The 56822-nt window shown below is 70.7% G+C and carries 48 protein-coding genes, 2 tRNA genes and 1 pseudogene (1 of these 51 running past the window's edge); 24 read left to right on the top strand and 27 right to left on the bottom strand.

The features are described from left to right. Together ACZ5DS_RS40445 and ACZ5DS_RS40440 are read left to right on the top strand one after the other, a co-directional pair. On the top strand, window positions 1-21 hold the 3' end of the coding sequence (locus tag ACZ5DS_RS40445) for a hypothetical protein (RefSeq protein WP_468248963.1). Its footprint begins 930 nt before the window's first position; only the last 21 of its 951 coding nucleotides appear in the window; the start codon falls outside the window, past its left edge; it ends in the stop codon at window positions 19-21. Between the two features lie 55 nt (window positions 22-76). Continuing rightward, a complete protein-coding gene (locus tag ACZ5DS_RS40440) occupies window positions 77-232 on the top strand; it encodes a hypothetical protein (protein ID WP_468248960.1) in 156 nt (51 codons plus the stop codon). 61 nt (window positions 233-293) lie between these two features. On the opposite strand, the gene ACZ5DS_RS40435 is transcribed toward ACZ5DS_RS40440, so the two are convergent. The 6 genes from ACZ5DS_RS40435 to ACZ5DS_RS40410 all read right to left on the bottom strand — a co-directional run bounded on the left by ACZ5DS_RS40435 (window position 294) and on the right by ACZ5DS_RS40410 (window position 5571). Further along, window positions 294-572 (bottom strand): hypothetical protein, encoded by a 279-nt coding sequence (locus ACZ5DS_RS40435; protein WP_468248958.1) that lies wholly within the window; start codon window positions 570-572, stop codon window positions 294-296. Window positions 573-761: 189 nt separating this feature from the next. Then, window positions 762-2048 (bottom strand): ATP-dependent Clp protease ATP-binding subunit ClpX, encoded by a 1287-nt coding sequence (gene clpX, locus ACZ5DS_RS40430; protein WP_468248956.1) that lies wholly within the window; start codon window positions 2046-2048, stop codon window positions 762-764. Between the two features lie 183 nt (window positions 2049-2231). After that, the gene (locus ACZ5DS_RS40425; protein WP_468248953.1) at window positions 2232-2897 is read right to left on the bottom strand and encodes an ATP-dependent Clp protease proteolytic subunit; all 666 of its coding nucleotides are present in this window, start codon (window positions 2895-2897) and stop codon (window positions 2232-2234) included. A 67-nt stretch (window positions 2898-2964) separates the two neighbouring features. Further along, complete coding sequence (locus ACZ5DS_RS40420) at window positions 2965-3570, bottom strand: ATP-dependent Clp protease proteolytic subunit (RefSeq protein ID WP_450580754.1); 606 nt, start codon at window positions 3568-3570, stop codon at window positions 2965-2967. Window positions 3571-3920: 350 nt separating this feature from the next. Further along, window positions 3921-5315 carry a trigger factor gene (gene tig, locus ACZ5DS_RS40415; protein ID WP_468248951.1) on the bottom strand — a complete coding sequence of 465 codons (1395 nt, stop codon included), beginning with the start codon at window positions 5313-5315 and terminating at the stop codon, window positions 3921-3923. Window positions 5316-5494: 179 nt separating this feature from the next. Continuing rightward, window positions 5495-5571 (bottom strand) — tRNA-Pro (locus tag ACZ5DS_RS40410). A 163-nt stretch (window positions 5572-5734) separates the two neighbouring features. Between ACZ5DS_RS40410 and ACZ5DS_RS40405 the strand changes: the two genes are divergently transcribed. Then, window positions 5735-5805: transfer RNA gene (locus tag ACZ5DS_RS40405), tRNA-Gly, on the top strand. 83 nt (window positions 5806-5888) lie between these two features. Here the strand turns inward: ACZ5DS_RS40405 and ACZ5DS_RS40400 are convergent. The 3 genes from ACZ5DS_RS40400 to ACZ5DS_RS40390 form a co-directional block, all read right to left on the bottom strand. Continuing rightward, window positions 5889-6137, bottom strand: coding sequence for a hypothetical protein (locus ACZ5DS_RS40400; RefSeq protein ID WP_468248949.1), 249 nt, complete (start codon window positions 6135-6137; stop codon window positions 5889-5891). A 108-nt stretch (window positions 6138-6245) separates the two neighbouring features. Beyond that, complete coding sequence (locus ACZ5DS_RS40395) at window positions 6246-8387, bottom strand: protein kinase domain-containing protein (RefSeq protein ID WP_468248946.1); 2142 nt, start codon at window positions 8385-8387, stop codon at window positions 6246-6248. A 58-nt stretch (window positions 8388-8445) separates the two neighbouring features. Continuing rightward, window positions 8446-8640 carry a hypothetical protein gene (locus ACZ5DS_RS40390; protein WP_468248944.1) on the bottom strand — a complete coding sequence of 65 codons (195 nt, stop codon included), beginning with the start codon at window positions 8638-8640 and terminating at the stop codon, window positions 8446-8448. 532 nt (window positions 8641-9172) lie between these two features. Between ACZ5DS_RS40390 and ACZ5DS_RS40385 the strand changes: the two genes are divergently transcribed. Next, entirely contained in the window at window positions 9173-10276 is a 1104-nt protein-coding gene (locus tag ACZ5DS_RS40385) for an acyltransferase family protein (protein ID WP_468248942.1), read from the top strand. Between the two features lie 7 nt (window positions 10277-10283). On the opposite strand, the gene ACZ5DS_RS40380 is transcribed toward ACZ5DS_RS40385, so the two are convergent. The 3 genes from ACZ5DS_RS40380 to ACZ5DS_RS40370 are packed head-to-tail and all read right to left on the bottom strand — an operon-like array spanning window position 10284 to window position 12202. After that, window positions 10284-10730 (bottom strand): HD domain-containing protein, encoded by a 447-nt coding sequence (locus tag ACZ5DS_RS40380; RefSeq protein WP_468248939.1) that lies wholly within the window; start codon window positions 10728-10730, stop codon window positions 10284-10286. Then, entirely contained in the window at window positions 10727-11020 is a 294-nt protein-coding gene (locus tag ACZ5DS_RS40375; protein ID WP_468248938.1) for an FtsX-like permease family protein, read from the bottom strand. The genes ACZ5DS_RS40380 and ACZ5DS_RS40375 overlap by 4 nt, the downstream gene beginning before the upstream one ends. 9 nt (window positions 11021-11029) lie before the next feature. Further along, window positions 11030-12202, bottom strand: a complete 1173-nt coding sequence (locus ACZ5DS_RS40370) for a SpoIIE family protein phosphatase (protein WP_468248936.1) — start codon at window positions 12200-12202, stop codon at window positions 11030-11032. A 176-nt stretch (window positions 12203-12378) separates the two neighbouring features. Here ACZ5DS_RS40370 and ACZ5DS_RS40365 point away from each other — a divergent pair, with 176 nt between their 5' ends. Beyond that, window positions 12379-13617, top strand: a complete 1239-nt coding sequence (locus ACZ5DS_RS40365) for a GNAT family N-acetyltransferase (RefSeq protein WP_468248933.1) — start codon at window positions 12379-12381, stop codon at window positions 13615-13617. 10 nt (window positions 13618-13627) lie between these two features. Here the strand turns inward: ACZ5DS_RS40365 and ACZ5DS_RS40360 are convergent, their stop codons facing one another. Both ACZ5DS_RS40360 and ACZ5DS_RS40355 read right to left on the bottom strand, forming a co-directional pair. Then, on the bottom strand, window positions 13628-14437 hold the full coding sequence (locus tag ACZ5DS_RS40360; protein ID WP_468248931.1) for an Fpg/Nei family DNA glycosylase: 810 nt from the start codon (window positions 14435-14437) through the stop codon (window positions 13628-13630). Window positions 14438-15201: 764 nt separating this feature from the next. After that, complete coding sequence (locus ACZ5DS_RS40355) at window positions 15202-15687, bottom strand: ribose-5-phosphate isomerase (RefSeq protein WP_468248929.1); 486 nt, start codon at window positions 15685-15687, stop codon at window positions 15202-15204. Window positions 15688-15933: 246 nt separating this feature from the next. Here ACZ5DS_RS40355 and ACZ5DS_RS40350 point away from each other — a divergent pair, with 246 nt between their 5' ends. Then, a complete protein-coding gene (locus tag ACZ5DS_RS40350; protein ID WP_468248927.1) occupies window positions 15934-17361 on the top strand; it encodes an amino acid permease in 1428 nt (475 codons plus the stop codon). An 18-nt stretch (window positions 17362-17379) separates the two neighbouring features. Here the strand turns inward: ACZ5DS_RS40350 and ACZ5DS_RS40345 are convergent, their stop codons facing one another. After that, the gene (locus tag ACZ5DS_RS40345) at window positions 17380-19644 is read right to left on the bottom strand and encodes a serine/threonine-protein kinase (RefSeq protein WP_468249033.1); all 2265 of its coding nucleotides are present in this window, start codon (window positions 19642-19644) and stop codon (window positions 17380-17382) included. 252 nt (window positions 19645-19896) lie between these two features. Here ACZ5DS_RS40345 and ACZ5DS_RS40340 point away from each other — a divergent pair, with 252 nt between their 5' ends. The 3 genes from ACZ5DS_RS40340 (at window position 19897) to ACZ5DS_RS40330 (ending at window position 22006) form a co-directional block, all read left to right on the top strand. Then, window positions 19897-20613, top strand: coding sequence for an LPXTG cell wall anchor domain-containing protein (locus ACZ5DS_RS40340; protein WP_468248925.1), 717 nt, complete (start codon window positions 19897-19899; stop codon window positions 20611-20613). Window positions 20614-20678: 65 nt separating this feature from the next. Further along, window positions 20679-20819, top strand: coding sequence for a hypothetical protein (locus tag ACZ5DS_RS40335; protein ID WP_468248923.1), 141 nt, complete (start codon window positions 20679-20681; stop codon window positions 20817-20819). A gap of 494 nt (window positions 20820-21313) precedes the next feature. Beyond that, entirely contained in the window at window positions 21314-22006 is a 693-nt protein-coding gene (locus ACZ5DS_RS40330) for a BBE domain-containing protein (protein WP_468248920.1), read from the top strand. Here the strand turns inward: ACZ5DS_RS40330 and ACZ5DS_RS40325 are convergent. Then, on the bottom strand, window positions 21993-22574 hold the full coding sequence (locus tag ACZ5DS_RS40325) for a biotin transporter BioY (RefSeq protein WP_468248918.1): 582 nt from the start codon (window positions 22572-22574) through the stop codon (window positions 21993-21995). The two genes, ACZ5DS_RS40330 and ACZ5DS_RS40325, sit on opposite strands and share 14 nt — an antisense overlap. Before the next feature lie 443 nt (window positions 22575-23017). Here ACZ5DS_RS40325 and ACZ5DS_RS40320 point away from each other — a divergent pair, with 443 nt between their 5' ends. From ACZ5DS_RS40320 to ACZ5DS_RS40285, 8 genes are all read left to right on the top strand, one after another. Then, on the top strand, window positions 23018-24217 hold the full coding sequence (locus ACZ5DS_RS40320; RefSeq protein WP_468248916.1) for an ROK family protein: 1200 nt from the start codon (window positions 23018-23020) through the stop codon (window positions 24215-24217). Between the two features lie 207 nt (window positions 24218-24424). Beyond that, on the top strand, window positions 24425-25468 hold the full coding sequence (locus tag ACZ5DS_RS40315; RefSeq protein ID WP_468248913.1) for an ABC transporter substrate-binding protein: 1044 nt from the start codon (window positions 24425-24427) through the stop codon (window positions 25466-25468). Then, a complete protein-coding gene (locus tag ACZ5DS_RS40310) occupies window positions 25465-26313 on the top strand; it encodes an ABC transporter permease (protein WP_468248911.1) in 849 nt (282 codons plus the stop codon). Before ACZ5DS_RS40315 ends, ACZ5DS_RS40310 begins: the two co-directional genes overlap by 4 nt. Beyond that, the gene (locus tag ACZ5DS_RS40305) at window positions 26289-27023 is read left to right on the top strand and encodes an ABC transporter ATP-binding protein (protein ID WP_468248908.1); all 735 of its coding nucleotides are present in this window, start codon (window positions 26289-26291) and stop codon (window positions 27021-27023) included. The genes ACZ5DS_RS40310 and ACZ5DS_RS40305 overlap by 25 nt, the downstream gene beginning before the upstream one ends. Beyond that, window positions 27020-28360, top strand: coding sequence for an LLM class flavin-dependent oxidoreductase (locus ACZ5DS_RS40300; RefSeq protein WP_468248906.1), 1341 nt, complete (start codon window positions 27020-27022; stop codon window positions 28358-28360). Before ACZ5DS_RS40305 ends, ACZ5DS_RS40300 begins: the two co-directional genes overlap by 4 nt. Window positions 28361-28371: 11 nt before the next feature. Then, entirely contained in the window at window positions 28372-29262 is an 891-nt protein-coding gene (locus tag ACZ5DS_RS40295; protein ID WP_468248903.1) for a TauD/TfdA dioxygenase family protein, read from the top strand. A 121-nt stretch (window positions 29263-29383) separates the two neighbouring features. Next, window positions 29384-30766 carry an amino acid permease gene (locus tag ACZ5DS_RS40290; protein ID WP_468248900.1) on the top strand — a complete coding sequence of 461 codons (1383 nt, stop codon included), beginning with the start codon at window positions 29384-29386 and terminating at the stop codon, window positions 30764-30766. Between the two features lie 119 nt (window positions 30767-30885). Continuing rightward, window positions 30886-31533 carry a superoxide dismutase gene (locus tag ACZ5DS_RS40285; RefSeq protein WP_468248898.1) on the top strand — a complete coding sequence of 216 codons (648 nt, stop codon included), beginning with the start codon at window positions 30886-30888 and terminating at the stop codon, window positions 31531-31533. 127 nt (window positions 31534-31660) lie between these two features. Here the strand turns inward: ACZ5DS_RS40285 and ACZ5DS_RS40280 are convergent, their stop codons facing one another. Beyond that, window positions 31661-32323: a mycothiol-dependent nitroreductase Rv2466c family protein gene (locus ACZ5DS_RS40280; RefSeq protein WP_468248895.1), complete on the bottom strand. Its 663-nt coding sequence runs from the start codon at window positions 32321-32323 to the stop codon at window positions 31661-31663. 138 nt (window positions 32324-32461) lie between these two features. Here ACZ5DS_RS40280 and pepN (ACZ5DS_RS40275) point away from each other — a divergent pair, with 138 nt between their 5' ends. The 3 genes from pepN (ACZ5DS_RS40275) (at window position 32462) to ACZ5DS_RS40265 (ending at window position 37352) form a co-directional block, all read left to right on the top strand. Further along, complete coding sequence (gene pepN / locus ACZ5DS_RS40275; RefSeq protein WP_468248893.1) at window positions 32462-35041, top strand: aminopeptidase N; 2580 nt, start codon at window positions 32462-32464, stop codon at window positions 35039-35041. A gap of 207 nt (window positions 35042-35248) precedes the next feature. Continuing rightward, the gene (locus ACZ5DS_RS40270) at window positions 35249-36286 is read left to right on the top strand and encodes a hypothetical protein (RefSeq protein WP_468248890.1); all 1038 of its coding nucleotides are present in this window, start codon (window positions 35249-35251) and stop codon (window positions 36284-36286) included. Between the two features lie 253 nt (window positions 36287-36539). Further along, window positions 36540-37352, top strand: coding sequence for an SGNH/GDSL hydrolase family protein (locus tag ACZ5DS_RS40265; RefSeq protein ID WP_468248887.1), 813 nt, complete (start codon window positions 36540-36542; stop codon window positions 37350-37352). Window positions 37353-37395: 43 nt separating this feature from the next. Here ACZ5DS_RS40265 and ACZ5DS_RS40260 read toward each other — a convergent pair whose 3' ends face one another. From ACZ5DS_RS40260 to ACZ5DS_RS40235, 6 genes are all read right to left on the bottom strand, one after another. Further along, complete coding sequence (locus ACZ5DS_RS40260) at window positions 37396-38589, bottom strand: glycosyltransferase (RefSeq protein ID WP_468249030.1); 1194 nt, start codon at window positions 38587-38589, stop codon at window positions 37396-37398. Between the two features lie 151 nt (window positions 38590-38740). Further along, a complete protein-coding gene (locus ACZ5DS_RS40255; RefSeq protein ID WP_468248885.1) occupies window positions 38741-39871 on the bottom strand; it encodes a serine hydrolase domain-containing protein in 1131 nt (376 codons plus the stop codon). A gap of 109 nt (window positions 39872-39980) precedes the next feature. Next, complete coding sequence (locus ACZ5DS_RS40250; protein ID WP_468248883.1) at window positions 39981-41741, bottom strand: TIGR03767 family metallophosphoesterase; 1761 nt, start codon at window positions 41739-41741, stop codon at window positions 39981-39983. 210 nt (window positions 41742-41951) lie between these two features. Further along, complete coding sequence (locus ACZ5DS_RS40245) at window positions 41952-42449, bottom strand: NUDIX hydrolase (protein WP_468248881.1); 498 nt, start codon at window positions 42447-42449, stop codon at window positions 41952-41954. A 9-nt stretch (window positions 42450-42458) separates the two neighbouring features. Then, entirely contained in the window at window positions 42459-43346 is an 888-nt protein-coding gene (locus ACZ5DS_RS40240) for a pyridoxamine 5'-phosphate oxidase family protein (RefSeq protein WP_468248877.1), read from the bottom strand. A gap of 2 nt (window positions 43347-43348) precedes the next feature. Continuing rightward, window positions 43349-43795, bottom strand: coding sequence for a VOC family protein (locus ACZ5DS_RS40235; RefSeq protein WP_468248875.1), 447 nt, complete (start codon window positions 43793-43795; stop codon window positions 43349-43351). A gap of 113 nt (window positions 43796-43908) precedes the next feature. Between ACZ5DS_RS40235 and ACZ5DS_RS40230 the strand changes: the two genes are divergently transcribed. Together ACZ5DS_RS40230 and ACZ5DS_RS40225 are read left to right on the top strand one after the other, a co-directional pair. After that, entirely contained in the window at window positions 43909-44451 is a 543-nt protein-coding gene (locus ACZ5DS_RS40230) for a CGNR zinc finger domain-containing protein (protein WP_468248873.1), read from the top strand. Window positions 44452-44608: 157 nt separating this feature from the next. Beyond that, complete coding sequence (locus ACZ5DS_RS40225; RefSeq protein WP_468248871.1) at window positions 44609-47920, top strand: S8 family serine peptidase; 3312 nt, start codon at window positions 44609-44611, stop codon at window positions 47918-47920. A 53-nt stretch (window positions 47921-47973) separates the two neighbouring features. Here ACZ5DS_RS40225 and ACZ5DS_RS40220 read toward each other — a convergent pair whose 3' ends face one another. Further along, on the bottom strand, window positions 47974-48873 hold the full coding sequence (locus ACZ5DS_RS40220; RefSeq protein WP_468248869.1) for a hypothetical protein: 900 nt from the start codon (window positions 48871-48873) through the stop codon (window positions 47974-47976). A 1-nt stretch (window position 48874) separates the two neighbouring features. Beyond that, complete coding sequence (locus ACZ5DS_RS40215) at window positions 48875-49429, bottom strand: RNA polymerase sigma factor (protein ID WP_468249028.1); 555 nt, start codon at window positions 49427-49429, stop codon at window positions 48875-48877. A gap of 341 nt (window positions 49430-49770) precedes the next feature. Between ACZ5DS_RS40215 and ACZ5DS_RS40210 the strand changes: the two genes are divergently transcribed. After that, complete coding sequence (locus tag ACZ5DS_RS40210; RefSeq protein WP_468248866.1) at window positions 49771-50802, top strand: aspartate-semialdehyde dehydrogenase; 1032 nt, start codon at window positions 49771-49773, stop codon at window positions 50800-50802. Between the two features lie 160 nt (window positions 50803-50962). After that, window positions 50963-53539, top strand: a complete 2577-nt coding sequence (pepN, locus tag ACZ5DS_RS40205) for an aminopeptidase N (protein WP_468248864.1) — start codon at window positions 50963-50965, stop codon at window positions 53537-53539. A 90-nt stretch (window positions 53540-53629) separates the two neighbouring features. On the opposite strand, the gene ACZ5DS_RS40200 is transcribed toward pepN (ACZ5DS_RS40205), so the two are convergent. Both ACZ5DS_RS40200 and ACZ5DS_RS40195 read right to left on the bottom strand, forming a co-directional pair. After that, a complete protein-coding gene (locus ACZ5DS_RS40200) occupies window positions 53630-54859 on the bottom strand; it encodes a M14 family zinc carboxypeptidase (RefSeq protein ID WP_468248861.1) in 1230 nt (409 codons plus the stop codon). A gap of 96 nt (window positions 54860-54955) precedes the next feature. After that, window positions 54956-56581 (bottom strand): annotated as a pseudogene (locus tag ACZ5DS_RS40195) (IS200/IS605 family accessory protein TnpB-related protein). Between the last annotated feature and the right edge of the window lie 241 nt (window positions 56582-56822).

Raw genomic sequence — 56822 nt, 5'->3', positions numbered from 1 at the left:
GACGTACGCGTCAAGGCCTGAGGCCCGCGTAGCAGCACTCCCGCATCACAGAGGGGGCAGCAGCGGCCCGAAGGACGTGACACTCACGATCTGCATCTGGGGCGACCACAGCACCGTCGCGCAGGTCTCGTCCTTCAGCCTCGCGGCGGCGACCGCGGGCGACGCCGGTTGCATCGACAGCACGGCGGAGCTGGCCGCGAAGCTACGCAACGACGTGCGGGTGAAGGCATAAGGCTTCGGCGTAGCTGACACAGAAGGCGGCTCAGCGACAGCGAGCCGCCTTCTCTACACGGTCAGGCTCGTACACACGCCGGGATGGCAACGTCATTACTCACGCCGATGGTCACCAGACCGTAGACACAGTACGGATTGGGGCCGGGCAAGGTAGGCATTTGCTTGTTGCCGCACGCCGCCTTCACCTTCACGCCGGCGCGGTATCCATGAGTGGCCACGTAGTTGCTGCAGTCGCTCTGCGTGGCGCTCGCCGGCGAGGCCACGAGGATCGGCAGGGCCCCTGCCGCCACCACCACACCGGCCGCGGCCACCATGCGCTTCGCCCTCTGGAAAGTCATTCGGAGTCCTCCCGTTTTGCACAGCCAAACGTTCGAACGCATGTCTGACCCGGTCGGGCCAATTTGATCACGGAAACAGGGTGGGCTCCGGTTGCCGCCGGAACGATGGCTCGATCCGATCGTCCCTGGTCTGACACGCCGACGGGCAGGCACCCAACGCAGGGTGCCTGCCCGTCGTCGCCGAGAAGCTCAGGCTGTCTTCTGCTCCCCCGAACCCCGCCCGCGGGCGTCCCGCGGGATCAGGGTCGGGTTGACGTTGGAGTGGACCACGTCCGCCGTGATGACGACCCGGGCCACGTCCTTGCGGGACGGGACCTCGTACATCACCGACATCAGGACCTCCTCCATGATGGCGCGCAGGCCGCGGGCGCCGGTCTGGCGGAGGATGGCCTGGTCGGCGATGGCCTCCAGGGCCTCGCGCTCGAAGTCCAGCTCCACGCCGTCGAGTTCGAAGAGGCGCTGGTACTGCTTCACCAGGGCGTTGCGGGGCTCGACGAGGATCTGGAGCAGGGCCTCGCGGTCCAGGTTGTGGACGCTCGTGATCACGGGCAGGCGGCCGATGAACTCGGGGATCATGCCGAACTTGACCAGGTCCTCCGGCATGACGTCCTCGAAGACGTCCTTCGACTCCAGCTCGCGCTTGGAGCGGATCGTGGCGCCGAAGCCGATGCCCTTGGCGCCGGCCCGGGACTCGATGATCTTCTCAAGGCCCGCGAAGGCGCCCCCCACGATGAACAGGACGTTCGTCGTGTCGATCTGGATGAACTCCTGGTGGGGGTGCTTGCGGCCGCCCTGCGGCGGGACGGAGGCCGTGGTGCCCTCGAGGATCTTGAGGAGGGCCTGCTGGACGCCCTCGCCGGAGACATCTCGCGTGATCGAAGGATTTTCGCTCTTCCGGGCTACCTTGTCGATCTCGTCGATGTAGATGATCCCGGTCTCGGCCTTCTTGACGTCGTAGTCGGCCGCCTGGATCAGCTTCAGGAGGATGTTCTCGACGTCCTCGCCCACGTAGCCCGCCTCCGTCAGCGCGGTGGCGTCGGCGATCGCGAAGGGGACGTTCAGCATGCGGGCCAGGGTCTGCGCGAGGAGGGTCTTGCCGGAGCCCGTGGGGCCGAGCAGAAGGATGTTGGACTTCGCCAACTCGATCGCGTCGTCACGGCCGTTGGCGCCGCCGTTCTCGCCCGCCTGGACCCGCTTGTAGTGGTTGTACACCGCGACCGAGAGGGCTTTCTTGGCGGCTTCCTGGCCGACTACGTAGCCCTCGAGGAACTCGTAGATCTCGCGGGGCTTCGGGAGCTCCTCCCAGCGCACCTCGCTCGTCTCGGCGAGCTCCTCCTCGATGATCTCGTTACAGAGATCGATGCACTCGTCGCAGATGTACACACCGGGCCCTGCGATGAGCTTCTTGACCTGCTTCTGGCTCTTGCCGCAGAACGAGCACTTGAGCAGATCGCCGCCGTCACCGATGCGTGCCACGGTGTGCTTCCCCTTCGCCTGGGAGACGCCTGGACGCTTTCGAATCCAGCGGCTCCTGGTGCTGCCTTATGTCCGACGGTACCTTGCCGGGCCCCGTGTTCGGGCCCCCCTTGGCAGGGTTCACTTTGACGTGCACCGTGCCAAGAGGGGCAGAGAATGCGTCGACGGTCGCGTCGGCCCGCGTCAGCGGACGTCGGCGTTGTTCATCTTCCGGGTCGAGATGATCTGGTCGACGATGCCGTACTCCAGCGCCTCCTCGGCCGTGAGGATCTTGTCGCGCTCGATGTCCTCGCGGACCTTCTCGATCGGCCGGTTGGAGTGCTTGGCCAGCATGGTCTCCAGCTGGTCACGCATCCGGGTGAACTCGTTGGCGATGATCTCCAGGTCGGAGAGCTGACCGCGGCCGGTGGAGCCGGCCGGCTGGTGGATCAGCACGCGCGAGTTCGGCAGCGCCATGCGCTTGCCCGGCGTACCGGCGGCGAGCAGGATGGCCGCGGCGGAGGCCGCCTGACCCATGCACACCGTCTGGATGTCGGGCTTCACGAACTGCATGGTGTCGTAGATGGCCGTGAGGGCCGTCATGTCACCACCGGGGCTGTTGATGTAGATCGAGATGTCCCGGTCAGGGTCCATCGACTCCAGGCACAGCAGCTGCGCCATGACGTCGTTGGCGGAGGCGTCGTCGATCTGGACGCCCAGGAAGATCACGCGCTCCTCGAAGAGCTTCGCGTACGGGTCGTACTCGCGGATGCCCTGGGAGGTGCGCTCGACGAAGCGCGGGATGACGTAGCGGCTGTCGGGGCGCGGCCCTTCGTACATGCCGCTGGCGGCGCCGGGGAAGTTGCTCATGGGGTTCACCGTCCTGGTGGCGTTCGGGGGGCTGGGGTCTCGGCGGTGCTTGGCGTGGCCGGGCCGGTCAGGCACCGGTGCCGCCGCCTCCCGGAACACCCGAGGCGTGCGTGATGATCTCGTCAATGAGACCGTACTCCTTGGCCTCTTCCGGGGTGAACCAGCGGTCGCGGTCGCCGTCGCGGATGATCGTCTCGACGGTCTGGCCGGAGTGCAGCGCGGTCAGCTCGGACATGGTCTTCTTGGTGCGCAGCAGGTACTGGGCCTGGATCTTGATGTCCGAGACCGTACCGCCCAGGCCCGCGGAGCCCTGGTGCATCATGATGTCCGTGTGCGGCAGGGCGAAGCGCTTGCCGGCGGTGCCGCCGGTGAGCAGGAACTGGCCCATCGAGGCCGCCATGCCCATGCCGATCGTGACCACGTCGTTCGGGATGTACTGCATGGTGTCGTAGATCGCCATGCCGGCCGTCACCGAGCCGCCGGGGCTGTTGATGTACAGGTAGATGTCCTTGTCGGGGTCGGCGGCAAGGAGCAGCAGCTGCGCGGTGATCTTGTTGGCGATGTCGTCGTCGACCTGCTGGCCGAGGAAGATGATCCGCTCGCCGAGCAGCCGGTTGTAGACCTGGTCGCCGAGGCCACCACCGATGGAAGGCTCGCCGGCGGCGGAGGGCATCAGATTCGTCACGTATCCACCTGCTCGTCTTACGACGGCGCCGGGCCGTCTCACGTAGTCCTGCCGGGGCTTAGCGGGAACTCCAGCTTGCCCTCGTATTCATGGACCCTAACGCTCAGGTCCCTTCGGGGAATCCCGGAGATGGGAGTGTTCGCCGGGGGCGTAGCGCCGCCGGGGTGCGGTGCGCTGCCGGGCGCGGGTGCGTTGTGGCTGGTCGCGCCCCACGGCGGAGCCGCGACCCGATGCAGCCCCGCGCCCCTTCAGATTGGCCGGTCTGGACCGGTATGACAAACGGGCCCCGGGGGATGGTCCCCAGGGGCCCGTCTACGTCGTCAGAGACGCCGTAGGGCTCAGCCCTCGGCCTTCTCCTCGTCCGTGCCCTCGTCCGTGCCCTCGGCGGCCTCGACCGTCTCGATGGCGGCCTCGGTCTCGTCCTCCTCGTCCAGGTCGACGACCTCGCCGTTGGTGTCCTTCACCGTGGCGGCCTCGACCACGACGGCCAGGGCCTTGCCGCGGGCGACCTCGCCGACCAGGAGCGGCACCTGGCCGCCCTCGACGACGGCCTGGGCGAACTGGTCGGGGGACATGCCGGAGGAGGCCGCACGCCGCATGAGGTGCTCGGTGAGCTCCTCCTGGTTGACGTTGAGGTTCTCCTTCTTGACCAGCTCGTCGAGGACGAACTGGGTCTTGATGCCCTTGACCGCGGCCTCGCGGGTCTCGGTCTCGAACTCCTCGACGGTCTTGCCCTGGATCTCCAGGTACTTGTCGAGGGTGAGGCCCATCTGGCCGAGCTGGTGGTGCTCCAGGTTGTGCTTGCGGGTGTTGACCTCGTCCTCGAGCAGCTTCTCGGGGACCGGGACCTCGACCAGCTCGAGGAGCTTCTCCAGGACGCGCTCCTGGGCCTGGGTGGCCTGGTCGTACTGCTTCATGTTGGCCAGGCGCTTGCGGCTGTCGGCCTTCAGCTCGTCCAGGGTGTCGAACTCGGAGGCGAGCTGCGCGAACTCGTCGTCCAGCTCGGGCAGTTCGCGCTTGGCGACCTGGGTGACCTTGACGGTGACCTCGGCCTCCTTGCCCGCGGCGGAGCCGCCCTTCAGCTCGGAGGTGAAGGTGGCCTCCTGGTCGGCGGACAGGCCCTTGACGGCGTCGTCGATGCCGTCCAGCAGCTCGCCGGAGCCGATGGTGTAGGAGACGCCCTGGGCGACGCCGTCCTCGAGGACCTCGCCGTCGACCTTGGCCTCCAGGTCGATGGTGACCACGTCGCCGTCCTCGGCGGCACGCTCGACCGGGGAGGTGGAGGCGAAGCGCTCACGGAGCTGCTCGACCGACTTCTCGATGTCCTCGTCGGTGACCTCGACCGCGTCGACCTCGACCTCGATGCCGGAGTAGTCCGGGATCTCCAGGGCCGGGCGGACGTCGACCTCGGCGGTGAAGTTCAGCGTCTCGCCGTCCTTCAGCTCGGTGATGTCGACCTCGGGCTGGCCCAGCGGGCTCAGCTCGGCCTCGTTGACCGCCTCGGTGTAGAACTTCGGAAGCGCGTCGTTGACGGCCTCCTCCAGCACCGCACCGCGGCCGAACCGCTGGTCGATGACGCGGGCCGGGATCTTGCCCTTGCGGAAGCCCTTCACCGTGACCTGCTGGTTGATCTTCTTGTACGCCGCGTCGAGGCTGTCCTTGAGCTCCTCGAAGGGCACCTCGACAGTGAGCCGAACCCGGGTCGGGTTCAGGGTCTCCACGGCGCTCTTCACGGTTCGGTCTCCTTGTGGCTGACTTCTTGGTTTCTGCCGGAGCCAGACAGGTCCGGCGGATTTCGCCGCCCGGAGGAGTTCGTAGGCCGAGGGGGCCGGGACACACGGGCGCGCAGCTTGCATAGTAACCGCAGCCGGTCAGCGCCCCAAAAGGCGATCATCACGATGCCGTGAGCCGGTGGTCGGGGTGGCGGGATTTGAACCCACGGCCTTCCGCTCCCAAAGCGGACGCGCTACCAAGCTGCGCCACACCCCGTCTGGTGCGACACGTAGGGTACATGGCGCGGCCGGATCCGTCGGCCGCTTTCTCCACTGCCGCGCACGTGGCATTCCCGCAGTCCCATCACATTGGCTTCCGCGGCGGGCGACCCGCTACGATGCTCTGCAGTGCCGCGGTCACCGACCGGCGGCGCGCTGCTGCGGGCGTAGCTCAATGGTAGAGCCCTAGTCTTCCAAACTAGCTACGCGGGTTCGATTCCCGTCGCCCGCTCTCTCTGTCGAAGGCCCAGGTGAGAGGGTGTTTCCCTCTCACCTGGGCCTTCGGTCGTTCCTGAGGCCGGGGCCTACTTCGGCCTAGACGCCGAAGTAGTCGACCACGGTGCCGTTCTTGCAGTTCGCGGCCGTGGCGGGCAGGTGGCCGCTCAGGACGGACACGACGGGCACGTCCAGTCCTCCCGAGAGACACGCGGTTGCAGGTGAGAAGGTCCAGTTGTTGCCACCGTTGATGCCGCTGCCGATGTTGCCGTCACTGTTGGCGTGTGCAGGGGCGGTCATAGCCGCGGTGGCCAGCGCGAGCGCGGCGGTGATGATGATCTTTCGCATGCCCACCGTAACGATCGGGAAGATCGGACGGCACGGTTCCACCACAGGCGTGTCCCCCGTGTGCCCTAAACAGCGAGCGTCAGCGGGGAACGGCTCGGAGTGTGTGTTTCAGAGGTTCTTCACGTCCACGCTGTAGACCGAGCGCCGGCCGTAGGGGACGTAGAGGGCGTCGCCGGACAGGACGGGGGCCCCAGGGGTGTTGAAGGAGCCGTCGACGTTGCCGTCGTCGCGGCCGGGGAGCGTGCCGGTGACCCGGCCGGTGCGCAGGTCGAGGGCGGCCAGGCGGCCGGTGGGCGAGGCCAGGTAGAGCCGGGTGGCGGAGGCGGTGGGCGGGCCGGGCTGCTCGACGGTGGAATTGCTCTCCCACAGCTCGCGTCCGCTGACCGGGTCGACCGCGTGGACGCTGCCGCTGGTGAGGGTGAGGTAGAGGGTTCCGTGCACCAGATAGGCGCCCGAGGTGGTGCTCGGCGCGGTCAGCCGTACCGTCGTCAGGACGCGCGAGGAGAGGTCGATCAGGGTCAGGGCGGTCAGCTTCTCCATTTGCGGGTCGGCGGCCACCACCAGGCGGCCGCGGGTCTCGCCGAGCGGGTACGCCGCACCCTTGACCGTCCGCGTCCAGCGGGCCTTGCCGGTGGCGGGGTCCAGCGGGGTGATGGTGGTGTGGTCCGGGTCGCCGTTGGCCTTGGGTACCTGGCAGATCAGGTACGCCTGTCCGGCGGCGCCGGTCAGCAGGCAGTCGCCGCTGCCCCCGTAGGGCAGCCGGTGGTGCCAGCGGACGGTGCCGGTGGCGGCGTCGAGGAGGGCGTAGGAGTCGACGGCGTTGCCGTAGAGGGTGACGACGCCAGCCGGGGTGGCGACGGCGCTGCCGGAGTCCGGAATCGGGCTCTGCGCGTCGTCGGCGACGACCGTCTTCCAGACCGCTCTGCCCGTGGCCGTGTCGAGGGACTGCACGGTGAAGCGGGTCGCCGCGTCCTGCGTCGGCTTGCCGGCGCGCTCGTCGCCGCCGACGACGTACACGCCGCCGGGTCGGGTGCCGATGATCGAGCCACCGCTGGGGCTGAGGGTCATGGGCATGGGCAGGGTCCAGCTGTTGCGGCCGTCGGCGAGGGCGAAGCGGGCGGCCATGATGCCGTCGCCGGCGCACACCAGTGAGGTCCGTGAGGTGACGCACCCGCTGAAGGGGGCGCCGCCGCTCAAGAGGTTCAGGGCCTTGGTCGTGGGGTCCTTGGCCTGCCGGTGCCAGGCGTGCCAGCCGGCCGGGAGGGCGTGCGAGGCGTCCCCGCCGTCGCGGGCGAGGACGACGGTGCCGGCGGCGGCCACGGCGGCCAGTACGGCGGCGGCCGCGGCGACGGCAGGCCAGTGGCGGCGTCGACGCCCGGGGGCCGGCTCGCGCTCGGTCGAGCCGGGTCCGGCCGCCGGGCCGGGGCCGCGGTGGGGCAGCCGCCCCTCTTGGAGCAGGTGCAGGAGTTCGTCGGGGGTGGCGCGCGTCTTGGGGTGCTTCTCCAGGCAGAGGCGGATGAAGGGGATCAGATCGTCGGGAACGCCGTCGAGGTCGGCCTCGTCCTCGACGACCTTGGTGGCCGTCTCCCAGGGGTTCGCGCTGTCGAAGGGGCCGTGCCGGGTGGCGGCGTACACCAGGACCGCACCGAGGGAGAAGACGTCGGTGGCCGGGCCGACCTCGTGCGGGGAGGTGAACTGCTCGGGGGACATGAAGGGCGGGGTGCCCATCACGCGGCCCGTCTGGGTGAGGGCGTCGGCGGGGGTGAGGTCGGCGGCGCGGGAGATGCCGAAGTCGATGACGCGGGGGCCGTCCTCGGCGAGCATCACGTTGGCGGGCTTCAGGTCCCGGTGGACCACGCCGGCACGGTGGATGTCACGCAGGGCCTCGGTGAGGCCGGCGGCGAGTTCGCGCAGGCGGTCGGGCGGCAGGGGGCCGTGGCGGCGGACGTGGGTGCCGAGGTCCTCTCCGGGTATGTAGAGCGTGGCCATCCAGGGGCGCGGAGCGTCGGCGTCGGCGTCCACCACGGGTGCCGTGAAGGCGCCGCTGACCTGGCGGGCGGCGGCCACCTCGCGGCGGAAGCGGGTGCGGAACTCGTCGTCGTCGGCGCACTGGCCGTGGACGACCTTCACGGCGAGCCGGCGGCCGGAGGCGGAGCGGGCGAGGTAGACCACACCCATGCCACCGCTGCCGAGGCGGTCCTCGATCCGGTAGCCGCCCACATCCCGCGGATCCGAGTCGCGCAGCGTCATCCCCGTACGTCCCCCCGTTGCTTCAGTTGTCCAGCCCTGCCGGCCCGCCCCGCCGGAGTCAGAACCTGATCGAGTTGATGGTCTCCGCTATCGAGTTCAGGAACCGGTTGATGGACGGTGCCATACCGGTCGAGGCGAGGAAGAAGCCGAAGAGTGCGGCGACGATGGCCGGCCCCGCCTTGATGTTCCCCCCTCTGATCATCACTACCAGGATGATCGCCAACAGCAGCACCACGGACAGTGAAATGGCCACAACTGATCACACCCTCGGTCGGTCCGCTCTCCCGGCCCGGGGGTACGACCCCGCACCCCCGCCAGAACCATCGTGCCACCAACCCGGCCGGGGTATGCGCCTCGTGACGCAACGTCGGACGCGGCCATGACGCCGGGGCGCGCCGCACAGCAATTCGAGGGGCCACCCGGGCGTGATTCCCGGGGGAAATGACACAGGTTCGTTTCACGCCTCACACAACTCCCGTGAAGGTAATTCGAATTGATGGCACAGAGGTGACGTATGCACCAATTAGTCAGGATCAATCTAGACATCGGGGGCGAAAGCCTCCTCTCGCGCGTGCGCGCCGTCACATCGACAAGGGTGCAAGGACCGGTAATTCGGGGGTAGCAGAAGGCGCTCAGCAGAATTGACGGCGGGTGTTTTACGAAATCGCACAGTCGACGCTAGGGTGCCTGAGATGTCTGCCGCCGCCCCGTCCCCCGGCCCGAACCGCAGTCCACTCCCCCCGGCACAGTCGCCGGCGGACGGAGTGCCCGGTACGCGTACTCCGATGAGTGCGCGGAGGCAGCAGCCCCCGGCGGACAGACCCCGTGGGCAGCGCGACTCGTTCTTCGACAACGCCAAGTACCTGGCGATCGTCCTGGTGGCCGTGGGTCACGCGCTGGCACCGGTCAAGGACGGCAGCCGGACCCTCGAAGCCGCGTACAACGTCGTGTACACCTTCCACATGCCGGCGTTCATCATCATCTCCGGCTTCTTCTCCCGCAGTTTCGACATGCGCCCGGACCGGCTGAAGCGGCTGGTCACCGGGGTCGCCGTGCCGTACGTCCTCTTCGAGACCGCGTACTCGCTCTTCCGGATCCACGTCGGCCACACCGCCGACCGGCAGATCAGCCTCCTCACGCCCTGGTATCTGACGTGGTTCCTGTGCGCGCTGTTCGTCTGGCGGATGATCAGCCCGCTCTGGAAGCTGCTGCGCCATCCGCTGCCCGTCGCGCTCGGCGTCGCCATGCTCGCGTCGCTCTCCCCCTCGATCGGCGGCGAGCTGGCGCTCCCCCGCATCCTGCAGTTCCTGCCCTGCTTCGTGCTGGGCCTGTGCATGAAGCCCGAGCATTTCGAGCTGGTGCGCCGGCGCTGGGTGCGCATCGCCGCGGTGCCGGTGTTCGCCGTGGCGCTGGCCTTCGGCTGGTGGAGCGCGCCGCACATGGACGTCGGGTGGTTCTACCGCGAGAACGCCGCCCAGGACCTGCACGCCCCGTGGTGGACCGGACCGCTCATGACACTGGCGATGTTCGGCTGTGCGCTGCTGCTGACGGCCTGCTTCTACGCCTGGGTGCCGCGCCGGCGGATGTGGTTCACGCCCCTCGGCCAGGGCACGCTGTACGGCTATCTGCTCCACGGTTTCGTCATCAAGGCCTGCCTGTACGCGGGCTGGTTCGACATCGCCGACCGGTACGGGCTGCCGGGCGCGGCCCTGGTCACCGTCCTCGCGGCCACGGCCGTCACGCTGCTGTGCACCTCTCCCGTGCAGCGCGTCTTCCGGTTCGCGATGGAGCCGAGGATGGCGTGGGCGTTCCGGCAGGACGAGGCACACCCCGCGCGCGAACGCCGCGGTACGCCCGAGCGGGAACGGGTGGGAGCCGCCAGCGCCTAGGCGAGGGTCACAGGCCGAGAAGCGCGCGCATCCGTGCGTACTTCTCGGTCAGCCGGCCGCGGGTGGGTTCGTCGAGGACGGCGAGCCGCTCCGGGTCGGCGTTGTGCGCCAGGTCGGCCTCCTTCACCAGCAGCGCGCCCGGGGTGGTGAGGATCCGGCGCGCGTACGCCTCAGGCTCCTCCCCCGCGCGCTTGGTGACGGCGCGCACGATGGCCTTGGTGCGCTCCGTCAGGGCGGCGGCCGCCAGCCACTCCTCGCTCAGCGCGTCGTCCTCGACGGAGTCGTGCAGCCAGGCGGCCGCGATCTGCTCGGGGTCCCCGCCGCGGGCGCGCACCCCGGCCGCGACGGCCGCGAGATGTTCCGCGTACGGCCGGCCGGCCTTGTCGGTCTGTCCCGCGTGGGCGGCTCGGGCGAGGTGCTCGACCTCGTCCAGGGTCAGCTGCGTCTCGGTCACTCCCCCAGTGTCTCCCGGCGCAGCGCGGCCCGGGCCGGGACGGCGACGGCGGTCAGCCCGAGCAGCAGGATCCCGCCCGCGAAGGCGCCGTGGACCACGGGCGGGATGTGCGGTCCCCGCCCCGTCAGCCCGTTCGTCATCGGCGCCAGGGTGGGCACGGCGATGGCTGTGCCGAGCGCGATGCCCGCGAGGGCGACCAGCCGGGCCTCCCAGCGGACCATGCGCAGGATCTGCCGCCGGGTGGAGCCGATCAGCCGCAGGGTGCCGAGTGCGGCGCGCTGCCGGGCCATGCGGGCGGCTCAGCGTGCCGCCGTCGACGCCTCCCGGCAGATCAGCAGGAGTGCCCGGTCGTCGTTGACGTCCCTGGCGACCGCCTCGATGAGGTGCCAGGCGGCGCCGTGGAAGCCGCCGGCGACATAGCGGTCGGCCTCGCCGGTGAGGCGGTCGATGCCCTCCACGATGTCGCGGTCGGACGTCTCCACCAGACCGTCCGTGAACAGCATCAGCACATCACCTGGGCGCAGCGAGCCCTTCACGGGGTCGAACTGGGCGCCGTCGTACACCCCCAGCAGCGGCCCCTCGGCGGCCTTCTCCTCCCAGCGGCCGCTGCCCGCGCTCAGTTGCAGCCCCGGCGGATGGCCCGCGGAGTACAGCTCGAAGTCCCCCGAGTCCACGTCCAGGACCAGGTGGATGGAGGTGGCGAAGCCCTCGTCCCAGTCCTGGCGCAGGAGGTAGCCGTTGGCGGCGGGCAGGAAGGCGTGCGGGGGGAGGGAGCCCAGCAGGCCGCCGAAGGCGCCCGACAGCAGCAGGGCGCGCGAGGCCGCGTCCATGCCCTTGCCGGACACGTCCGTGAGGACGACCTCCAGGGTGCGGCCGCCGTTCGTACGGGCCGCGACGACGAAGTCGCCCGAGAAGGACTGCCCGCCCGCCGGGCGCAGCGCCATCTCGCGGTGCCAGCCCTGCGGCAGCTTCGGCAGCTTGCTCTGCACCCGGATCCGCTCGCGCAGGTCGAAGAGCATGGTGCCGCCGCGCCGCCAGGGCACACCGACCCGGCTGCGGAACTGCGCGGTCAGCAGCCCGAAGAAGCCGCACGCGGCGACCACCAGGACCACGCCGGGGGTGACCCGCGAGGGCCCCTCGGTGTACGGGCCGAGCCGCACCGACTCCACGATCAGCGCGGTGGCCGCCGCGGCGTACAGGCCGAGCAGGCTGGCCGGGCGCAGCAGCAGGCCGCCCGCGACGATCGGCAGCACCAGGGTGGCCGGCGAGCACCACACCGAGTTGCCGAGGGTCATGGCCGCGAGGACGGGGATGGTGAGCAGCAGACCGACGAGCGCGATCCAGTCGGAGCCGTCGCCGCGGAAGTAGTCCACGGCGCTTCTGCGCAGGCCGACCCGGGCCCGGTGCCACTGCATCTTCCACCGGGCCGTGAACGTCTCGGCCTTCGCGCGCCGCTCTCGTCCTGCTGCCATTAGTTCGGGACCCTATCCATCGGACCAGCCGCTTGGCACGGGAGGTCCCACTTGTCCCCCGTGAGAGGCTCAACTTCGCGGTTCGACTCCACAGTGAACGGCACTCAGGGCCATCGCGCCGCCGCCCGGGAGAAATTCACTGGCTCGTCCCGCAATGCCCCTGATAGGCATGACTCATGGCGACTGACCGTTCGACCGAGTTGAAGGTGCTGCGTCCCGAGCAGTGGGACGGATGGTGGGACAACCTGATTCGCGCCTTCGGCGGCGCCGCCACCCCCGAAGAGCGCGAACTGGACAAATCGCTCACCGAGTTCGACCGTTCCCTGGCCGCCTGGGACGGGGACGTGCTGGTGGGCACGGCGGGTGCGTTCAGCTTCCGGATGACCGTGCCGGGCGGGGCCCTGGTGCCCGCGGCGGGTGTCACGATGGTGAGCGTGGCCGCCACGCACCGGCGGCGCGGGGTGCTGACCTCGATGATGCGGCGCCAGCTGGACGATGTGCACGCCCTGGGCGAGCCGCTGGCGGTGCTGCAGGCCTCCGAGCCGGCGATCTACGGCCGCTTCGGGTACGGCACGGGGACCTTCCAGCTGCAGGCCGAGATCGACACGAGCCGGGTGACGCTGGCGCTGCCCGCCGGCACCGAGGACGTACGGCTGCGGTACGCGGCGCCCGCCGACGTCCTCGCCGAGTGCGAGGCGGTCTACGCGGCGCTGGTGCCGCGCCGGCCCGGGATGCTGGCCCGGCAGCCCGGCTGGGAGCGGGCGGGGCTGCTCGACCCGGAGAGCGATCGGGAGGGGGCGTCCGCGCTGCAGTGCGTGGTCGCCGAAAGGGAAGGCCGGGTCACCGGGTACGCGCGCTTCCGCACCAAGATCGAGTGGGGGCCGAGCGGGCACAACGGCACGGTGAAGCTGGAGGACCTCGCCGCGCTGGACCCGGCGACCGACGCGGCGCTGTGGCGTTTCCTGTTCGGCATCGACCTGATGACGACGCTGACCGTGCGGGGGCGGCCACTCGACGACACCTGGCAGTACCTGGTCTCCGACATACGGCGCTGCACGCCGCGCTTCCGGGACTCCTGCCACGTCCGTCTCGTCGACCTCGGTACGGCGCTCACGGCACGCACCTACCAGGCGCCGGTGGACGTGGTGCTTGAGGTGGAGGACACCTTCTGTCCCTGGAACGCGGGGCGTTGGCGGCTGACCGGGGACACCAAGGGCGCGTCCTGCGAGCGTACGACCGAAGCGGCCGATCTCGCCCTGTCCGTACGGGAGTTGGGGGCGGCCTACCTCGGCGGCGTGTCCCTGCTGTCGCTGGCGGCGGCCGGGCGGGTACGGGAGCTGCGCCAGGGCGCACTTTCGGAGGCGTCGGTGGCGTTCGGCTCACCGGTGGTCCCGTGGCTGCCGCACGGCTTCTAGTCGGTCCCGTTCAGGGTTTCTGACAGGTGGGGCACCAGAAGAGGTTGCGGGCGGCGAGGTCGGCGGTGCGGATGCCGGTGCCGCAGATGTGGCAGGGCTGGGTGGCCCGGCGGTAGACGTACACCTCGCCGCCGTGGTCGTCCACGCGGGGCGGGCGGCCCATGGCCTCGGGGGTGTGCTCGGGGCGGACGGTGTCGATGCGGTTGTTGCGCACGCCCTCGTGCATGAGGGCGACGAGGTCGGTCCAGAGGGCGTCCCACTCGGCCGGGGTGATGTCCCTGCCCGCGCGGTACGGGTCGATGCGGTGCCGGAAGAGGACCTCGGCGCGGTAGACGTTGCCCACGCCGGCGATGATCTTCTGGTCCATGAGCAGGGCGGCGATCGTCGTACGGCTGCGGGAGATCTTCCGGTGCGCCGTGCTGGGGTCGGCGTCCTTGCGGAGGGGGTCGGGGCCGAGGCGGTCGTGTATCGCGCGCTTCTCGTCGTCCGTGATGAGCGCGCAGGTCGTGGGGCCGCGCAGGTCGACGTACGCGGTGTCGTTCGCGAGGCGGAGGCGGACGGTGTCGGTGGGCGGGGGTGCGGGGGTGTCGCCGAAGTCGACCTTGCCGAAGAGGCCGAGGTGGATGTGGACCCAGTCGGTGTCGCGGAACCGGAGGAAGAGGTGCTTGCCGTGGGCCTCGGTGCCGGTGAGGAGGGCGCCGTTCAGCAGGCCGGCCGCGTCCGAGAACTTGCCCTGGGGGCTGGTCACGCGTGGGGCGGTGCCCTGGAAGCGGGCGGCGTAGTCCTGGGCCAGCCGGTGAATCGTGTGCCCTTCTGGCAAGGCGAGGTGTCCTTTCCGACAGATCTTTCCCACCCACCCGCCCGTCTCGGTCGGCAGAAGAGTGGACGAACAGATGAGAGCGGCGCACGCCCACCGGGACGCGAGCGAACGGCGGCTCCGGAAGACCCGGAGCCCCGACCGCCGCCGGCCCGGAGTGCAGCCCCAGAGGCGGCCCCAACGCCACCGGTCAGACAGCCCGGCCGCCGGCGCCGCCCGACGGCAACCCCAGAGGCCCCACATCACCGGACGGACTGCCCCGGAGACCCGAACGCCACAGACGGACAACCCGCCCGCCCGCGTCGCCCGACGGGACGCCACCGGACGGCCTGACCCGGAGGACCGAACCTCGCCCGGCGGGACGGACCCCGGAGCCGCGCCGCCCGACAGCAACCCCAGACGCCCGACATCACCGGACGGGCTGAACCGGAGCCCCGAACGCCACCGGACGGACTGACCCAGAGACCCGAACGCCACAGACGGACAACCCGCCTGCCCGCCCGCGTCGCCCGACGGGACGACAGCAACCCCGGAGACCCGAACACCACCGGACGGACTGACCCGGAGGACCGAACCTCGCCCGGCGGGACAGACCCGAAAGCCCCGACGTAGCCGGACGCCCCTGGAGACCCGGCCGTCGCCAAGGCGGGACAGTCGGCGGTCCCAGTGGGGCTGGAGGCCTCTGGGTGACCCGCCTCGGCTCCGGCCCTTGCCCGCCCCTTGTCAGCCGATCGAGTCGGGTGGGCGGGTGGGCAGAGGGGCCCGTGTTACTGCTGGGGGTGGTGGGCCGGGATCGGGGGGAGGTCGCCGGTCGTCTCGTAGGCCGACAGCATGTCGATGCGGCGGATGTGGCGCTCGTCGTCGGAGAACGGCGTGTTGAGGAAGACCTCGACGAACTTGGTCGCCTCCTCCGTGCTGTGCATCCGCGCACCCACGGCCACGACGTTCGCGTTGTTGTGCTGCCGCCCCAGCGCCGCCGTCTCCTCGCTCCACGCCAGCGCCGCCCGCACACCCTTCACCTTGTTCGCGGCGATCTGCTCCCCGTTGCCGGAGCCGCCGATCACGATGCCGAGAGCGTCCGGGTCCGCAGCCGCCTTCTCCGCGGCACGCAGGCAGAAGGGCGGGTAGTCGTCCTGGGCGTCGTAGATGTGGGGCCCGCAGTCGACGGGCTCGTGCCCCGCCGCCTTGAGCCATTCGACGAGGTGGTTCTTGAGTTCGTAGCCCGCATGGTCGGAGCCGAGATACACGCGCATGGGACGAGTGTGACATGTCCCATGCGGGGCAGCAGCTTCGGGTGCCGACGCGGAAAAATGTGAGTCAGACCATAGAACCTCGAGGGAACCTCAAGTAACGATACGGATTCAGAGGTTCCCGAATTCGTTCGCCTCCGATTCACTGGACCGGCTCGTACACCGCTCGTGCGGGTCCTCGTACTCCGCCCCACAAAGGCACCCCCTCTGGTACGGGAAACGCTCCTCCGGCGCAAAGGAAATCCGTCCATGACCCCTGGTTCCGGACTTCAAGCAGGACTCAAGAACCGTCACCTGTCGATGATCGCCATCGGTGGTGTGATCGGTGCCGGACTCTTCGTCGGCTCCAGCTCCGGTATCGCCACGGCGGGCCCCGGCATCCTGCTGTCCTACGCCCTCGTCGGCACCCTCGTCGTCCTCGTGATGCGCATGCTCGGCGAGATGTCCGCCGCGAATCCGACCTCCGGTTCCTTCTCCGCGCACGCCGACCGTGCGCTCGGACGCTGGGCCGGCTTCTCCATCGGCTGGCTCTACTGGTTCTTCTGGGTCGTCGTGCTCGCCGTCGAGGCGACCGCCGGCGCGAAGATCCTCGAGGGCTGGATCCCGGCCGTACCGCAGTGGGGCTGGGCGCTCATCGTGATGGTCGTCCTGACCGCGACCAACCTGGTCTCGGTCGGCTCCTACGGTGAGTTCGAGTTCTGGTTCGCCGGCATCAAGGTGGTGGCGATCGGCGCGTTCATCGTCGTCGGCCTGCTGGCCATCTTCGGTGTCCTGCCGGGCGTGCACGCCGACAAGGCGAGCTTCTCCAACCTGACCTCGCACGGCGGCTTCCTGCCGCACGGCCCCGGCGCCATCCTGACCGGTGTGCTGCTGGTCGTCTTCTCCTTCATGGGCAGCGAGATCGCCACCCTGGCGGCCGGCGAGTCGGAGGACCCGCAGCGCGCGGTCACCAAGTCGACCAACAGCATCATCTGGCGTATCGGCGTCTTCTACCTGGGCTCGATCCTGGTCGTCGTCTCCCTGCTGCCGTGGAACGACCCCTCGATCGCCAAGAACGGCTCGTACGTCGCCGCCCTGGACTCCCTCGGTATCGCGCACGCCGGCGAGATCATGAACTTCATCGTGCTCACCTCGGTGCTGTCCTGCCTCAACTCGGGTCTGTACACGGCCTCCCGCATGGCCTTCTCCCTCGGCCAGCGCGGTGACGCCCCGAAGGCCTTCGCCCGCACCACCTCCCGGGGCGTGCCGATGACGGCCATCCTCGCGTCCGTCGTCTTCGGCTTCGTGGCCGTCTTCTTCAACTACGAGTACCCGAAGACGATCTTCCTCTTCCTCGTCAACTCCTCCGGAGCGGTCGCCCTGTTCGTGTGGCTGGCCATCTGCTTCTCGCAGCTGCGGATGCGGAAGATCATCCAGCGCGAGGCGCCGGAGAAGCTCGTCGTGAAGATGTGGCTGTACCCGTACCTGACCTGGGCGACGGCCGGACTGATCGTGTTCGTCCTCGGCTACATGCTGACCGACACCAAGGGCGAGAGCAGCGGCCGTACGACCGTGCTGCTGTCCCTGCTGGTCGCGGCGATCGTGCTGGTGATCGCCTTCGTGAAGGAGAAGGTGACGGCGGGCCGCGCGACCGAGGCGCCCGCGGTCGAGGTCAACGACAAGGTTCCCACGGCCTGACCCGCCCTCCTCCTCGACTCACAGCACGGTGAAGGTCTCCTTCACCGTGCTGTACGTCTTCAGGGCCTGTGTCTCGATCTCCGGCTGGTACCAGGTGTTGATCTGGTACGACTTCCCGTCCGCGTCGAAGCCGAGGAGGCGGGCGTGCCAGGGGGTGCCCTTGAGGGTGAAGGTGTACTCCCAGACGACCGCGGGGTGCCCCTGGAACGTGGTCTGGGCCAGCCGGATCTTGACGTAGTCCCGTCCCCGCCGGGCGTCCTGCTCCGACCGGCGCCAGGTGTCCAGGAGGTCGCCCCGGGCCAGCGAGGACTTTCCGACGAGTTCCTGGCGTCCGTCGGGTGAGGTGTAGTGCACCTCGGCACCGGTCTTCACGTCCCGCCGCCATCCCTGCGGCGGTGTCCACGCGAACCCGCCCGCCTCCGTCCGCGCACCGGGCGGCGGCTTGTGCGGCCGAGAGGTGTCGTCGACGGTCGGGGAGGCCGTCGGTGAAACGGCCGTGGAAGAGGTGGAAGAGGAGGCCGAGGCCGAAGAGACCGAGGAGGCGACGGCACTCCCGCCACGTGCCCCCTCCCTCCGCTCGCCTCCGCCCGACGTGGCGACCAGCACTCCGACCACGACACCGACGGCGACGACCCCGAGCACGGCGAGCAGCGCGGTCCGGCGGGCGTGCGGACCGACGGCGGCCTCAGGTTCCGCGGCCGGCTCGACGGCCGGTCCGTTGACAGGTCCACCGGCCGGTCCGTTGGCCGGTCCGTTGGCTGGTCCGTTGGCTGGTCCGTTGGCTGGTCCGTTGGCTGGTCCGTTGGCCGGTCCGTTGACTGGTCCGTTGACTGGTCCGTTGTCTGGTCCGATCAGCGCGCCCGCTCGGCACTCGGTCACCGCCCGAGCCCGCGCGAGCGAGGCAGCGGAAGGCTCCGCCGGCCCACCCCCGAACCCTTCGGGCGCCCCGCCGACGGGCCCCGACACGGATTCGGCAGCGGTCGGGACCGGACCGGAACCACCCCCAACCGGCACCGAACCACTGCCGACCGGCACCACCCCATCCCCGGCGGGAGCCGGGGCAGGAGCCGGACCACCGCCGAAAGGGGCCGAGCCGCTGCCGGCCGGGAGCAGCCCTTCCCCTGCGGGGGCGCCCTGGGACGGCCGACCGGGCGGAGCGACCTCTTGCCCGCCCCAGCCCCGATCCGACCCCTCCGCGACAGCGGCACCCTGAGGCGGCTGGCCGGACGAGGCAACTCCCTGCCCACCCCTAGCCCCACCCCAGCCCCGATCCGGCCCCTCCCCAACCGGCGCACCCTCGGACAGCCGACCGGCAGGAGCGACCCCCTGCCCACCCCGGGCTCCGCCCCAGCCCTGCTCCTGCCCCTCCACGACAGCGGCACCCTGAGACGGCTGGTCGGACGGAGCGGCTCCCTGCCCGCCCCGGGCTCCGACCGAGCCCTGGTTCGGCGGTTCGTTCTCCGCGGACCCATCTCCCGCCGTCGGCACCTCCCTGAAGGGATGCGTCGGTACCGGTGGGTGCCCCACCGCTCGCAGGGACCTCTCCACCTCGGCGAGGCCGGGGCGGGCCGACGGGTCCTTTGTCAGGAGTGCGGCGAGGGTGTCGCGCAACGGGCCTGCCGAGAGCGGGAGTCGAGGCTCCTCGTAGAGGACCGCGTGCAGGGTCGCCAGGGTCGTGTCGCGGGAGAACGGGGAGTGGCCCGCCAAGGCCGCGCACAGGGTTGCGCCGAGGGACCACAGGTCGGACGGGGGACCCTGGCGCCGGCCGGAGATACGTTCGGGGGCCATGTAGTCGGGGGAGCCGACGAGCATGCCGACCATGGTGAGCGCCTTGGCGTCCTGGATCGCGGCGATGCCGAAGTCGGTGAGGACCACGCGGCCCGCTCCTGTCTCGACTGTTTCGACTGTTTCGACCAGGACGTTGCCCGGTTTGATGTCCCGGTGCAGGACGCCCCCGGCATGCACCTGGCGGAGCGCCGCCACCAGGCCCAGCCCGATGCGCGCGGCCTCGCGCGGGGTCAGTGGGCCGTCCTCGGTCATGATGCGTTCCAGTGAGCGGCCGGGGACCAACTCCATGACGATCCACAGGCGTTCACCCTCGTCCACGACGTCGTACACGCGCACGACGTTGGGGTGGTCGATCCGGGCGGTCGCCCGGCCCTCGCGCAGGGTGCGTTCCCGGTGCGTGCGGCTGTCCTCCGCGGCCTGTCCGACGATGCGTATCTCCTTCACCGCGACCAGCCGGTCGAGTATTTCGTCGACGGCCCGCCACACGCGCCCCATTCCCCCCTGACCGATGCATTCGACCAGCCGATAGCGCGCGTTCACCAGCAGCCCCGGAATCCCGCCGACCCCCGGCTCTCCCGCTTCCCCCATATTTCCCGGCAATGTGTCGCACCCCCCTCAACGACCACCTCTGCTGAAACACAACGGTCACACTTCGCGCCGTACCAGCATAGTGCGGGGAAATCTTGTGGTACCTCTTCAAGTACTGCGAATTCAGGCGCAGTCCAGGGGGTTGCAAGGGGGGCGAACATGAGTTCTCGTCGCAGGGCGGGCATCGCGGGATCGCTGGTCACGGCATCTTTCTCGGCCGTGCTGATCCTCAGCTGCGCGGCCGCCGCCGATGACCAGGGACCGGGCAGCGACAAGGGGGGAAAGGCGGTCGACGAGGCACCGGCGGGCGTGAAGCTGCGCACGCTGCTGCCGGAGAAGATCTCGGTCGACAAAAGTTCGAAAAAGACGGCGATTACCGCCACAGTGAAGAACGAGGGAAGCAAGGAGAGCGGCGACATCCGGCTATTGGTCGTCGGATTCGACGCGCTGAGGATCACGGGCGTTCAGGGCTGCTCGGCGATCGCTGAAAAGGACCTGCCGAAAGGTTCGAACAGCGGATTCAGTTGCCCGGTCGGTACGCTCGCGGCCGGACAGTCCAAGTCGTACGCCGTGCAGGCCACGTACGACCTGAGCAAGGCGGGGAAGATCTGTCTGCCCGTGCAGACGACGGACGGAAAGAAGACCTTCTGGCAGCAGGGCCCGGTGCCGTTCGGTACGACCAACCCGTCGCCGAACGCCCCGGCCACCCCGCTGCTCCTCGGCACCGACAACAAGCCGGTCGCACCCGGCGGCGACGAGCTGCCGAAGACCGGTGTGGGCCGTGACGTGCTGCCCCTGGGCGCTGCGGGCGCCGCACTGATCGCGGCCGGCGCGGCCGGGGTGTGGTGGTCGCAGCGCAGGCGGCAGGAGGCCTGAGCGGAACGCACATCGGCCGCATGACCTGACGGAAGTTGTCAGGTTATGCGGCCATCCTCTGCGTCATGACCTTCGTGGACAACAGCGCGGACCTGCTCCTCCTCCGCCCGGACGACGCGGGCTACGAGGACGAACTCGCCGGATTCCAGCTGGGTTTCGCCCAGCGGCCCGCCATTCCCCCTCGACTGCGTCGCGTAGTCGATTGACCTCAATGAGTGATACGATGCTGCGGTCGGTCACAGCGGAGTGCCTGTTATCGGCGAGGTGTGACTTTGCGCGACCAGAGGATCGTGCCGAGAGAGCTACCCGTCGGGGCACTTGCAGCCGAGGACCGCAGGAGAGCGGACCAGCCCGCCGAGGACTTCGTGCAGCCTGTCGGCTGTAAGACGCGAATCGCCGAGGCGGAACAGCGCGCTCTCTGACCCCGAAGACCGTTCGCGGGGCAGTCCGGAGCATCCCGGGCGCGGTGGTCGGCCCGAGCGTGGCCCACTTCGCAAGGAGCGGTACGCGGCGGACCATGTGTGGCGGCCGGGGCGTCGTCATCGCTGACGGCGCCCGCCGCACGTCACTCCCGGACTCGGACCCCGAGCTGTACTGGGCGCTGCTCGGCGCCGGGCAGATTCGGCATCGTCACCGAGCTGGAGATCGGTCTGGTGCCGGTGCGGACGCTGTACGGCGGCTCGGTCTCCTTCGACGGCGCGTGGTGGACCCGGCGGCGGTGCTGCGGGCGTACGAGGCCTGGACGCGGACCGTGCCGGACGGGCTGACCTCGTCCTTCGCGGCCGTACCGTACCCGGACCTGCCCGCGCTGCCGCCGCACCTGCGCGAGCGGTGCGTCGTGTCCATCCGGGTCGCCTACACCGGCGCCGACGGTGAGGAACTCGTCGCCCCGCTGCGGGAGATCGAGCCGGTGCTCGCGGACTCGCTGCGCGTGATGCCGTACGCCGAGAGCCACACCATCCACAGCGACCCGGACTTCCCGCACGCGTACTACGGCGACAGTGCGGTGCTGCGGGAGCTGGACGTGGAGCGGGCCGGGGAGCTGTTGCGGCTGACCGGGCCCGAGGCGCCCAGCATGTGTGTCGTCCAGGTCAATCACCTGGGCGGAGCGCTCGGCCGGCCCGCGCCGAACGCGGTGCCGTACCGCGAAGGGCGGTTCCTCGTACGGCTGTTGACCGTCGGCGACCGGGAGCAGGCGCGGGCCGTGCTCGACCCGGCGTTCGCGCTGCTGGCGGACGACACCCTCGGCCGGTCGCTGAACTTCGCCTTCGGGGCCGGCGACCGGGGTGCGGGGCTGTACGACCCGGAGACGCGAAAGAGGCTCGCCGGGCTCAAGGAGCAGTACGACCCGGCGAACCTCTTCCGCAGGAGCTACGGCGTCAGCTCTTGCTGACGAACTTCCAGGCGGTGGGCAGCACGCCCATCGCCAGGGCGGCCTTGAGGGCGTCGCCGATCAGGAACGGGGTGAGGCCGAGCGAGATCGCCTGGGACGCGGACAGGTCGGCGGCCAGGGCCAGGTAGGGGACGCCGACGGCGTAGATGATCGCCTCGCCCAGGAGCATCGTGCCCGCCATGCGCAGCGGGGAGCGGTCGGCGCCGCGGCGGGCCAGCGCACCCACGGCCGCGGAGGCGAGCAGCATGCCGATGACGTAGCCGAAGGAGACCGCGCCCGAGCCGGAGGTGCCGTCCGCGAACCACGGCACGCCGACGACACCCGCGACGGCGTACAGGGCGAGGGAGAGGAAACCGCGGCGGGCACCGAGCGCGGTGCCGACGAGCAGCGCGGCGAAGGTCTGGCCGGTCACCGGCACCGGGGAGCCGGGCACCGGAACCGACAGCTGGGCCGCGAGACCGGTGAGCGCGGCGCCGCCGAGCACGAGGGCCGCGTCGCGCACGCGGGACGCGGGGAGGAGGTCGGCGAGGACGGCGCCGGGTCGGGCGACGGCGGTGGCGGTGCTCATGGGGACTCCGCGGTTGGTGTGGGCACGGGGGAACACCGTGACGCTATACCGGCCTCCGTGCACTGATCACCGTCAGCGCTCGACAAAGGCGGCAACGAGCCCTTGGTGGGCTCCGGACAAAGGATGTGGGTTACACCGGGTACGGCGTGATACCGGTCACTGAGGTGGAGTGGCTCGGGATACCGAGGGGCCTGACACCGCGTCTGTAGGGTTCCGCCAAAGGCCCGGTGGCCGTCTCGCCCGTCGGTCGCCGTCTGGGCAGCGCGGGGGCGTTTTGCTAGCTTCGAACGCATGGTTGCCCAGGCCCGGTACTTCACGTCGCGTCGCTATGTCGACCTGCGACGCCAGGGCACGGCCACCTGTCGCCGCCCGGGGTAGGGGCGGCCTGCGGGGCGCCTCTCCTTTCCGAGACGTGTCGGCCCCGTTCCCGAGGACGGTTCTCCATGCCCCGTACCGCGGCATCCACTCTTGTCTCCCCCGTTCCCCGTGCCGCCGACAGCGACCGGCGGCGTACCAGTGCCAGCGTCGTGCTGCGGTCCGTGCTGGAGCACGGGCCGGTGGCGCGCAGCACCATCGCCCGGCTGACCGGGCTGTCGCCCGCGTCGGTGACCGAGCACTGCACCCGGCTGGCCGGGCTCGGGCTGATCCGTGAGGAGGCGGCGCCCCGCCGTTCGAACGGGGTGGGCCGGCCGCATGTGCCGGTCGACCTCGACCGGGAGGGGTTCGTGGTCGGCGGGGTGCACGTGGCCGTGCCGTACACCACCGTCGCGCTGCTGGACCTGCGGGGACGGGTGGTGGCCGAGCGGCGGTTGAAGCACGACCGGACCGATCCGGGCCGGGTGCTGGCCCGGGCGGCCGAGGGCCTCGCGGCACTGCTCGCGCAGGCTCCGGGCCGCCGGCCGCTGGGGGTCGGGGTCGCGGTCGGCGGCTGGGTGGACCGGGAGGCGGGCACCGTGGTCGAGCACGAGCTGCTGGGCTGGCGCGAAGTGCCGGTGCGGGAGCTGCTCGGTGCCCGCACCGGGCTGCCGGTCCAGGTGGACGGGCACGCGCGGGCGTTGGTCAACGGCGAGCGGCTGTTCGGGCGGGCCCGGGGCAGCCGCAGCGTGCTGCACCTGTTCGTCGGCAACGTGGTCGACGCGGCCTTCGCCACCAACGACGAGGTGCACCACGGGCCCCGCTCGCAGGCCGGTGCGATCGCCCATCTTCCGGTGCCGGGCGGCACCGAGCCGTGCGGCTGCGGCGGCACCGGCTGCCTCCAGGTGGAGCTGAGCGAGCGAACGTTGTGCCGGCGGGCGCGGGAGGCCGGGGTCGTCGACTCGGGCAATCCGATGCATGTGGTGGCCGCGGCCGCGGGCGGTGACGCGACGGCGCGCCGGCTGCTGGTGGAGCGGGCGCGGATGACGGGGCGGGCGGCCGGGCTGCTGCTGGACGTGCTCAATCCCGAGACGGTGGTCGTGACCGAGGTCGGTGTGCTGCACTTCGAGGACTGCCTGCGCGCGCTGCGGGAAGCGGTCGGAATACGCCACGCGGCGGCCGTGCTGCCGACCAGTTTTCCCGATTCCGTGCTGGCGGTGGCGGGCGGATCGGTGGTGCTGGACGTGCTGTACCGGGACCCGTTGAGCGCCTCACCTGAGGCTATTTAATTCAGAAACTCGGAATGTTGACAGGGGGCGCGCATGGCCGGGAACATGCTGGCCATGAACCCGCACACGAGCCGTCGCACCCTCTGTTGCTGACACGTTGCCGCGCATGAAGCGCGTGTTTCCGTTGCGTGAGTTCTTTCTTTTCCGGCCTGCCCCCACCCGGATTTCCGCCTGCCTTTCCGCCCTTTTTCTCAGGGGAGTACTCCCATGCACCGTCGTCTCTTTCTCACCTCCGTGCTGGGCGCGTCCGCCGCCGTGGCGGGTCTCAGCGGCTGCGCCCACGGCAGCGCCGCCGCCGACACCAAGGGCGCGGCCACGAAGCCGCTCGCCGACAAGGTGCCGACCGGCACCAGCCTGAAGGTCGCCTCGTACCAGGGTGTGCAGCAGCTCCAGTTCAGACTGGCCAGGCTGCCCGCGCTGCCCTTCACGGTGTCGAGCTGGGTGAACATCGGGGCCGGCCCGGACGTCATCAACGCGTTCCGCGCCAAGTCCCTGGACCTGGCCAACAACGCAGGGATTCCGCCGATCCAGGCCCACTACCAGGGCTTCGACGCGAAGATCGTGGCGATCGACATCACCCGCAAGCCCAACTACCTCTTCGCCACCAAGCCGGGCAGCGACATCCGCACGGTCGAGGACTTCAAGGGCAGGAAGCTCGCCTTCTCCCAGGGGCAGGCGCAGGGTGTCGTACTCCTGCGGGCGCTGAAGAAGGCGGGCCTGAAGTACGACGAGGTGAAGCTGGTCCCGCTGACCAGCAACCAGTTCCTGACCGCCCTGCAGTCCGGGCAGGTGGACATTGCCCCGCTCGCCAACAGCCAGGCACCCGCCTACCTCAAGCAGTACGGGGGCAAGGGCGCCCACACCATCCCCACCGACGTCGTCGACCTGCTCAACCTGCTGTGGGCGCCGCAGTCCGTGCTGAACGACCCGGCGAAGGCCGCCGCGATCGCCGCGTACATCCCCCAGTGGGCCAAGGGCCAGGTGTGGCAGTACGAGCACCCGGACGTGTGGAACGAGGAGTTCTACGTCAAGACGCAGAACCTCACCCCTGAGCAGGCGCGGGGCATCGCCAAGCTCGCCAACAAGCCGCTGTTCCCGCCCAGTTGGGACGAGGCCATCCAGTGGGAGCAGGAGACCGCCGATCTGCTCGCCGAGGGCGGCTTCGTGAAGAAGTTCGACGTCTCCTCGCTCTTCGACCACCGCTTCGAGTCCATCGCCGCCAAGGCCGTACCGGCGGAGTACCGGAGGTGAGCGCCGTGACCACGACGACGACCTCCGCGGCGACCCTGGCCGCCGGGGAACTCCCCCAGGTCCGCCGGCGCCGCCGCCTCTCCCCCGGCCGCCGGCTGCCCGCCGCCCGGCTGGCCGGCCCGCTGCTGGTCCTCGCCCTGTGGGCCGCCGCCTCGGCCGCCGGAGCGCTCGACCCGGGTGCCATTCCGGCCCCCTGGACCGTGCTGCGGACGGGCGCCCACCTGTGGACCGACGGCACGCTGCCCACCGACGTACTGACCTCGCTGCAGCGGGCCGCGTACGGCTTCGCGATCGGCCTGACCGCCGGGGTCGCCCTCGCCCTCGCCTCCGGGCTCAGCCGGGCCGGGGAGGCGCTGATCGACGGGACCGTGCAGCTCAACCGGGCGATCCCGACCCTGGGTCTGATCCCGCTGTTCATCCTCTGGCTGGGCATCGGGGAGACCTTCAAGATCGCCATCATCGCGATCGTCGTCTACATCCCGATCTATCTGAACACGCACGCCGCACTGTCCGGGATCGACAGCCGGTACGTCGAACTCGCCGAGGTGCAGGGTCTGTCGAGGCTGGCCTTCATCCGGCAGGTCGTGATCCCCGGGGCGCTGCCCGGATTCTTCGTGGGACTCCGGCTCGGCGTCACCGGCTCCTGGCTGGGCCTGGTGGTCCTGGAGCAGATCAACGCCACCAGCGGCCTCGGCTACCTGATGTTCCAGGCGCAGAACTACGGCCAGACCGACGTCATCCTGGTCGGCCTGCTGATCTACGGCATCTTCGGCCTGGTCTCCGACAGCGTGGTCCGTCTGATCGAACGGAGGGTGCTGTCATGGCGCCGCACACTGAGCAGCTGACCCGGCCCGCCGTCCAGCTGCGGGGCCTGACCCGGTCGTTCGAGGGGCGTACGGTCCTCGACGGCATCGACCTCGATCTGCCCGCCGGGCAGTTCACGGCCCTGCTCGGGCACAGCGGCTCGGGCAAGAGCACGCTGCTCAGGGCCGTCGCGGGCCTCGACCACGGGGTCGCGGGCAGCGGGCAGCTCACCGCGCCCGAGCGGGTGTCCGTGGTCTTCCAGGACTCCCGGCTGCTGCCCTGGCGGCGGGTGCTGGACAACGTGCTCCTCGGCCTGGACGGCAAGGACGCGTTCGAGCGTGGCCGTTCGGCACTGGCGGAGGTCGGTCTGAAGGGCCGCGAGCGGGCCTGGCCGGGCGAACTGTCCGGTGGCGAGGCACAGCGGGCCGCGCTCGCCCGCTCCCTGGTCCGCGAGCCCGAACTCCTGCTGGCCGACGAGCCGTTCGGGGCGCTGGACGCGCTCACCCGGATCCGGATGCACCACCTGCTGCGCGAGCTGTGGGAGCGCCACCGGCCCTCCGTGCTGCTCGTCACCCACGACGTGGACGAGGCGATCGTGCTCGCCGACCGGGTCCTCGTCCTGGACCAGGGCCGTATCGGCCTCGACCTGACCATCGACCGTCCCCACCCGCGCTCCTACCGCGAGCCGGTACTGGGCGAATACCGCGAGCGGCTGCTGGCCGCGCTGGGCGTCACGGAGGATCATCGGTGACACTGAGAAGGCTCCACCTCAACGCGTTCCTGATGAACACCGGCCACCACGAGGCCTCGTGGCGGCTGCCGGAGAGCGACCCGTACGCGCACGTCGAGCTGGACCACTACGTGCGGCTGGCCCGGATCGCCGAGCGCGGCACCTTCGACTCCCTCTTCCTCGCCGACGGCCCGCACCTGTGGGGCAGCGTCGCCCAGCGCCCGGCCGGCGCCCTGGAACCGCTCACCCTGCTGACCGCGCTGGCGACGGCCACCGAGCACATCGGTCTGATCGCCACCGCCTCCACCTCCTACAACTCCCCCTACAACCTGGCCCGCAAGTTCGCCTCGCTGGACATCATCAGCGGCGGCCGGGCGGGCTGGAACATCGTCACCACCGCCGGCGCCGAGGCCGCCCGCAACTTCGGGCTCGCCGAAGAGCCCGCGCACGCCGAGCGGTACGCCCGCGCCGCCGAGTTCCTGGACGTGGCCCTGAAGCTGTGGGACAGCTGGGAGGACGACGCGATCGTCGCCGACAAGGCGGCCGGGGTCTGGGGCGACGACACCAAGATCCATCCGCCCCGCCACCAGGGGACGTACTTCAGCGTCGAGGGCGCGCTCAACGTGCCGCGCACACCCCAGGGTTACCCGCTGCTCGTGCAGGCGGGGTCGAGCGAGGACGGCAAGGCGTTCGCCGCCCGGTACGCGGAGGCGGTGTTCACCGCCCAGCAGACGCTGCGGGACGCGCAGGACTTCTACGGGGACCTCAAGTCCCGTACCGCGCAGGCCGGGAGGAACCCCGACCACATCAAGGTGCTGCCCGGCATCGTCCCGGTGATCGGCTCGACGGAGGCCGAGGCACGGGCCGCCGAGCAGCTGCTGGAGGACCACATCGTGTACGACCACGGAGTGGGCCGCCTGGAGAGCCTGCTGCACCTGCCGCCCGGAACCCTGGAGCTGGACGCCCCGCTCCCCGCCGACCTGCCGCCCGAGTCCGCCATCGAGGGCGCCAAGAGCCGCTACACGCTCATCGTGGAGCTGGCCCGGCGCGACCGGCTGACCGTACGGCAGCTGATCGGACGGCTCGGCGGCGGACGCGGGCACCTCACCTTCGCCGGGACGCCCGAGCAGGTCGCCGACCAGATCGAGACCTGGTTCACGCGGGGCGCCGCCGACGGCTTCAACATCATGCCGGCCGTGCTGCCCTCCGGCCTGGAGGCCTTCGTCGAGCACGTCGTCCCGATCCTGCGCACCCGCGGCCTGCTCCGCGCGGAGTACGACGGCCGCCCCCGCCAGACCCTCCGGGAGCGCTACGGCCTCCCCCGCCCCGCCAATCAGCACACCGCTGCCCTCGTGTGAAAGGACCCGCCATGTCCCTCGAGATCACCAAGGTCACCGCACGCATCGGCGCCCGGGTCTCCGGCGTCGACATCTCGAAGCCGCTCGCCCCGGAGCAGGTCGCCGCGATCCGCGAGGCCCTGAACGTCCACAAGGCGCTCGTCTTCGACGTCGCCGGTCTGGACGACGCGGGCCAGCAGGCCTTCGCCCGCCACCTCGGCGACCTCACCACCGCCCACCCGACGGTCGGTGCCGTCGAGGGCGCCCCGAACGTGCTGCCCGTGGACAGCGAGCGGGGCCGCGCCAACCACTGGCACACCGACGTCACCTTCGTCCTCAACCCGCCGCAGGCCAGCACCCTGCGCTCGATCACCGTGCCGCCGTACGGCGGCGAGACCCTGATCGCCAACGCGGCGGCCGCCTACCGCGACCTGCCCGAGCCGCTGCGCCGGCTGGCCGACTCGCTGTGGGCGGAGCACACCAACGACTACGACTACGCGGTGCCGGACGAGGAGGTCGACGAGGAGAAGGCGGCCCAGCGCGCCCAGTTCACCTCCATCAAGTACCGCACCGCCCACCCGGTGGTCCGCGTGCACCCGCTGACCGGCGAGCGCGGGCTGTTCATCGGCGGGTTCGCGCAGCGGATCGTCGGCCTGTCGGTGGGCGAGTCCCGCAAGGTCCTCGACCTGCTCCAGGCGTACGTCACCCGCCCGGAGAACATCCTGCGCTGGCGCTGGTCGGAGCACCAGCTGGTCCTCTTCGACAACCGCATCACCCAGCACTACGCCATCGACAACTACGACGGGCGGCCGCGCCGGCTGCACCGGGTGACCGTCGCCGGTGACGTCCCGGTCGGTATCGAGGGCAAGGAGAGCTACTCGATCGAGGGTGACGCCTCGCACTACACACCCGTGGCGGCGTAACCGCCGCATCACTCTGCGTGGAGTGGGTGTCCGCATACTGGGCGGCTCGTTCGTGAGAGCGGACGGGCCGCCCAGACTGTGGGCGTTTTTGCCCATCTATTGCACTGGACGAGCCGCACCGATGCCCAGCACCACCACGGAGACGCCCCCGCAGCAGCGGGAGCAGGCCTCCCTCTCCCACGGTCTCAAGCAGCGCCACTTGTCGATGATCGCCCTCGGCGGCGTCATCGGCGCCGGCCTGTTCGTCGGTTCCGGCGCGGGCATCGCCGCCGCCGGTCCCTCGATCGTGATCGCCTACACCCTCTCCGGCCTCCTGGTGATGCTGGTGATGCGGATGCTGGGCGAGATGTCGGCCGCCTACCCGTCCTCGGGTTCCTTCTCCGCGCACGCCGAGCGGGCGATGGGCCCCTGGGCCGGCTTCACGGCGGGCTGGTCCTTCTGGGTCCTGCTGTGCACGGCCGTCGGCCTGGAGGGCATCGGTGCCGCGAAGATCGTCACGGGCTGGCTGCCCGGGACGCCGGAGTGGGCCTGGGTGGCCCTCTTCATGGTGGTCTTCCTCGCCACGAACCTCGCCGCGGTGAAGAACTTCGGCGAGTTCGAGTTCTGGTTCGCCGCGCTGAAGGTGGGCGCGATCTCCCTGTTCCTGGTCCTCGGTGTCCTCGCGATCGCCGGGGTCCTGCCGGGCACGGACTCCCCGGGCGCCTCGAACCTCACCGACTTCCTCCCACACGGCGGCAACGGCCTGATCATCGGCCTGCTCGCCTCCGTCTTCGCCTACGGCGGCATCGAGACGGTCACCATCGCGGCGGCCGAGTCGGAGAACCCGGTCAAGGGCGTGGCGAGCGCCGTCCGCACGGCGATGTGGCGCATCGCGCTGTTCTACATCGGCTCGATGGCGGTCATCGTGACCCTGGTCCCCTGGGACTCCAAGGCCGTGGTGGAGAAGGGCCCGTACGTCGCCGCCCTGGACCACATCGGCATCCCGGGCGCCGGCCAGCTGATGAACGTCGTGGTGCTGGTGGCCCTCCTGTCGGCGATGAACGCCAACATCTACGGCTCCTCGCGCATCGCCTACTCCCTGGTGGAGCGGGGGCAGGGCCCCAAGGTCCTGGCCGGGGTGTCGGGCGGAGTCCCGCGGATCGCCGTGCTCGTGTCCTGCGTGTTCGGCTTCGTGTGCGTGCTGCTCAGCTACTGGCGGCCCGACGACGTCTTCCCGTGGCTGCTGAACATGATCGGCGCGGTGATCCTCGTCGTCTGGATCTTCATCGCGGTCTCCCAGCTGCTGCTGCGCCGCCGCGTGGAGCGGGAGACGCCCGAGAAGCTGGTCGTACGGATGTGGGCGTTCCCGTTCCTCACCTGGGTCGCCCTGGCCGGCATGGCGGCGATCTTCGTACTGATGGCCCGTGAGGCGGACACGCGGGTGCAGCTGTACTCGACCGGCGGGATGACGCTGCTCCTCGCGGCCGTGGGCTACACCTGGCAGCGGGTGCGCGCCAGGTCCTGACCTCGCCCCTCCCCTGCGAGCCCCTCCCGAAAGACCCCCGCGGTGCAGCCGCGGGGGTCTTTTTGTTGCTAGCGTGTAGTTGCAAGCTCTTTGCAATAAGAGGTTCTGAAGGGACACCCATGCCCGTCTACACGCTGCCCGACCTGCCCTACGACTACTCCGCGCTCGCCCCCGTGATCAGCCCCGAGATCATCGAGCTGCACCACGACAAGCACCACGCGGCCTATGTGAAGGGCGCCAACGACACGCTGGAGCAGCTCGCCGAGGCACGGGACAAGGAGGCGTGGGCCTCGATCAACGGTCTGGAGAAGAACCTCGCCTTCCACCTCTCCGGGCACATCCTGCACAGCATCTACTGGCAGAACATGACCGGCCCGAAGGACGGCGGCGGCGAGCCGCTGGCACAGGACGGTGTGGGCGAGCTGGCGGAGGCGATCAAGGAGTCCTTCGGATCCTTCGCGGCGTTCAGGACACAGCTGTCCAAGGCGGCGGCCACCACGCAGGGTTCGGGCTGGGGCGTACTGGCGTACGAGCCGCTGAGCGGGCGGCTGATCGTCGAGCAGGTCTACGACCACCAGGGCAACGTCGGCCAGGGCTCGACCCCGGTCCTGGTCTTCGACGCCTGGGAGCACGCCTTCTACCTCCAGTACCGCAACCAGAAGGTGGACTTCATCGAGGCGATGTGGCAGGTGGTCGACTGGCAGGACGTGGCCCGCCGTCACCAGGCCGCCAAGTCCCGTGCGGACGTCCTGCTGCTCACCCCCTGAGTCGTCCTGCCTCGTGATCGTCTTCTCACCCTTCACGCTGGCAGGCGGATGAAAGAAGACCCCCGCGAGGACGTGACTCGCGGGGGTCTTCCGTGCGGTGCAACCGCACACAGCCTGCTGCAGCCGCCTACAGGTTGCTGAAGTCCGGGCCCTTGGTGCGGGTCCGCTTGATCTCGTAGAAGCCGGGTACGGAGGCCACGGCGAGGGTGCCGTCCCACAGGCGGGCCGCCTCCTCGCCCTTCGGGGCGGGGGTGACGACCGGGCCGAAGAAGGCGATCTGCTCGCCGTCGGGGCCGGGGACCGCGATGACCGGGGTGCCGACGTCCTGGCCGACCTTCTCGATGCCCTCCTTGTGGGAGGCGCGCAGCTCGGCGTCGAACTCGAAGTTCTCCTGCTCGGCGTACTCGATGAGCTCGGCGGGCAGGCCGACGTCCGCGAGGGCACCGGCGACGGCCTCCAGGGTCGGTCCCTCGCCGTTGTTGTGGATCCGGGTGCCGAGCGCGGTGTAGAGGGGGCCGAGGATGTCGGCGCCGTGCTTCTGCCAGGCCGCGGTGACCACGCGCACGGGCTGCCACGCCTTGGTGGCGAGCATCTCCCGGTACTCCTCGGGCAGCTCGTCCAGCTTGTCCTCGTTGAGGACGGCGAGGCTCATGATGTGCCAGCGGACCTCGATGTCCCGGACCTTCTCCACCTCCAGCACCCAGCGGGAGGTCATCCAGGCCCAGGGGCACAGCGGGTCGAACCAGAAGTCCACGGGGGTCTTGCCCGACGCGGTCACGGTCTCGGACATGCTTCTCCTCAGCAAAAGGGCTTTTGAAGAAGCAACATTCCCCCCGCCACCCTCATTCCCTGGTGCCCCGTGTCAGGGGCGCGTGGCAGGATCGGTCCTGTTCCACCCCATCCAAGCGAACACGAGGGAGTGCCGCCCGTGCCCGGTGAGAATCTGACCCGCGACGAGGCCCGGGAGCGGGCCGCCCTGCTGTCCGTCGACGGGTACGACGTGGCGCTGGACCTCAGGTCCGCGGTCGGCGACGGGAACGGGGAGCCGCGCACCTTCCGCTCGGTGACCACGATCAGGTTCCGCTGCAACGAGCCGGGGGCGTCCAGCTTCGCCGACCTGATCGCGCCGAGCGTGACGTCCGTCGTTCTCAACGGGAAGGACCTCGACCCCGGCGAGGTCTTCGACGGCTCCCGGATCACCCTGGAGGACCTGGCCGCGGAGAACGAGCTGACGGTCGACGCGCAGTGCGCCTACTCCCGCACCGGCGAGGGCATGCACCGCTTCGTGGACCCCGAGGACGGCGAGGTCTACCTCTACACCCAGTACGAGCCGGCCGACGCCCGCCGCGTCTTCGCGAACTTCGAGCAGCCGGACCTCAAGGCGCCGTACCGCTTCGAGGCGCAGGCGCCCGAGGGCTGGACCGTGTGGAGCAACGGCGCCGGCGAACTGGTCGACGGCGCCTGGCGGTTCGCGGAGACGAAGCCGATCTCGACGTACATCACCTGCGTGGTGGCGGGGCCGTACCACTATGTGACGGACTCCTACGAGCGCGTGTTCGAGGACGGGACGAAGCTGGAGATCCCGCTCGGCGCGATGTGTCGCAAGGGTCTCGCCCCGCACTTCGACGCGGACGACGTCTTCCTGGTGACCAAGCAGGGCCTGGACTTCTTCCACGAGCACTTCGACTACCCGTACCCGTTCGGGAAGTACGACCAGGCGTTCGTGCCCGAGTACAACCTGGGCGCGATGGAGAACCCGGGGATGGTGACCTTCCGGGAGGAGTACATCTTCCGCGGCAAGGTGACGCAGGCGTCCTACGAGGCGCGGGCCAACGTCATCCTGCACGAGATGGCGCACATGTGGTTCGGCGACCTGGTCACCATGGTGTGGTGGGACGACCTGTGGCTGAAGGAGTCCTTCGCGGACTTCATGGGCACGTTCGGATGCGTCGGCGCGACCCGCTTCACCGACGCCTGGATCACCTTCGCCAACCGCCGCAAGGCCTGGGCCTACCGCGCGGACCAGCTGCCCTCCACGCACCCGATCACAGCCGACATCCGCGACCTGCAGGACGCCAAGCTCAACTTCGACGGCATCACGTACGCCAAGGGCGCCTCCGTGCTGAAGCAGCTGGTGGCGTACGCCGGTGAGGAGGCCTTCCTGGAGGGCGCCCGCCGCTACTTCAAGCGGAACGCGTACGGCAACACGCGCCTGGGCGACCTGCTGTCGGTGCTGGCGGAGACCAGCGGCCGGGACATGACCACGTGGGCCCGCTCCTGGCTGCAGACGGCCGGGGTGAACTCCCTGACCCCGCAGGTGCTGCTGGACGCCGAGGGCCGGGTGGCCGAGCTGGCGGTGGTGCAGGAGGCGCCGGAGTCGCACCCCGAGGAGCGCCCGCACCGGACCGCGGTGGGCCTGTACCGGCGCACGGCCGAGGGCGCACTGGAGCGGTACGCGCGCGTGGAGACGGACGTCGAGGGTCCGCGTACGGTCGTGGCGGAGCTGGCCGGCGCCGAGGCCCCGGAGCTGGTGCTGGTCAACGACGACGACCTGACCTACTGCAAGATCCGCTTCGACGTGACCTCGCTGGCCACCCTGCGCGAGCACCTGGGGGCGCTGACCGACCCGCTGGCCCGCGCCCTGTGCTGGTCGGCGCTGTGGAACATGACACGGGACGCGCTGCTGCCGACGCGGGACTTCGTGGACCTGGTGCTGCGGTTCGCGGGCCGGGAGTCCGACATCGGCGTGCTCCAGATGCTGCACACGTGGACGAACTCGGCGCTGGTGCACTACGCGGCCCCGCAGTGGCGCGCGACCGGCGAGGAGCTGCTCGCCGAGGGCGCGCTGCGGGAGCTGGAGGCGGCGGAGCCGGGCAGCGAGCACCAGCTGGCCTGGGCGCGGTTCTTCGCCACGGTCGCCGCCGGCGAGACGGACCTCGCCCTGCTGAAGGGCCTGTTGGACGGCACGGAGACGGTCGAGGGCCTGGACGTGGACCAGGAGCTGCGCTGGGCGTTCCTGGAGCCGCTGGCGGCCCACGGCGTGGCGGACGAGTCCGTCCTCGCGGCCGAACTGACCCGCGACGACACGGCGTCCGGCAAGCGCCACCAGGTCCGCTGTCTGGCGGCCCGCCCGTCGGCGGCGGTCAAGGCGCAGGCCTGGGCTCAGGTCGTGGAGTCCGAGGCCCTGTCCAACGCGCTGGTGGAGGCGACGATCGCGGGCTTCGACCAGCCCTCGCAGCGGGAGCTGACGGCACCGTACGCCGAGAAGTACTTCGCGGTGATCGAGCGGGTGTGGCAGGAGCGGTCGATCCAGATCGGCATGGACGTCGTACGGGGTCTGTTCCCCGGCTTCCAGGACCGCCAGGAGACGCTGGACGCGACGGACGCGTGGCTCGAGTCCCACGCGGACGCGGCGCCGGCGCTGCGCCGGCTGGTGCTGGAGGCGCGGGACGACCTGGCGCGGGCGCTGCGCGCCCAGGCGTGCGACGCGGCGGCGGCCGGCGCCTGAGCTTTGGCCTGAGGTCGGCGCCTCGGTGACCGTTACGGAATTCAGGCAATAGCAGCCGTAACCCCTGGTCCGCACCCGATTGGACCAGGGGTTTTCCCTGCCTACTCGGCACCCGAACAACTGTCCTTTAGTACCGGCTTGTCCGCATTTATCGACGGCCGTGTAACAGCGGTTAAGGGTGGGACGGGGCGCGGGAATCCCGAGGCCATGACGCACAACACCCCGCTCTCCCCCCGCCCCCTTCGCCACCTCTCCGAGGTGCACCGCCGCGTTCTGACGGCGACTCAGCTCCGCTCCCACGGCGTCTCCACGGCCGAGCTGAACGAACAGTGCCGCCCCGGCGGCCCCTGGCAGCTGCTGCTGCCGAACGTGGTCCTGCTCCACCCCGGCCCGCCGACCAGCGAGGAGCGTCTGCACGGGGCCCTGCTGTACGCGGCGAAGGAGTCGGCCCCGGGCGTCCCGGCCCAGCCCACCGCGGACGAGCCCCACCGCCCGGTGTACGCGGACGCGGTGATCACGGGTCTGGCGGCGCTGACCCTGCACGGGTTCTCCTCCACCCCGCCGCTGCTCTCCCTGGACCGCGTCGACGTGCTCGTCCCCCGTCTGCGCCGCCTGCGCTCCGCGGGCTACGTCCGCGTCCTGCGCACCCCTTCCCTCCCCACTCCCCGCGCGGTGACGGGCCTGCCGGTGGCGCCGGTGCCGCGCGCACTCGCGGACGCGGTGGCCGAGCTGACGGACGCGGGGGCGGTGCGCCGGCTGCTGACCGAGGCGGTGCGCGCCGGACACTGCGAACCGGCGTCGGTGGTACGGGAGTTGACCGTGGCGAAGCTGCTGAACCGCCCGCACGTGGTGGACGCGGTGGACTCGCTGCTGGCCGAGGGCCGGGCGATCGCCGAGGACCGCCTCTACCGGATGGTCAGCGAGTACGGCCTGCCCGACCCGGTCTGGAACGTGGACCTGCGCCTGCCCGGCGGCCCCCACCTCGGCGGCCTGGACGCCTACTGGCCCGAGCAGGCGGTGGCCGTCGAGCTCGACACCCGGGCCCCGCGCCAGGACGAGGACGCCCTGTGGTCGGAATACGCCCGCAAGCGGGAGCACTTGGAGCGCCTGGGGATCACGGTCGTCTACATCACCCCCAAGAAGCTCCGGGAGTCCCTGGAGCAACAGGCGACCGTGGTCCGCACGGCCCTGATGGCGTCCGGCGACCGCGACCCGGCCGCGTATGTCGTGGTGCTGCCCCGCTAGTGACGGACCGGGCATGCATCAGGAGGGGAGAGGAGGGGCCACCGGGCCAGCACCGGTGGCCCCTCCTCATGTCCAACTCCCGTCGCCCGCACGGGCATACTGCGTGGCATCGTCTTCCGGGACGGGAAGTGGCGGGACGGTGTCGTCTACAGCGTGCTGCGCGGCGATCCGCTGCCTGCCCACGTGTGACGCGTACACCCGAACGGACGAGCCGAGCGGGCGTGGCCGACCGGACCGCGCTATATCAGGACGTATGAGAAAGTCCGGAATAGCGGCATATGCATCCTCCCTGCTCCTCGCGGCGGCTCCCTTCGCCTTCGTCGGCCCCGCGACCGTGGAGGCGGCGCCCCGGACAGCGGCAACGGGCTATGTGGCCCTCGGTGACTCCTACTCCGCCGGTGTCGGAGCCGGCGACTACTTCTCCTCCAGCGCGGACTGCAAGCGCAGCAGCCGGGCATACCCCGTCCTGTGGGCCGAGACCCACCAGCCGTCGTCCTTCAGCTTCGCTGCGTGCAACGGCGCCCGGACGAGCGACGTCCTGGCCGACCAGCTCGGCCCGCTCGGCTCCCGTACCGGGCTGGTCACCCTCACCGCCGGCGGCAGCGACGCGGGCTTCGGTACCGTGATGACGACCTGCGTGCTGGGCTCCACCACGATCTGCATGTCTGCCCTCTCCTCCGCGCGCTCCACCATGGACGGCCCTCTCCCGGACAACCTCGACCGTCTCTACTCGGCGATCAGGAACAGGGCGCCTCACGCGCATGTCGTCGTGCTCGGCTATCCGCACCTGTACCAGCTCAGGGGCAGCTGTGCAGCGGGCCTCGCGGAGTCGGAGCGCGCCGCCATCAACCACGGAGTGGACCACCTCAACGGCGTGATCGCCAAGCGCGCCGCCGACCACGGTTTCACCTTCGCAGACGTCAGGTCCGCCTTCACCGGCCACGAGATCTGCTCGCGCAGCCCCTGGATGCGCAGCGTCGACATCCTGGCCCCGACCCAGTCGTACCACCCCACGGCCCCGGGACAGTCCCTCGGCTACCTTCCGGTTCTCACCCGGGCGTCCTGAACGCGCGTAGGCGACACGGCCGAGGCATGGGCCGCGGTGGCGATCACAGCGGCTCAGGCAGCGTCGGCAGTCGCGAAGCCCCCGTGTGGACGCCGTCGAGCAGCGCGGCGTACGCCGCGATCATGCGGGTACGGCTGAAGCGTTCGCGGCTCGCCGCCAGCGCCGGGGCGAAGTCGGCGCGGCCGGCGACCGCCGCCGTCCAGGCCCGCGCGATGGCCTCCGGGTCCTGCGGGGTCACGAAACCGTGGCCCCGGACGATCTCCGCGCTGTCGCCCACGTCCGTCGTCACCGGCACGGCGCCGCACATCATGCCCTCGATCAGGCACAGCGGCGCCGCCTCCCCGGAGGCGGAGGTCAGGGCGACGACGTCGGAGCCGGCGTAGACGGTCTCCATGTCGCGGCGTACGCCGAGGAGGCGGATCCTTTCCGCAAGGTGCCGGTCCGCGCCGAACGCGACCTCGATGTCGGCCCACAGGGCCGGGTTCGTGTCGTTCATGCCCGCGCCGCACATCAGCACGTGGCCCTCGGGCTCGCGGGCCAGAAAGGCCCGGGCGGCGCGCAGGAAGAGCGGGACGTTCTTCATCGTGGCGTAGCGGGCCGCGAAGACGATCACGGGTGCCGAGGCCGGGATGCCCACGGACGCGCGGAATGCCAGCCGTGCCGCCGCGTCCGGGCGGAAGCGGAGCAGGTCGACCCCGTTGGGAATCACGTGCAGCACCTCGCCGGGGATGCCGGCGGCCTCGTACGCGGCCCGGGTCGACTCGGCGCAGCACACGCACGCCGCCACCTTGCCGTCGGCGATCGCGGCCCTCAGCTCGTCCAGGGCCGGGCCCTGGTTCTCGGGGTCGGAGCGGTGCAGGCAGACCACGACCGGGCGGCGGGGCAGGCCGGCCTGGTTCAGGAGGGCGAGCGGCTGTTCCTTGAGGGAGAGGATCACATCCGCCCCGGCCATGGCCCGTGCAGTTTCGGCCAGCTCCGGTCCGCTGAAAACCGACGCTGCGACCGACCCGTCCACCAGGCCCGCGGTGCGGCCGAGCGAGGTGACCCCGACCTCGCCGGCGGTCAGCGCCCGGTAGCAGTGATCGTCCTCCATCCGCTGCCGGGTGGCCTCGCGGTGGACCTCTCCGTGGATGCTGAGCACCCGGTGGGACTGGCCGCCCTCGGCCAGTCCCAGTACAACGTCGCTGTGCACGATCCTGGCTCCTCCGGAGAAGAAGCCCTCGTAGACCGACAGCACTCGCAGTCCGTGCCTCGTACGCACACGACCACCCGCCTTGCATAAATGATCGAGAAGATCGAGCCATCCCCGTCCACAGCGGGTTAGCCGATATGAGGCGGTACGGACATTGCGTACGGGTTAACACAGAACTACGCGAATGAAACGGTGGCTAACAGAACTCCCCTTCCACCACCGCGATCATGTCCCCGGTCCAGTCCCCGTTGAAATTGGCCCCCAGGGAGTGGCGGCCGTCGGCGGTCGTCACCGCCGCGGAGGCGGAGCCGTGGATGCCGCCGTCATGGCCCCAGACGTGGACGCCGCAGCTCAGCGTGTAGTCCGCCAGGCCGAGGCCGTACCCGGTGCCCTTCACCGTGGTCTTCATCTCCTTCAGCTGCCGAGGCGGGAGCAGCTTGCCCCGCAGGAGGGCGCTGTAGAAGCGGTCCAGGTCGGCGGAGTTCGAGATCATCTCGCCGGCCGAGGAGCCGATGGCGGGGTTGAGCTTCGTGACGTCGTACGACGGGCCCGTCGTCTCCGTGAATTTCGAGTAGGCGCGGCTGCTGGGCTGCGGGACGGTGACCCGCGTACCGGGGAGGGAGGTGGCCGTCAGGTGCAGCGGGGCGATGATGCGGCGGGTGATCTCGTCCGCGTACGAGTGGCCCGTCACCTTCTCGATCACCATGCCGGCCAGGACGTAGTTCGTGTTGGAGTACCGCCAGGAGGTGCCCGGCGCGAAGTCAGGCTCGTGCCTCATCGCGATCGCGACCAGGTCACGCGGGGTGATCGCGTCGTAGCGGTGTGCGTAGAAGCCGTCCTTGGTGAAGTAGGTGCGGCCGAAGTCCTCGTCGGCGGTGTAGTTGTAGATGCCGCTGGTGTGGTTGAGGAGCTGGCGGACGGTGATCCGGCGGCCGTCGTGGCCGTGGCCCCGTACGACCCCGGGCAGCCACCGGTCCACCGTGTCGTCCAGGGAGAGCCGGCCCTCCGCCTCCAGCTGGAGCAGGACGGTGGAGACGAAGGTCTTGGTGATGCTGCCGACGCGGTAGCGGTCGGCCGTCGAGCGCGGCTCGCCCGTGCGGACGTCGCCCACGCCGGCCGTCGTCGACCAGGTGCCGTGGCTGTCCTTCGCGGTCGCGGTCACCCCGGGGACGCCCGCCCGGACCGCCGCCTCGATCGCGCGGCGGGTGGCGGAGTGGGCGCCTGCGGAGGCGCTGCCCGTGGTGGAGCCGGCGGCGACGGCCGGGCCCGCCACGGCCGCCGTGAGGAGCAGGGCGGTGGCGCCCACCAGGGTCGTGCGTGCACGCATGTCTTCCCCCAACTGTGCTGTTCGGTTCGGTCGGGGGAAGGGACCTTGCGTCGCTGTGTGAAGGTTGCCTTGGTGTAACCCGGTTGAGTGACTTTTGGCCGTTCTCGGGTCAGGGCTTCTTGAGCACCAGCTCCGTGTTGCGGTCCGTGGCGCTGCCGGCCAGGTTCTGCTTGCCGCCGCGGGCGTTGAAGGCCAGCTCGCGGTAGAGGGCCGCCAGGCCGGTCTGGCTGAGATCGGTGAAGTCGGTGCGGTGCGGGGCCGCGGACTCCACCAGCGTGGTGAAGACCGAGAGCGTGCCGTCCTTGTTGTCGACCAGCTCGATGATGCGGGCGAGTTGCGGGTGGTCGACGTGCGAGGCGGTCGTGATCTCCCAGAAGGACCGTCCGCCGGACCCGGTGTGCGGGGTGATGAGGTTGCGGTGGAGATGGCCGTTCACCCAGGCCAGCACGGTGCGGTGCCGGCCCAGGAGGGACAGCAGCTCGGTGCCGTTGTGCCGGCGCTCGCCGGGGCGGGCGGGGTCGGGGCGGGTGTTCGTCATCGACTTGCTGGTGTGGTGGCTGAAGACGACGGCGTAGGAGTCTTTGTTGTCCTTGAGGGTCCTGTCCAGCCAGTTCAGCTGGGCGGTGCCGATGGACCCCTCGTAGTGCCCGCCCGGGTCGGTGGTGTCCAGGCTGATGCCGATGACGTCGTCCGCGATGCGGAAGGTGTAGTACTGGGTGCCCGCGTCGAGGTTGGCGGAGGAGTAGCCGTGGCCGACCGGGCCGCGGCCGGCGTGGGCCGGGTTCAGGTGGGCCTTGAGGTAGTCGGCGGCCGTGTACGGGGCGCGCCGCTCGTCGGGGGTGACCGAGCGCATGGAGCGGGCATGGGCCTTGAGCACGTCGCGCAGCAGCGTGCCCTTGGGGTCCTTGGCGTTGTTGATCGCGTCCAGGATCTTCCGGGCGTCGGCCTCCGGCAGGCTCATGAGCTTCTTGCCGCCGACGGTGAACTCCGCGAGATACGGGTCGCCGTGCCCGTAGGTGCCCATCCCCAGGGCGTCGTGGTTGCCGACGGTGGAGTACCAGGGCAGGTTGAGGCCGGGGCTGCGCACCTCGCGGATCGCGGCGGCCAGGAAACCGTGCAGGCGGGGGAAGCCGAGCTCCTTGTCGGAGTCGCGCAGGGCCGAGTCGGGCTGCCAGTACTGCTTGAGCCCGCTGTTCATGACGCCCTCGTAGTGCCGCGGGTCACCGGTGTTGGGGGTGATGCGCCCGCCGCTGAGGACCTTCAGGTACCACTCCAGCTCGGAGTGGGCGTTGTTGTCCGTGTTGTCGCCGGTGGTCATCGCGAAGTGCAGCGGGGAACCGGTGACGGGGGCGCCGCGCAGCGCGTTGACCCGCTCCACGAGTGCGATGGCGCCGTGCACGGTGAGCGCCTCCTGCTGGCGCCAGGTGTGCCGGTCGGCGGAGCGCAGGAACTCCCAGCGCAGCGGGTGCTGGCTGTCCATCAGGTGCAGGTCGGTGAGCTGGACGAACGCGGCCAGCGCGGTACGGCGGCTCGCGCGGCCGGAGTGGGGCGTGGCCAGGTCGCTGCGCACCACGCGCTTCCAGCCGGGCCCGTCGCCGAGCCGGCGGTAGCCGGAACCGCTGCGCGGTGCGGCGACGCTCGCCAGGGTGGTGCCCTTGGTGTACGGGGCGAGAGGGGCCGCGGGGGCCTTGCGGGAGGAGGCGATCGCCGTCTCCTGCGTGCCGGTGCCGGTGGCGGTGGCGGCCTCGCTGTCGGTGGGGCGGAGGGCGTAGCCGACGCCTGCGGAGAGCGAGACCGCTCCGGCGGCGGCGAGGACGGTACGGCGGTGGACCCCCAGCGCGGAGCTGGCGACAGAGCGTATGCGCGACATGGCGCGATCTCCCCGAGTGCGAACGCGTCGGCAGTGGTCGCGGGCCGTCGCAGACGCGAACACCCCGCTCACTCTGGATGGTTGACATCGGGAATGACCTGCACGTGAACGCGGCGGCAACGCGCAGCGCCGATCACCGTACGTGGATCACGGGTGCGTAGGGCGGTCATGGAGCCGATTGCGCGTGGCCGGGGGCCGGTTACTCCTCGTTCATCTGCCGGGGTAGGGGGGACCCGCCCCGGGCCCGGCCCCGTTCCCCTTCGCCACCCGTCCGGACGCGGGCCGCTCGTGCCACAGCCGCAGGGCCACGTCGACCAGCCGCACCCGGTTCAGGCCGGGTACGGCGTCCAGGTCCTGCCAGGCCGCGAAGTCGGTGGATCCGCCTACCTCGTGGCGGAGTTCGCCGCCGGTGATCTCGCCCGCGTAGACGATCCGGACTCCGTGGTGGTCCGTTAGCCGGCGCAGGCGCCCGCTGCGGAAGACATGGCGGGTGGAGTCCACACCGAGGAGGCCGGTCACCTCGATGCGGTAGCCGGTCTCCTCGCTCACCTCGCGGCGGACGGTGTCGTACGGGTCCTCGCCGTGCTCCATGCCGCCGCCCGGCAGTACCCATTCAGGGGTGCCGTCGGGGCCCGGCGAGCGGGCGAGCAGGATCTGTCCGTCACGGACGCACACGGCGTAGGCCGCCACCCTCGACTTCCGTCGCATGGAGGGACGTTAGCGGGCTTGCTCCGGGTTGGCGGGCGAATATTCCGGAGCCGACCAGCGCAGGGGCAGGGCCGCGGGCGTCTCCAGGACCTCCGTGACACGGAAGCGCACGGTCCGCTCCCCGCCGGCGGTGAACTCGGTGTGCGCCTCGCCGGTGAGCTGGAGGGTGGTGCCGGTCGTCCAGTCGAGGAAGAGCAGTCCGGCGCGCGGGTCGGTGCGCAGGTTGCCGAGGGTCAGGAACATGGCGTTGCCCGCATAGTCCGGCCAGCTCAGTTCGTGCGGCGAGTCGACCCGGACGAAGCCGGGGTTGCCGCCGCGGTGGCTCACGTCGGCGCCGCCGGTGTGCACGGTGGCCAGGAAGAAGGTGTCGGCCGCCGCGATGAACCCGGCCTGACGGGAGGTCAGCCAGGCGGCCCGACGCGGTGTGCCCGGCTCGCGGCCCGGGACCCTCTCGTACGACTCCCGGCGCTGGATGTACTTCGGGCAGTTGGAGAACACCTGGTCGGCCCGGACCGCGAAGCCCCGGGCCGTGGGCCGCAGGCGGCCGTTGAGACGCATCCGGCGGCGGGTGCGCGGGTCGAGGGCGAGGGTGCCGACGGGGGTGTCCGGTGCAGCCATGGCCGTCGCGAGCGGGTCGGTCGGGGGTGGCCCCCCGGCGACGGACATCTGCCGGGGCCCGGTGGCCCGGACGAAGCCGGGGGCACCCGTGACCGGCGAGGCCCACACCCGGCCGGTACGGGGGTCCGCCGCGCCCAGGACCAGCAGCGGCTGGAGTTCCAGGAAGGCCGCCGCCACCGGCTTGATGCCCTGGCCGAGGGACTGGCCGACGTGGTCGGCGCGGTCCCGCACGCCGACCAGGTCCTGCACGGCGCGCGAACCGGCGTGGTACACGCTCATGGCTAGAAGAAACCGCAGGTCGGGGCGGAGGCGTGCGGCGCAGGCGCATCCTCGGCGCCATGCGGCACGGAGATCTCCAGGCGGGTGCCGTCCGGGTCGTGGAAGAAGATCCCGCCCGAGGCCGAGCCCTCCCGGTGGGCCACCAGGCCCTCGTGGGCGAACTCCACTCCGGCGGCCCTGAGCGCCGTCTCGTACTCCCGGACCCGGTCCACCGAGTCGGCCGTGAAGGCCAGGTGGTGCAGCCCGGCCCGGCCGCCGTCGTACGACCCCTGCGCCTGCTGCCAGAGGGTGACGACGGGGGCGTCGCCGCCGTCCCCGAGGAACGCGTACCTCCGGTCGTCCGCCTTGCCCTCGGCGAGCAGGGCGAAGCCCAGGACGTCCCGGTAGAAGGCGAGGGAACGGTCCAGGTCGGTGACGTTCAGGCCGGTGTGGCCGGTGCGCAGGGTCATGGCTCTCCCCTTCGGGGTAGGTATCTAACCGTCTTAATCGAGCTTAGGGGGTTAGAATGACGGGTGTCAACCGCTCACGTACTCTTGACCGGTTAGCCGAGAAGGAGAGCCCGATGTCCGCCGCCCGCGATCCCCGCCCGCTCACCGGTGAGCCCCTCGCCCTCGACCTGCTCAACACCAGGTGGAACAGGGAGGGCGTCACCCAGGACCTGCTCGCCGACGCCGAGGGCCTCGCGGTGTGGCTCGCGAGCAACGGGCTCGACGGCACCCACGCGGCCGACGCGGACGTCCTGCGCCATCTGCGGCAGGCGCGCGAGGCGCTGCAGACCGCGGTGGACGGGTCACTGGCGCAGGGGGCGCCGCTGGTCGACGCCGTGCTCGCGCACGGGCGCATCCGGGTCCGGCTGACCGAGGACGGCGCGGCCGAGGAGCCCGAGTTCGCCGACCCGTCCTGGGGGCCGGCCTGGCTGGCCGCCAGGAACTACCTGGAACTGCTCGGCGAGGCTCCGGACCGGATCCGCTCGTGCGCCCACGAGTCGTGCATCCTGCACTTCTACGACACGTCCAGGAACGGCACCCGCCGCTGGTGCTCGATGGCCGCGTGCGGCAACCGCGCGAAGGCGTCCCGCCATTACGCCCGCTCGAAGGAGAACTGAGTAAATAGCGGGCTATTGAGCCTCCATCCGGGCAAATCGCATCGCGGGTTTTCCCCATACATCCATATCGATTAGGTCAACGGTCCCCACATTCCGGCCCTTTGGGTAAAGCTGTGCCCTCGTCCGGCACTGGATTCTTTACCTACAAGGGATGCCGATGACCCACACCCCCGAGCGGGATCCGATACCCGGCCACAGACGCCTGGCCCGCATAGCGATGGCCGTGGGCGTGGTGGCCGCTCTCTGCGCGACCGGGCCGATATCCCTGGCCCTCGCCGCCGACGCGCCGCCCGCCACGGCCGCCGACCCCGGCGTCAAGTCCGCCCACGACAAGCTCGGTTCGGACGACTCCGACCTGCTTGCCGAGGCCAAGGCGGACGGCGACAAGAACGTCACGATGATGATCGCGACCGCGCCCGGTAAGACTGAGCAGGTCGCCGAGGAGCTGGACGCGGTCAAGGGCGGCTCGGTGGGCCGTACCTACGACAAGCTCGGCTACGTCCGCGCCACCGTCCCGACCGCGAAGGCGGACTCGGCGATCGCGGCCGCCGCGAAGCTGTCCTCGGTGCAGGCGATCGACCTGCGCCAGGAGATCCAGCTGGACGACCCCGCCCCGAGCGTGGACACCGCGCAGGGCGCCAAGGCCTCGGCATCGGCGGGCACCTACTCCGGGCCGGGCAAGGACACCCCGGCGGAGAACCCGTACAACCCGTCCTTCGAGACCGGTGCCGTCGACTTCGTCCAGGACCACCCGAAGGCGGACGGCCGCGGCGTCACCATCGGCATCCTCGACTCCGGCGTCGACCTCGGCCACCCGGCGCTGCAGAAGACCACCACCGGCGAGCGCAAGATCGTCGACTGGGTCACCGCGACCGACCCGATCACCGACAGCGACGGCACGTGGCGCCGGATGACCAACCCGGTCAGCGGCCCGTCGTTCAGCTTCGGGGGCGCGACCTGGAAGGCGCCCGAAGGCAACTACCAGGTCAACCTGTTCCGCGAGTCCGCGACGGCCGGCGGCGACGCCAAGGGCGACGCCAACCGGGACGGCGACACCACCGACGTCTGGGGCATCCTCTACGACCCGGCCGCCGGCACCGTCCGCGTCGACCTGAACAACAACTTCGACTTCACCGACGACACGCCGATGAAGCCGTACAAGGACGGCTACCAGATCGGCTACTTCGGCACCGACAACCCGTCGACCGACGTCGTCGAGCGGCAGCCGTTCGTCGTCCAGATCCGCAAGGACGTACCGACCGATCCGTACGGCGGCGACTGGGTCGGCAAGAAGGCCGACTTCGTCAACATCGGCGTCATCGAGTCCGAGCACGGCACCCACGTCGCCGGCATCACCGCCGCCAACGGCCTGTTCGGCGGGAAGATGAACGGCGCCGCCCCCGGCGCGAAGATCGTCTCCTCGCGTGCCTGCACCTGGACCGGCGGCTGCACCAACATCGCCCTCACCGAGGGCATGATCGACCTGGTCACCAACCGGGGCGTCGACATCGTCAACATGTCGATCGGCGGTCTGCCGGCGCTGAACGACGGCAACAACGCGCGCGCCGAGCTGTACACGCGGCTCATCGACACCTACGGCGTCCAGCTCGTCATCTCCGCGGGCAACTCCGGTCCCGGCGCCAACACCATCGGCGACCCCGGCCTCGCGGACAAGGTGATCTCGGTCGGCGCGGGCATCTCCAAGGCGACCTGGGCCGCCAACTACGGCTCGGCCGTGGAGAAGAAGTACGCGATGATGCCCTTCTCCTCGCGCGGCCCGCGTGAGGACGGCGGCTTCACCCCGACCCTGGTCGCGCCCGGCGCCGCGATCAACACCACCCAGACCTGGCTGCCGGGCTCCCCGGTCGCCGAGTCGGGCTACTCGCTGCCGGCAGGCTACTCGATGCTCCAGGGCACCTCGATGGCGTCCCCGCAGGCCACGGGCGCGAGCGCACTGCTGCTGAGCGCCGCCAAGCAGAAGGGCATCGACCTGACGCCCGCCAGGCTGCGCACGGCGCTGACCTCGACGGCCGACCACATCAGGGGCGCGCAGGCCTACGAGGAGGGCGCGGGCCGCATCAACATCGTGGACGCGTGGGACGCCATCCGCGACGACGCCGAGTCCCACGACTACACCGTGAAGGCCCCGGTCGACACCGCGCTCGACGCCGCGCTGAAGACCCCGGGCTTCGGCACCGGCCTGTACGACCGTGAGGGCGGCCTGAAGGCCGGGCAGAAGAAGACGTACGACGTCACGATCACCCGTACGTCCGGCCCGGACAAGGCCGTCTGGCACGAGCTGCACTTCGAGAACAACGCGGGCGGCACCTTCCGGATCCTCGGCGACGACGTGGTGAAGCTGCCGCTCAACCAGCCGGTCACCGTCAAGGTCCAGGCGGCCCCGAAGTCCGCGGGCCTCAAGAGCGCGATCCTGGAGGTCGACGACCCGAGCACGGAGGGGATCGACAAGCAGATCCTCACCACCGTCGTGGTCGCCACCCCGGTGAACTACACCTACTCCGCGTCGAGTTCGGTGCAGCGCAACAGCACGCAGTCGTACTTCCTGACCGTGCCCGCGGGCGCGAAGTCGCTCGAGGTCGCGATCGGCGGGCTGCAGGACAAGAGCCAGACCCGGTTCATCGCGATCCACCCGTACGGCACTCCGGTCGACACCACCGGCACCCCGTACTGCTACAACAACTACCTCGACGGCAACGGCTGCAAGCCGGACGTGCGCTCCTACGCCGACCCGCAGCCCGGCGTCTGGGAGGTCGAGGTCGAGTCCCGTCGTACCTCGCCGCTGCTCGACAACCCGTACACGCTGGACGTCTCCGTCCTCGGCGCGGCCTTCGACCCGGAGACCGTGACCGTGCCCGAGGCCAAGGTCGGCACCCCGGCCACCGCCTCCTGGAAGGTGACCAACAAGTACGCGGCCCTCGACGGCAAGCTGGTCGGCGGCCCGCTCGGCTCCTCCAAGACGGCCCGCCCGACGATCAAGGAGGGCGAGACGCAGACCACCACGGTGGACGTCCCGGCCGGCGCCAAGTCCCTGGACGTGGCCATCGGCAACGTCTCCGACGCCTCCGCCGACCTGGACCTGACCGTGTACGACGCGAGCGGCAAGCAGGTCGCGCAGTCCGCGGACGGCGACTCGGAGGAGGCGGTCTCCGTCCCGTCCCCGGCCGCCGGCACGTACACCATCAAGGTCGTGGGCTACGCAGTCCCGTCCGGCTCGACCGCCTACGACTACCGGGACGTGTTCTTCTCCGCCACGCTCGGCACCGTCACGGTCGACGGCTCGGCCCCGGTCAAGCTCGGCACGGGCGACTCGGCCACGGTGACCGGCCAGGTCACGGCCGCCGCCGAGGCCCCCGCGGGCCGCGAGTTCTTCGGCCGGGTCCAGCTGGTGAACGCGCGCGGCACGGTTGCGGGCACCGGCAGCGTGAAGATCGAGAAGGTCACGCCGTAACGCCGGCCTGACCTCGGGTGAGGGGCGGGTGTCCGGTCGGGACACCCGCCCCTTCACGGTCCCTGGGGCGGGCACGAGGTGTGCCGGGAGTCCGGCAGGGCCTCGGTGATCCAGGCGCGGTCGGCGGCCACGCGGGCGTCGCCCACGGCCCACAGGCTCGCGGCCTGGTGGCCCCGGTCGACTCCGACGAGCACGTGCTGTCCCTTGCGCGGGGCCGGGTCGGCGTCCTCGCCGAGGAGGACGGTGACCTCGGCCGGGCCGTGGGCCGGCTTGTAGGAGCGGGTCACGCTCAGCACGATCCGGGTCAAGGGGGCCCGCGTCCGCGGATCCACCGCGGCCACCGTGCCCTCGGCGACCAGCTGGTAGCAGGCGAGGGCCAGCGCCGGGTCGGCGGGCCGCCCGCCCGCGCCGGAGTACTCGGCCGAACCGCCGGCGTCGCTCTTCGCGGCGTCGGCGCTGCTCCCGCTCATCGAGTCGCTCGCTCCGTTGTGCACCACGACCCAGCCGAGCCCGGCGACCATGCTGAAGGCCGCCGCGCCGGCGAGCGAGCCGAGCGCGATCCGCAGTGCCCGGCGCGGGCCCGACGGGCGCCCCGGGCGCAGGGGGCCGGCCGGGCGTGCGGGACCGGCGGGACGCCTGGCGCCGCGGGGGCGTTTCCCCGGCTGACCCGACTGACCCGACTGACCCGGCTGAGCGGGCCGAGCGGGCCGAGCAGGCGCAGCGGACTCCGCGGGCTCGGCCTCCGTCGGCTCCTCGCCGGTCAAGGCCTCCGCGAGCCAGGTCAGCTGTTCCTTCAGCACCGCCACGTCGGCCTCGGCCGAGCGGTGTTCGGTCAGGAAGGCGGCGTCCCGGCGGGCTTCCTCCGGCAGGGGTTCGCCCGTGATGGCGGCCATGAGCGCGTCCATGCCGGCGTACTCCCCCGCTCCTGCCGTGCCCTCGTGTTCGGCGGTCACGTCACACCACCTCGTCCTCGTGCAGCCGTTCGCGCAGCGCGCGGACCGCCGTGTGCAGCCTGCTCTTGACCGTGCCCTCGGGAACGCCCAGCTCCTCGGCGATCCCGCGCACCGGCAGATCGGCGAAGAAGCGCAGGATCACCACCTGCCGCTGGGCGTCGGGCAGCTCGTCCAGCCCCTGGGCGACGGCGAGGGAGAGCAGGCTGGTCTCCTCGCCGGAGGGGTGCGCGGGCTCGCGCTGCGACGCCAGCCGCTCCCCCAGCCGCTCCTGGCGCCGCTTGGCCCGGTGCCAGTCCATGGCCAGGTTGGAGGCGACCACCGCCGCCCACGCCGACACGTCCCGCGGCGCCTCGCGCCCGCTCGCGGCTCGCTCCAGCAGCCGCAGGCGTACCTGCTGCACCCCGTCCAGCAGGTCCGCCTGCGGCACCCCGCCGAGCGCGAGCACCGCCCGTACCCGGCGTTCCTGGGCCGCGTCCAGTGGATCGCCGTCGATACGGGCACTGCGGTCCGCACCGGCGTACGCACCCTGGTCGCGGCACGCCCCTCCGCGCAGCACAAGCCACCCCCTCACGCATGTGCCCCTAGGACGCCGGCGGGGGCGAAAACGTTCGACCGGATCGGACGGACCCGTAGAGGCGTACGTCACACCGCCGTGTGGCCGGGGCCCGGGCGGGCAGGGTCGGCACAGCACAGCTTGCGGCGCGGGGTCGCCGCCGAGGGAATATCTCCAGCTCAGCGGGGTGTGCGACGGAGGTCCGCAACCATCGGCCGGGTGATCGTGTCCCACTCTTCGAGCACGCACCGCAAAGAATTGGACAGGTGGACCGGGGTCGGCCGCATGATGGACAGGCCCCGGTCACGCAGAGGCACAGCAAGAGACACGTAGAGGGAGTCGCCGTGAGGGTCGGAATCGTCGGAGCCACCGGTCAGGTCGGCACGGTCATGCGCAGGATCCTCGTGGAGCGGGCTGCATTTAATTCTCTGGGCCCGGTCACGGAGCTGCGCCTGTTCGCCTCGGCCCGCTCGGCCGGGACCGTGCTGGACGGCGTGACGGTGGAGGACGCGGCGACCGCCGACTACACCGGCCTCGACATCGTGATCTTCTCCGCGGGCGGCGCGACCTCGAAGGCACTGGCCGAGAAGGTCGCCTCCCAGGGCGCCGTGGTGATCGACAACTCCTCCGCCTGGCGGAAGGACCCCGAGGTCCCGCTGGTGGTCTCCGAGGTGAACCCGCACGCGATCGCGGACCGCCCCAAGGGCATCATCGCCAACCCGAACTGCACCACGATGGCCGCGATGCCGGTCCTGAAGCCGCTGCACGAGGAGGCCGGGCTCGAGGCGCTGGTCGTGGCGACCTACCAGGCGGTGTCCGGCTCCGGTGTCGCGGGCGTGGCCGAGCTGCACGGCCAGGTGCAGAAGGTGGCCGCCGAGGCGGACAAGCTGACCCACGACGGCGAGGCGGTCGACTTCCCCGAGCCGCAGGTCTACCAGCGCAATATCGCCTTCAACGTGCTCCCGCTGGCGGGCTCGATCGTCGACGACGGTCTGAACGAGACCGACGAGGAGCAGAAGCTGCGCAACGAGTCCCGCAAGATCCTGGAGATCCCGGGCCTGAAGGTCTCCGGCACCTGTGTGCGTGTCCCGGTCTTCTCCGGCCACTCCCTGCAGGTCAACGCCCGCTTCGCCCGTCCGATCTCCCCCGAGCGCGCCACCGAGCTGCTCGCGGGCGCCCCGGGCGTCGTCCTCTCCGAGATCCCGACCCCGCTGCAGGCGGCCGGCAAGGACCCGTCGTACGTCGGCCGCATCCGCCGCGACGAGACGGCGGAGAACGGTCTGGCGCTGTTCATCTCCAACGACAACCTCCGCAAGGGCGCCGCGCTGAACGCGGTGCAGATCGCGGAACTGGTGGCGGCCGAGCTCAAGGGCTGATGGCTCGGCACACGACACGTCAGGGCGGGCACCTCATGGGTGCCCGCCCTCCTTTCATAGGGCTTTCCCTAGGGCTGCGCCGCGGAGCCCCGGGACGTCGCTCTTCGTGCAGGTCCCGTGGAAGGATGGCCGAACGTACACACAACGAGGAGATGACCGCGTGCCTGGCACAAACCTGACTCGCGAAGAGGCGCAGCAGCGGGCAGAGCTGCTCACCGTTGACTCGTACGAGATCGATCTCGACCTCTCCGGAGCGCAGGGGGGCGGTACCTACCGGTCCGTGACCACGGTGCGCTTCGACGCCGCTGAAAACGGTGCGACGTCCTTCATCGACCTGGTGGCGCCGGCCGTCCACGAGGTGACGCTCAACGGGGACGCGCTGGACCCCGCCGAGGTCTTCGCGGACTCCCGGATCGCGCTGCCCGGGCTGCTGGCGGGCCGCAACGTGCTCCGTGTGGTCGCCGACTGCGCGTACACCAACACCGGCGAGGGCCTGCACCGCTTCGTGGACCCGGTCGACGAGCAGGCCTACCTGTACACCCAGTTCGAGGTGCCGGACGCCCGCCGGGTCTTCGCCTCGTTCGAGCAGCCTGACCTGAAGGCGACCTTCCAGTTCACGGTGAAGGCACCGACTGGCTGGACGGTCATTTCCAACTCGCCCACGCCGGAGCCCAAGGACGACGTCTGGGTCTTCGAGCCGACGCCGCGCATCTCGTCGTACATCACCGCGCTGATCGTCGGGCCGTACCACTCCGTGCACAGCGTGTACGAGAAGGACGGGCAGAGCGTGCCGCTCGGCATCTACTGCCGTCCCTCGCTCGCCGAGTTCCTGGACTCGGACGCGATCTTCGAGGTGACCCGGCAGGGCTTCGACTGGTTCCAGGAGAAGTTCGACTACGCGTACCCGTTCAAGAAGTACGACCAGCTCTTCGTGCCCGAGTTCAACGCGGGCGCGATGGAGAACGCGGGCGCGGTGACCATCCGCGACCAGTACGTCTTCCGGTCCAAGGTGACGGACGCGGCGTACGAGACGCGCGCCGAGACGATCCTGCACGAGCTGGCCCACATGTGGTTCGGCGACCTGGTCACCATGGAGTGGTGGAACGACCTGTGGCTGAACGAGTCGTTCGCCACCTACACCTCCATCGCCTGCCAGGCCTCCGCGCCCGGCTCGCAGTGGCCGCACTCGTGGACCACGTTCGCCAACTCGATGAAGACCTGGGCGTACCGGCAGGACCAGCTGCCCTCCACGCACCCGATCATGGCGGACATCCGCGACCTGGACGACGTGCTGGTCAACTTCGACGGCATCACGTACGCCAAGGGCGCGAGCGTGCTCAAGCAGCTGGTCGCGTACGTCGGCGAGGACGAGTTCTTCAAGGGCGTGCAGGCCTATTTCAAGGCGCACGCGTTCGGCAACACCCGCCTGTCCGACCTGCTGGGCGCCCTGGAGGAGACCTCCGGCCGCGACCTGAAGACCTGGTCGAAGAAGTGGCTGGAGACGGCCGGCATCAACATCCTGCGGCCCGAGGTCGCCACCGACGCCGACGGGGTCGTCACCTCCTTCGCGGTCCGCCAGGAGGCCCCGGCGCTGCCGGCCGGCGCCAAGGGCGAGCCGACGCTGCGCCCGCACCGCATCGCGGTCGGCCTGTACGACCTGGACGAGGTGAGCGGCAAGCTGCTGCGCTCCGACCGGATCGAGCTGGATGTCGACGGCGAGCTGACCGCCGTACCGCAGCTGGCCGGCCGGCGCCGCCCGGCCGTCGTCCTCCTCAACGACGACGACCTGTCGTACGCGAAGGTCCGGCTGGACGAGGAGTCGCTGAAGGTCGTCACCGAGCGCCTCGGCGACTTCGAGGCGTCCCTGCCGCGTGCCCTGTGCTGGGCGTCGGCCTGGGACATGACCCGCGACGGCGAGCTGGCCACCCGCGACTACCTGTCGCTGGTGCTGTCCGGCATCGGCAAGGAGTCCGACATCGGCGTGGTGCAGTCGCTGCAGCGCCAGGTGAAGCTGGCGATCGACCTGTACGCCGCACCGGTCACCCGCGAGGCCCTGCTGACCCGCTGGACCGACGCCACGCTGGCCCATCTGCGCGCCGCCGCGCCGGGCGGCGACCACCAGCTGGCCTGGGCGCGCGCCTTCGCGGCGACCGCCCGGACGCCGGAGCAGCTGGACCTCCTGGAGAGCCTGCTGGACGGCACCCACACGATCGAGGGCCTGGCCGTCGACACGGAGCTGCGCTGGGCGTTCGTGGAGCGGCTCGCGGCGGTCGGCCGCTTCGACGAGGCGGAGATCTCGGCCGAGTACGAGCGGGACAAGACCGCGGCCGGTGAGCGCCACGCGGCCACCAGCCGGGCCGCCCGCCCGACCCCGGAGGCCAAGGCGGAGGCGTGGGCGTCGGTGATCGAATCCGACAAGCTGCCCAACGCCGTGCAGGAGGCCGTGATCAGCGGCTTCGTCCAGACCGACCAGCGGGAGCTGCTGGCGCCGTACGCGGACACGTACTTCGAGGTCGTCAAGGACGTCTGGGACTCCCGTTCGCACGAGATCGCCCAGCAGATCGCGGTCGGCCTGTACCCGGCGATCCAGGTCTCGGAGGAGACCCTGACCAAGACGGACACCTGGCTGTCCGCGGCCGAGCCCAACGCGGCCCTGCGCCGGCTGGTCTCGGAGTCCCGCTCGGGCGTCGAGCGGGCGCTGCGGGCGCAGGCGGTGGACGCGGAGGCTGCAAAGTAGCCCGTCGTACGAATGGTCCGTCATACGGCTGGTCCGCCATACGACGGTGAAAGGGCGCCCGGCTCCGAGCTGGGCGCCCTTCCTCTGTGTTCACAGCCGGCGGGCGATGTCCAACATGGTCCGCACATGCAGCCCGGTCTGCGCGGACACCGGTATCCAGCGCAGCTCGTAGGCCTTGTCGAGTTCCCGGCACCACTCGCGCACCAGGTCCGTGAGGAGGCAGGCGGTGTCGGGGGCGGTGCGGTCCAGGGCCCGGCGCATCATGGCCGCCACGCGCAGCGGGATGCGGCGGGCGGCGACCCCGAGGGTCGCGAAGTGGCCCCGGGAACCGCCGCGCTCCTGAGCCCAGCCGGTGGCGATCGACGGCGCGACGGCCAGCAGTTCCCGGGCGGCGGTGTACAGGGGCAGCAGGTCCTCGGACACGTCGTCGGCCGCGGTGCCGGCGAGCAGCGCCGCCAGCTCCCCGGTGCGGCCCAGCATCAGCTCGGCCGCCCGCGCGATCTCACCCTGCGGGTCGGGGGCGGGCCGGGGGTCGCTCACCGCCGGGACGGACCAGGCCGGCGCCTCGACGAGGACGGTCAGGGTGCGGTAGCGCCACGGGTACAGCCAGGTGCTCTCGGCGACGAAGCCGCTCGGGTCCCGTTCGTTCCCGGTGTTCCCGTCCGGGAGCCGCAGGACCCCGGGCGGGTCCGGCTGCCAGTCGGGGGCGTCGTACGGACGGTGGTCGAGGGGGATGCGCAGGAGTGCGGCCGTCTCGCGGAAGGCGCGCGCGGCGCCGGGCACCTTCCTGGTCTGCAGGGTGAAGGCGCCGCCGACCTCGATGCCGTGCAGGCTGAACTGGACCTCGGGCCGCAGTTCGTCCAGCAGCCGCACGAGCGCCGCCGACTCGGGCAGCGGCTCCCGGCCGGTGCCGGGGGCGGGCAGCGACTCGGGCTGACAGGCGAACTCGGGCCGGTAGAAGTACCGGTGGCACTCCTCCAGCGAGGGCGACGGCTCCTCGGGCTGCCAGCCGTGCGCGAGACGAGCCCCGTCCGGGTCGAGACACAGCAGGAAGTGCCAGGTGCAGCCGAGCGGCTCCAGGCTCCCGGGTCTGTGCGCCAGGATCCTGGCGAGCCGGAGTACGGAGGCCCCGCCCACCGGCTCGTTGGCGTGCGCACCGGCCACGGTGAGGATCTGCCGTTCCCCGCGCCCCGCGGACAGCAGCCACAGCGGGCGCCCGGCCCGGCTCTCGCCGACGGCACGCAGCCGCAGCACGCCCGGCGCCGCGGCGACCAGCGCGAGGGCGTGCCGCTCCAGTTGGTCGACGCCGGGATAGCCCATGTCAACTCCACTTCTGTCACCGGGTGTTGAGCGTTCCCATGGGAGCGTCGAGAGTGGGCCCCGTCAAGGGCGACCCGCGATGTCAGGTCACCGTTCCTAGAGACTGAGCGGGAGTGAGTCCTGTTGCCAGGACCTGTGCTCAGCCGCGTGCCCCGGACGGTGTTGGGCACACTGGTCCCCCGCTTTCTCGCCGTGTCCGGCGCGCACGGATCGTGTCCGTGGTCCGGGATACGGGGGCGGGTTCCCTCACGCCCCGGGGTGCCCGGTTCGGCCTGGACGGTCCGATGCCCGCACCCATCGCTCTGGTGGGTGCGGGGCGGTGCCGTCCGTCGCCGGATCGGGTGCCCAAGGGCGCGCCTTCCGATCGCCACGGCTGCCGCGTCGTGGCGAGTGGTCTTCCTGTCCTTCTTGGTGAGGGGCTTTTGCCAGTGCTGGGCGCCCCACTTGGAGGTGTAGGCCGGGTCGACGGCGACGACGGGGATGCCGAGTTCGGCGGCCATCGACACCAGTCGGGCCCGCAGCCTGGCCACGGGCATGCCGGAGATGAGCTTGCGGAACCGCTTCCGTCTGCCGTGCTTTTCCCGCGTCTTATCCGGCAAAGTCCAGGTCCTCGACGGCAAGCGTCAGGCCGTGGCGTTTGGCGAAGTGCAGCAGCCGGATCAGGGCGTGCCGGACCTGTGCGTCGCGGTGCTGGGCGGTGCCGGACAGGTCGTAGTCGAAGCGGTGTGGTCTGCCGACCGGGTTGCCGTGGGCGTCGAGCCGCCAGGCGGCCAGATGGTCGGCGTTGGTGTCGACTCCGACGACTCCGCCGGCCCGCGCCTGGGCAAGCGGCACAGTCTTGACCGGCGGGATCTGCCAGGAGGCGGTCAGGTACCAGCGGCCCCGCTGCACGTCCTCGTGGATTCGGTACGCCACCGCCCGGTTCGCGGCGATGCGGTCGGCCCACTCCGCACCCCGGTGGTGGAAGACGACGCGGGAGGCGAGTACGTACCGGCCGTTCTTGCTGTTGGCCAGGTGGGCGAGCAGGGCGGGGAGTTTGATGCTGACCTCGCCGTCCGCGGTGATGCGGATCGTCTCGTTGCCGAACCGCTTGCCCGACTCTCCGTCCGCCTGGAGGAACCGGCGCGAGGGTTCCCACCGGCAGCGCCAGGCGTCCTCACTCAGCCCGGCTTCTTCAAGGTGATGCCGAGTGTTCAGCAGCTGCTTACCGCCCCGCACCACACGCACCCGCCCGGCCTCCCGGCCGGCCTGCTCGCACTCCAGCCGGTCGGCCAACACATGCAGGCGCCGGGTCTTGGCATGCCACTCCTGGCGTGTGCGGTACCCGCCCGGGGCCCGCTTGGTCCCCGGCTCACCCACCGGCAACGACAACCGGCGCGCGACCGTGCGCACACCCGCCTCAAGACCCTGGATGTGCGCCGCCTGGGCCCGCCAGGCCAACGCCCATTGATCGTGCGTGGCCTTCGTTATGCTGCCCGCCCAGCGCGAGGACGACTCCACCGTCAGGGCCCGCTTGCGCTCCGCCCACGCGTCGGTGTCGTGCTCCAGACCGGCGGCGCAGCGGGCCCGTAGATCCCGCCCGGCCAGCGTGCCGAGGTGGCCGCCGACCAGCCTGAGCACCTCCTCGTCCCCGGCCGACAGGTGCTTGAGCCGGGTACGGATGGCCACACCGCACGAGCCGAGGGCAACGAAAGGCGCCGCCACCTCGCGCAGCCCGCCCATTCCCCTCACCCCCTGCCGCGTGCCGAAGATCCCGTCACTCATCCAACGAGCACCGTCCGCAAAGGTCACACATTCGATGCAAGAACTCCCGTTCCTCCGGAGTCATACGCACCGTAGCCGCCACGCTCACTCATGCGCGCCCTAGGTGTATTGATCACGAGCGTTGTTAACGCGGGCCGGGCTTGATCACGGCGAAGGCCTCCGTGTGTGGTGGAGGTGTCGAATCTTCACCGCACGGAGG

Source organism: Streptomyces sp. NPDC031100 (assembly GCF_055570785.1).
Note: the sequence above shows the minus strand (reverse complement) of the source record. Positions and strands in the feature narration are given on the sequence as shown.

What these genes read in the sequence shown, in the direction of transcription:
- ACZ5DS_RS40435 (WP_468248958.1), bottom strand. Translation starts at nt 572, where the DNA reads ATGACTTTCCAGAGGGCGAAGCGCATGGTGGCCGCGGCCGGTGTGGTG.
- ACZ5DS_RS40425 (WP_468248953.1), bottom strand. Translation starts at nt 2,897, where the DNA reads ATGAGCAACTTCCCCGGCGCCGCCAGCGGCATGTACGAAGGGCCGCGC.
- ACZ5DS_RS40420 (WP_450580754.1), bottom strand. Translation starts at nt 3,570, where the DNA reads ATGCCCTCCGCCGCCGGCGAGCCTTCCATCGGTGGTGGCCTCGGCGAC.
- ACZ5DS_RS40400 (WP_468248949.1), bottom strand. Translation starts at nt 6,137, where the DNA reads ATGCGAAAGATCATCATCACCGCCGCGCTCGCGCTGGCCACCGCGGCT.
- ACZ5DS_RS40395 (WP_468248946.1), bottom strand. Translation starts at nt 8,387, where the DNA reads ATGACGCTGCGCGACTCGGATCCGCGGGATGTGGGCGGCTACCGGATC.
- ACZ5DS_RS40385 (WP_468248942.1), top strand. Translation starts at nt 9,173, where the DNA reads ATGAGTGCGCGGAGGCAGCAGCCCCCGGCGGACAGACCCCGTGGGCAG.
- ACZ5DS_RS40375 (WP_468248938.1), bottom strand. Translation starts at nt 11,020, where the DNA reads ATGGCCCGGCAGCGCGCCGCACTCGGCACCCTGCGGCTGATCGGCTCC.
- ACZ5DS_RS40370 (WP_468248936.1), bottom strand. Translation starts at nt 12,202, where the DNA reads ATGGCAGCAGGACGAGAGCGGCGCGCGAAGGCCGAGACGTTCACGGCC.
- ACZ5DS_RS40365 (WP_468248933.1), top strand. Translation starts at nt 12,379, where the DNA reads ATGGCGACTGACCGTTCGACCGAGTTGAAGGTGCTGCGTCCCGAGCAG.
- ACZ5DS_RS40355 (WP_468248929.1), bottom strand. Translation starts at nt 15,687, where the DNA reads ATGCGCGTGTATCTCGGCTCCGACCATGCGGGCTACGAACTCAAGAAC.
- ACZ5DS_RS40350 (WP_468248927.1), top strand. Translation starts at nt 15,934, where the DNA reads ATGACCCCTGGTTCCGGACTTCAAGCAGGACTCAAGAACCGTCACCTG.
- ACZ5DS_RS40345 (WP_468249033.1), bottom strand. Translation starts at nt 19,644, where the DNA reads ATGGGGCGCGTGTGGCGGGCCGTCGACGAAATACTCGACCGGCTGGTC.
- ACZ5DS_RS40340 (WP_468248925.1), top strand. Translation starts at nt 19,897, where the DNA reads ATGAGTTCTCGTCGCAGGGCGGGCATCGCGGGATCGCTGGTCACGGCA.
- ACZ5DS_RS40335 (WP_468248923.1), top strand. Translation starts at nt 20,679, where the DNA reads ATGACCTTCGTGGACAACAGCGCGGACCTGCTCCTCCTCCGCCCGGAC.
- ACZ5DS_RS40325 (WP_468248918.1), bottom strand. Translation starts at nt 22,574, where the DNA reads ATGAGCACCGCCACCGCCGTCGCCCGACCCGGCGCCGTCCTCGCCGAC.
- ACZ5DS_RS40320 (WP_468248916.1), top strand. Translation starts at nt 23,018, where the DNA reads ATGCCCCGTACCGCGGCATCCACTCTTGTCTCCCCCGTTCCCCGTGCC.
- ACZ5DS_RS40315 (WP_468248913.1), top strand. Translation starts at nt 24,425, where the DNA reads ATGCACCGTCGTCTCTTTCTCACCTCCGTGCTGGGCGCGTCCGCCGCC.
- ACZ5DS_RS40305 (WP_468248908.1), top strand. Translation starts at nt 26,289, where the DNA reads ATGGCGCCGCACACTGAGCAGCTGACCCGGCCCGCCGTCCAGCTGCGG.
- ACZ5DS_RS40295 (WP_468248903.1), top strand. Translation starts at nt 28,372, where the DNA reads ATGTCCCTCGAGATCACCAAGGTCACCGCACGCATCGGCGCCCGGGTC.
- ACZ5DS_RS40290 (WP_468248900.1), top strand. Translation starts at nt 29,384, where the DNA reads ATGCCCAGCACCACCACGGAGACGCCCCCGCAGCAGCGGGAGCAGGCC.
- ACZ5DS_RS40285 (WP_468248898.1), top strand. Translation starts at nt 30,886, where the DNA reads ATGCCCGTCTACACGCTGCCCGACCTGCCCTACGACTACTCCGCGCTC.
- ACZ5DS_RS40280 (WP_468248895.1), bottom strand. Translation starts at nt 32,323, where the DNA reads ATGTCCGAGACCGTGACCGCGTCGGGCAAGACCCCCGTGGACTTCTGG.
- ACZ5DS_RS40270 (WP_468248890.1), top strand. Translation starts at nt 35,249, where the DNA reads ATGACGCACAACACCCCGCTCTCCCCCCGCCCCCTTCGCCACCTCTCC.
- ACZ5DS_RS40265 (WP_468248887.1), top strand. Translation starts at nt 36,540, where the DNA reads ATGAGAAAGTCCGGAATAGCGGCATATGCATCCTCCCTGCTCCTCGCG.
- ACZ5DS_RS40255 (WP_468248885.1), bottom strand. Translation starts at nt 39,871, where the DNA reads ATGCGTGCACGCACGACCCTGGTGGGCGCCACCGCCCTGCTCCTCACG.
- ACZ5DS_RS40250 (WP_468248883.1), bottom strand. Translation starts at nt 41,741, where the DNA reads ATGTCGCGCATACGCTCTGTCGCCAGCTCCGCGCTGGGGGTCCACCGC.
- ACZ5DS_RS40245 (WP_468248881.1), bottom strand. Translation starts at nt 42,449, where the DNA reads ATGCGACGGAAGTCGAGGGTGGCGGCCTACGCCGTGTGCGTCCGTGAC.
- ACZ5DS_RS40240 (WP_468248877.1), bottom strand. Translation starts at nt 43,346, where the DNA reads ATGAGCGTGTACCACGCCGGTTCGCGCGCCGTGCAGGACCTGGTCGGC.
- ACZ5DS_RS40235 (WP_468248875.1), bottom strand. Translation starts at nt 43,795, where the DNA reads ATGACCCTGCGCACCGGCCACACCGGCCTGAACGTCACCGACCTGGAC.
- ACZ5DS_RS40230 (WP_468248873.1), top strand. Translation starts at nt 43,909, where the DNA reads ATGTCCGCCGCCCGCGATCCCCGCCCGCTCACCGGTGAGCCCCTCGCC.
- ACZ5DS_RS40225 (WP_468248871.1), top strand. Translation starts at nt 44,609, where the DNA reads ATGACCCACACCCCCGAGCGGGATCCGATACCCGGCCACAGACGCCTG.
- ACZ5DS_RS40200 (WP_468248861.1), bottom strand. Translation starts at nt 54,859, where the DNA reads ATGGGCTATCCCGGCGTCGACCAACTGGAGCGGCACGCCCTCGCGCTG.